This window comes from Psychrobacillus mangrovi, from assembly GCF_037104765.1.
GTDB lineage: Bacteria > Bacillota > Bacilli > Bacillales_A > Planococcaceae > Psychrobacillus > Psychrobacillus mangrovi.
Genome location: NZ_JBAWSY010000010.1, coordinates 57672 through 115342 on the forward strand (window position 1 = coordinate 57672; position 57671 = coordinate 115342).

Genomic DNA, 57671 nt, shown 5'->3' on the forward strand with positions numbered 1-57671 from the left:
AAAACACGTTCAACACAATTATTTAACTGGATTACTGAAGGGAAAATAAAAGTGAATGAACCGACGACTTTCTCCTTACGGGATGGTGCTCAAGCACACACACTATTAGAAAGTAGAAGAAGTGTCGGGAAAATTTTATTAATACCGTAAAAAAAGTAATTGTGAAATATCTGTGACATTTTAAATTAATTTCATTTATCTCGAAATCGAAGTAGTTTACAATCTTATATATTATCTGGTAATATATCGTTTGTTATTAAAAAATTTTTTGGAGGAATAACAAGTGAATATATTAGTAGTAAAAGCAAATAACCGTCCAGCTAATGAAGCTGTTTCAAGTAAAATGTACGAAACATTTATGGAAAATATCGAAGGTGCAAATGTAACCACTTTTGATGTATTTAAAGAAGATATGCCTTACTTCGGTCAAGATCTTTTCAATGCTTTTGGAAAAGTTCAAAACGGTGAAGAGTTAACTGACTTAGAAGCACGTCTATTAGCTGCAAAACAAAAAGCAATGGACGCATTAACTGCTGCTGATGTAGTAGTATTCGCATTCCCATTATGGAACTTAACAATTCCAGCACCATTACAAACGTTTATCGATTATGTGTACCAAGCTGGTTTCACATTCAAATACACAGAAGATGGTCAAGCTGTGCAATTAATGACTCACAAAAAAGCGATCATCTTAAATGCACGTGGAGGAGTTTATTCAACTCCAGAAGCTGCACCAATGGAAATGTCTGCAAACTACATCAAAAATGTAGCAGGTGGCGTATTCGGTATGCAAATTACGGATGAAGTTATCATTGAAGGGCACAATGCAATGCCTGACAAAGCAGAAGAAATTATTGCAGCTGGTTTAGAAAAAGTAAAAGAAGTTGCTCAAAGCCTTTCTACAATTAGTATAATTTAATTAAGTACTTATAAAAAACGTTCACAAGTCTAATGCTGACTAGTGAACGTTTTTTTATATAGACAGGTCAAATGTTTATCCCATTTATATAAGGGAAAATAATTGGTAATTAAATTGTTAAAAGGAGAGGTTATTTCGTATGGGGAAAACTGTTGCCGAGGTTGTAGTGGATCAATTGTCTTTATTGGGGGTCAAGCGAATTTACGGAGTTGTTGGGGATGCTATTATCGGACTATTGGATGCACTGGACAAACAGGGAAAGATTCAGTTTATTCCTGTGAAGCATGAGTCAGTTGCGGCATTTATGGCATCTGCTGAAGCTAAGCTAACGGGAAGACTTGCGGTTTGTACGGCTACGATGGGACCAGGGGCAGCAAATCTACTGAATGGCCTCGGAGATGCCTATTCGGATAAAGCACCTGTGTTAGCACTGACAGGCCAGGCACCACTTAACAAAATAGGTACAGACTATCAGCAATATGTTGATCAACAAGAACTATTTAAACCATTTGCCACTTATTCCGCAAATCTTGCTAGTGAGGATGCGATTGTTGATTTACTTGTAAAAGCGTCACAGATCTCCTTAGAGCAGCGGACAGTCACTCATATTTCTATTCCGAAGGATTTATTTCAGAAAGAAACAAGTAAGAAACCTCGAAAGCTACCGTCAGTGATAGAAGGGACAACCTCTTTCCAAATGGAAGATTTAAAAGAGGTGGCGGAAGTGATGAAATCAGCAACTAAGCCAATGATTCTAGCTGGGGCGGGAGCGGCTAATGGATCTTCGTCTCTTGAAGAACTTTCAAAAATTTGGGGAGCAGGTATTTTAGTCAGTCTAGGCGGTAAAGGGGTGTTTGAGGAAATGACGCCACAGCTTCTCCAAGGAATAGGAGAAGGGGGAAATCCTTATGCAGCTGAAGTCTTCAAGGAATCTGACGTTGTTCTACTCGCAGGAGTGACATGGTGGCCAGAGGGGTACGTGCCGAAAAAAGCAAGGATTATTCAAATTGATACCCACTTTGAGAATGCTACTAAAAGCATTCCAGTAGAAGTTGGTGTCAAAGGTAAAGTAGAACATGTTGTTCCGCTTCTCTTACAAAGCTTAGCTGACTATAAAGCGAGTTCCGAGTGGTTGTCGCGTATCGAAGAAACGAAAGGAAAATGGTCCAAACAAAACGAAGAAGAAGGTCAAAGGTCTGGTTTTCCTGTCTATCCTTCTCGCATAGTTAGAGCTATTGAAAAAACAATCGCTGAAGATGCGGTACTTACATTGGACACAGGAGATGTAACGGTTTGGTTTAACCGTAATTTCCGTCCTAATAAGCAGAGAGTTTTATTTTCCGGCTATTGGCGCTCCATGGGCTTTGGACTACCAGCTGCCATTGCGGCTAAGCTTGAACAACCTGAAAAACAAGTAGTTGCTGTTGTAGGAGACGGTGGTATTGAGATGACCCTGGCTGACCTTCTAACTGCCACTCGCTATAACTTGGATATCACAGTAATCGTATTTAATAATGGCTCGTTACAAATGGAAATAGATAAAATGCAAGCGGCTGGAGATAGAGAATTAGGAACACAACTAACGAACCCAGACTTTGTTCAAGTAGCAGAAGCTTGCGGGTGGACCGGTCTCCGTGCTGAAACGGATAGTGAATTGGAAACAATTCTCGAACAAGCAATCAGAACAAATGGTCCGACCTTGGTTGATATTCCCACTGCTCAGGAGTTCTTTCCAGAAACAAAGTAAACATAAATAGAAGAAAGTCCTGTGTTCAACTCACACAGGACTTTTCTTTATGAAAGTATTACGATTCCTTCGTATTTGTAGGAACTCTTACACCGAGTCGTTCTTGTTCTTGCTCTGCTAGGATTTCGTTGTCTTCTGCATTATCACGAGTGACTTTTTGAGTAAGGATTGCCCCAACTGCCACTAATATCATTACGGCAATATAATATCCCTTTTCATTGAGCTCTAGGTTATCTGCATTATAAAGACCAATACTAAACATGAAGACACCAGCGAATAAAGTAAAATAGGATAATGCAGTGAATGCCATTGTATTCCGCCTTCTATATTTTCTATTGTTCATAAAAAACTCCCTTCTTCCTTTCTAATATATATTCAGAAGTAAGGAAAAATTACCCTTTAACTTTAATTTGCAGGCTTATATATTTTCGATTAATTCCTTTAAGTATGGACCAGCCGTAATCATCTTCGCTCCATACCAAAACATCTCTCCATCTACTAAAATAATTTTCGTATTCGGAAGAAAGTCCTGGAACTCAGCTATATGTTTTTCTTGGAATGGAAAAGGCTCAGAAGCTAATAAAAGAACGTCGAGGTTTGACTTTGCAAATTCCTCCTTTGTCACTGAAGGATACCTGGAACCAACTTTCTCAAATGGATTATGGAAACCTAGCGTATAAAGAACATCATTAATATAGGTGGTTCCACCAACAACCATATAAGGTTTTCGCCAAATGGCGTAAGCAGCTTTTTTTATATTGCCAACAGGTGTAGCGGGGAATGAAGCTTTACATGAAGCGATGATCTCATCTGCTTTCTGTTCTTTATTGGTCAGCAATCCCAAAGTTTTTATAAAACGATAGGCATCTTTGATTGACTGTACTTCTAAGACAAAAACTGGTGCAATTTTTTCTAAGGCTTGCACGATTTCTTTCGTATTTTCTTCCTTTTCAGCAAGAATCAAATCTGGTTGTAATCCACGTATTTTTTCCTCATTTACTTCTTTTGTCCCACCGACAATTTCTACTTTATCTACAGTCTTTTTAGGGAAAATACAATATTTTGTACGTCCAATTATTTCATTATCTAAACCTAAAGCAAATAGTGTTTCCGTAATAGCAGGGCAAATAGAAACAATACGCTTTGGAGGAGCAGTAATTTTCACTTCTCTTCCAAGATGATCATTTAATAGTTGTGACATTTTACTTCTCCTATTCTATTAAAATTAAGAAAGCTTATAATGCTATACTTCAATATCGGACGAAAATTGTCCTTTAAAATCTTACTTTCCTATTCTATCAAGTAATTTATGCAAGCGCTTGCATTATCGTTGTAGAAAGATTAGAATATTTCTAACACTTGGTAAATATGGGATGGTGAAAGTAATGGAGCCTTGGTGGAAACGGAGTATCGTATATCAGATTTATCCTAGGAGTTTTATGGATTCTAATGGAGACGGGATCGGTGATTTGCAAGGTATTATCTCCAAAATAGATTACTTGAAGAACCTCGGTATAGATGTTATTTGGTTAAGTCCAGTCTATGATTCTCCGAATGATGACAATGGCTATGATATTCGTAATTATCAAGCGATTATGCAAGAGTTTGGAACGATGCAAGATTTGGAACAACTGATTGAGGAAGCGAAACAAAGAGGGATTCGAATTGTTATGGACCTTGTAGTCAATCATACATCAGATGAACATGCATGGTTTGTCGAATCACGTTCCTCGAAGGATTCCGGTTATCGTGATTATTATATTTGGAGAGAAGGTAAGGAAGAACAGCCTCCAAATAATTGGGGTTCTATTTTTTCTGGCTCCGCATGGGAAATGGATGATAAGACCGATTCTTATTATTTGCATTTATTTTCGAAAAAACAGCCTGATTTGAACTGGGAACACGGGCCTCTTCGAAATGAGATCTTTGATATGATGAAGTTTTGGTTAGAAAAAGGAATTGGCGGCTTCCGGATGGATGTTATTAATTTTATTTCAAAAGACGAGAAGCTCCCTAACGGAACGATTCACGATGAACAAATGTATGGCGATGGAAGTGCTTATTTTATGAATGGTCCAAAAATCCATACATATCTACGGGAAATGAATGAAAAGGTTCTGAATCATTATGATGTGTTAACTGTTGGCGAAATGCCCGGCGCTTCTCCTGAGGATGCTCAAATTTATACAGATCCAGACAACCAAGAAGTGAATATGATCTTTACATTTGAGCATATGAATTTAGATAGTGGCCCTAATGAAAAATGGGATGTTCGCCCGTTAGACTTGGTAGCATTAAAACGAAACTTTGAAAAATGGCAGCTTGCGCTTCATGAAGTAGGGTGGAACAGTTTATATTGGAATAATCATGACCAACCACGAGTCGTTTCTCGCTTTGGGGAAGATGGTGCATATCGAGAATTATCCGCTAAAATGTTGGCAATTTGTCTTCATTTGCTCCAAGGGACGCCCTATATTTATCAAGGGGAAGAGATTGGGATGACCAATGTGAAGTTTGATAGTTTAAGTGATTATCGTGATATTGAAACGCTTAATATGTACAAGGAAAAGCGCCAACAGGGGATTGCTCATGAAGCAATTATGTCTAGTATTTATGCAAAAGGTAGAGATAATGCTCGAACTCCTATGCAATGGGCACCAGACGGCGGCTTTACAACCGGGACACCATGGATTCGGATGAATACCAATACTACTTTTATTAACGTAGAACAAGCGCTTGCGAACGAATCATCGATTTTTTATACCTATCAAAAGCTCATACAATTAAGAAAAAAACATGCTATTATCACGCATGGAAGCTTTCAATTATTATTGCCTGATCACCCAGACCTCTTTGTGTACAAACGACAAACAGACGAAGAAGAATGGTTAATTGTAAACAATTTTTCAGATAGACCGAACCAACTTGTATGGAAGGAATTCGTTCCTCATTCCAAAGGTAACGTTATGATTTCTAACTATGAATCTCTTAAAATAGAGGGAGATATTGTGGAAGTACGTCCTTACGAGTCATTTGTGCTCGCTTTTGAAAGGAGAAAGTCAATTGAAGAAAGTACTTGGAGTTGACATTGGAGGAACAAAAATACGGTTAGGTGTTGTAAATGAAACTGGTAAAGTTTTATCAGATACAACAATTCCAACTATTTTACCGTTATATCCTTATTTAGAAGAACAAGTTTTAAAGATGATTGAAAATTTTCCTGATATATCGGGTATCGGAATTGGTACTAGAGGAATGGTCGATGCCAAAACAGGAGTTGTCACTTTTGAAACGGAGCTGGAAGGATGGCAAGGAACCCCTGTAAAAGCTCAGCTAGAGGCAGCAACAAGTTTACGTGTAGAGATTAACAATGACGCAAATTGCGCTGCGCTAGCAGAAGGCAGACTTGGTGTAGCGAAAGACTACGAAAGAGTAGTTTGTTTAACGGTAGGAACTAAACTGGGAGGCGGCTTCGTTTTTGGTGGAAATGTCGAGAACGGAGTACATGGTGGTGCAGGAGAGGTTGGTCACTTGATATTGTATCCACATGGATTGCTATGTGGCTGTGGTAGACAGGGCTGCAGTGAGCAATATGTTTCTGGTACTGCATTAAAGAGATTGATTGACGAGGAAAATGTCATCGATCCAAATACAGGAGAATTGGTAATAGCTCATAATTTGTTTCGTTTGGCATCTTCAGGACTCCCAAGTGCTGTAACAGTTCGGGAGCGATTTCTTTCGGATTTTGCCATTGTCATATCTAATCTACAAGCAGTGTTAGATATGGATTGCGTTGTAATCGGCGGAGGGGTTGCAGATTCGGCCGATGATTGGTGGGAGGGTCTTCTTGCAAAAGTGGAGCCACTGAAACTAAAACCATTTGAGATAAAGCGTGCAAGTTTCGGAAATGAAGCAGGAATGCTTGGAGCGGCTATGCTTGTAATGGATGATACAATTTAATAGAAAAAACGTTTTGTCCATTGGGGTCAAAACGTTTTTTATTTGAAATCGGATGGTCTACTCGAATAATCGGATGGCTAAGTAGTAAAATCGGATGGTTTACTCGAATAATCGGATGGTTAAGCAGTAGAATCGGATGGTTCACTCGAATAATCGGTTGGCTAAGCAGTATAATCGGATGGTTCACTCGAATAATCGGATGGCTAAGCAGTAAAAACGGATGGTTCAACCAAATAATCGGAGGGTCTATTCTCTTCTCCTTCCAACAAAAAAGTAGTGCAAACCATTTATTTGGTTTACACTACTTTTTTTAATAGCCAGGTTTATTTAGAATCTTAAACATATTCGTTTTATAACCTTCTACTCCTGGTTGGTTAAATGGATTGATGTCGAATAAGTATGCACTATACGCACAGGCAATCATATAAAAATATAACAAGTGGCCAAGATGCTGCTCATCAAGTTGATCCATTGTAATTGTAACCTGAGGCACACCGCCCTGGAGATGCGCAGATGCTGTTGCTTCATGACAAGCTGCGTTAAACTCGTGTAGTGTTAGACCACTTAAGTAGTTCAGTTCATCCCCGTCATTTTCTGCTTCAAAAACAGTCAAATCAACTGGAGTTTTTTCAACCATCAAAAATGTTTCGAACAACATACGTTTACCATCTTGAATGTATTGTCCTAAAGAATGCAAATCTGTTGAATATGAAACAGACGAAGGGAAGATTCCTTTCCCTTCTTTTCCTTCACTTTCTCCGAATAATTGCTTCCACCATTCTTGTACATATTTCAACTTTTCGTCAAAAGTTGCCAAGATTTCGACAGGATAGCCTGCATCATATAAATGCTTTCGGATAACGGCATATTGAATAGCACGATTGGATTTTGTATCGAATTTACCAAATTCCTGTTCTGCTATTTTTGCGCCGTTGATTAGTTGATCAATATCAAAACCAGCAGCTGCAATCGGTAACAAGCCAACCGCAGTCAAAACAGAATAGCGTCCTCCAATACTATCTGGAACGACATAACGTTGATATCCTTTATTAACAGCGAGTGTACGCAAGGCGCCTTTTTCTTCATCAGTCGTGACAATGATACGTTTGGCAGCTTGATCTCCATATCGTTTTTCCATATACTGTTGTAAAAAACGGAATGCGATAGCAGGTTCTGATGTCGTTCCTGATTTTGAAATGACGTTTATCGTAACCTCTTTATCATCTAAATATGTCATTAATTGCTTTAAATATTCACCACTTACTAAGTGTCCCGCAAAAATTACTTCTATATCTTTAGATTGTTGAAATGGTGTAGATAAAGCTTCTATTACTGCTTTTGATCCTAAGTAGGATCCTCCAATACCTATTACAACTAATACATCGGAATTTGAGCGAATACGGTTAGCAGTTTCTTTAATATCGTCCAGAAAATCTTGGCTAAGAGTACTTGGCCAATCTAACCAACCTAAAAAATCTGCACCTTTTGAAGATTTAGAATGAATTCCTTTATGTATTGCTTCCAATTTGTTTTCCAACTCAGGTGTAAGGAGCTCAAGGTAGTCTCCTGAATAGCTTAGAGAAATATTCATGCTTATCTCCTTTATACAGCATATTTTTCTATCTTTTATTTTACCATTGTTTAGAAAATAAATCGCTCATATTGATGTTTTTCAAAGGAGAGAGAAGAAGGGCATACACCAAAAACAATTAAATTAACCAAAAAATCACATTCTGCTATAACGCAAAATGTGATTTTCTTCTTATTAAAACATTGGGAAAATATATGAGATTAAGAACCAAAGAACACCGAAGAAAATAATGAGATAGGCAGCATATTTAATAAATGTTGCGCCTACTAAACCAGTATCTGTTTTTTCTTCTCGATGTACCTCTACACGTTTTTCTTCATCCATTATTTATCACTCCATCCCTGTTTATTCTTGTAATCTACATACCCTGTAACTACTAATGTAAACAAATAAAGCACACAATTGGTAATCTACCAAATGTGTGCTGTTTAATATTACGATGTATTATGGTGATAAAAAAACTATTGAACTTCCATGTGCAAATCACCTGTTTTGGCTAATCCTCTAGTTTTTAACAAATGATAAACAGTTATAGAAATAAGAGCTGGTAAAACTACTCCTAATACAATATACATCAGGAGAACTCCTATACCTTGATTTGCCAAGATATTTAGGGGAGCAATAAAGGAATTTAGTCCAAGTCCAGCTAATGTATAAGGAACTTGAAAGTTAAAAACCAGTATCGTAATCGGTGCACAAATAACGGAAGCGAGAAATGGACCAATAACAAGACGTGGATTTTTAACGATATTCGGAACTTGCACTTTTGGTGTTAAGAAAGACTGTGCAATATTTGCACCAAGATCGTTTTGTTTCCATGACATCGCTGTAAATCCTGCAAACTGAGCAGTACATCCAATTAATGCAGCTGCACTGGAAACAGGGTCGAGTTGTAAGGCAATTGCAATTGCTGCTGAGGAAGCAGGAGACATTAGGAAGATACTCCACACAAGTGCAATCACAATGGAACCGATAAGAGGTGAACCTGAAACAGAATTTGCAATAAAACTACTTAATGATTCTAATAGTGGAGTAGTTACTGCAGCTAAACCAACACCAGCAACACCTCCAATTAGTATGGAAGCAAATGGGATAGCTAGCATATCTAATTTTGTCTTACCGGCTATGCGTTTTCCAACCCAGATAGCAACGATTGCAGCCAAAACTGCGCTAATCGGTTGTCCTGTAGTGAGTACCCAGGCACCATCTGCACTAAGGTGCAAAGCATTAGCACCAACAGTACTACAAGCCATAGCACTAAATATCACTAATGTATTTCCGCCAAGTTGGTAGGCGATACCAGCTCCAATAGCAGGAGCTAACATAAGCTGTGCAGCCTTTCCAATTACTAAAAAGCCTTCCCAACCTGTAAATGTTCCAAATGTTTCTATAAGAAGACCGATCCCTAGAGTGACAAGAACTGCATTTGCTAATCCTTGGGACCCCTTGTACATTCGGTCGATCAAATATTCTTTCGTCGACTGCTTCATTATGTATTCCTCCTAATATATAGTATTAAATATATTGCGAATTATTAAAAAATAAAAAGCCCTTTTCAGGACCCGCACGCAAAGCTATTGATTGGCTGTTGTCTTATTACCTTAAATAATTTCTCTAATAGCGGCTTCTTGTTGTCTTTTATTCTTGATGTCTGTTCCTCTCTTTTGAAATTGTTATAATATTAATATAATAATTGTTTTTAGTCAATATCAATTTTTTCTAAATTTTATAAAAAACATGTATGGTTACTTGGTAAATACGTACATTCAGCTTTATCATCAAGACGTATAGCAGTAATGTCCCATTTCCCTATTTATAATTGTCCCATTCTTCCCTCAAAATACCCATACGGATTTAATCGTAATATTCTCCTTTATAAAATCTCACTTTACGAATTCGTGCCTCAAGCGTCATACCTAGTTTTTCTCCAACACGAATCATTCTCTCATTACCCGCCCATGTTGTATATCCAACACGAACTAGAGGCATGGTATTAAATAAATGCTCTGTCCAAAGTTTTAAAGCCAAGGGTAGGAATGAAATTAGCTTATACCAAAGCTCTATGGAATAAATTCTAGTAAAATGAACGAGCACTATTTTTTTAGTTTTAGTATATTTAGCAAGTAAAAAAATTAGGAAGAAATTTTATGGTGCCGAAAATTCGGGCCCTATTTTTCTTGGTGTCTAAATCAGTATGATAAAAAGAAATTTGTTCATACTATTTCGTAACTTCCTAAATCTAATAATTATTTGAGAAAATTTATATTAATTTTGCTATTTTGAATTTGAGGTAATCTATTGCTTAAAGGAAAGGGAAAGGTTAGTATTTCTTCATACCAATTATGAATTAATTTTTTTCTGTATATGTCTAGAAGTTTTGATCCGACAAGATTGAAAAGACATAATACAGGAAGTTTGACTAAAAATCAATGATGTAAGGGGTAGTATTAAACTACTCTTTCTTTTTAGAGCCCCTATTTTTCATTCTTTCTCAACCAAAAAATGAAAAATAAGGGCTAGTTAATTTACCAACTAGGAGTTGCTGCTATGTATTTTCTATTAAATATTTTAGGAATTATTGTTGTACTTGGGCTTGTATACTTATGTTCTCCAAGTAAGAAAGAAATTAGATGGAGACCGATTGTTTCTATACTAATTGTAGAGTTCATTGTTACTGCCTTCATGCTAGGAACAAATATTGGTGCTTGGGTCATTAATAAAATTGCCGATTTCTTTTTATGGTTAATTGAATGTGCAAATGCAGGGATTGCTTTTGTTATTCCTTCTTTCTTTGCAAATGAATCGTTAGACTTTTTAGTTAGTGCATTGCTTCCGATTATTTTTGTCGTAACCTTTTTTGATATTCTTACTTACTTTGGTATTTTAACTTGGCTGATCAATAAAGTTGGTTGGGTAATTTCTAAAATATCAGGATTACCTAAATTAGAGAGTTTCTACTCAATTCAAATGATGTTCTTAGGAAATACGGAAGCTTTAGCTGTTATTAGAGACCAACTAGCAGTATTAAAGGATAAACGTTTACTTACTGTGGGAATTATGAGTATGAGCTGTATCAGTGGATCCATTATAGGGGCCTATTTAACGATGCTTCCGGCCGAATATGTATTTAGTGCCATTCCATTAAACTGTTTGAATGCACTTCTCATTGTCAGTTTATTAAATCCAATGACCGTGACAAAAGAAGAAGATATTATTTATACACCTCCTAAATCAGAGAAAAAGGATTTTTTCTCAACTATTTCGAACAGTATGATGGTTGGTATGAATATGGTAATCGTTATTGCAGCTATGCTTATCGGATATGTTGCTTTAACGGCTGCGGTAAACGGAATACTGGGTGTATTTGTTAGTGGCTTGACTATCCAAAAAATCTTTGGTGTTATTTTTAGTCCGTTCGCATTGTTGCTTGGCTTGCCAATGCAGGAAGCCATGTATGTTGCGGAGTTGATGGGAACAAAATTAGCTACAAATGAATTTGTTGCGATGGTAAACCTAAAAGATCAATTACAAACGTTGTCACCACACACTGTAGCTGTAGCAGCGACATTCTTAACTTCATTTGCAAACTTTAGTACAATTGGTATGATTTATGGTTCATACAATTCTCTATTATCAGAAGAGAAATCCGCTATTATTGGGAAGAACGTTTGGAAACTTCTTGTCAGCGGAATCGCTGTTTCATTATTAAGTGCTGCAATTGTTGGTTTATTTGTTTGGTAATAAAATAACGGATTTAACACAAAAAGACTCGAAATTTTTCGGGTCTTTTTTTGTATAAGAAAGTTTTAGTATATAAGCCTCTTCAAGAAGCATATATAGTAATAAAGGAGGGATGTGAAAATGGGAATTATATCAATTATTTTGCAGGTTTTATTAGGATTCGGGTTTTTGATGGCTGGATACGGTAAAGTAACTGGCTCGAAGATGCATGTCGAAGGCTTTAATCATTGGAAGTTGCCACAGTGGTTCCGCGGTGTCACCGGTATTGTTGAATTAGTAGGAGCATTGGCATTATTAATCGGAATTTGGGCGCATAGCTGGGCAGCCGTTGGAGCACTGGTAATTGGAATCACAGCCATTGGCGGGATTTTGACCCATATGCGTGTGAAAGATTCTTTCAAACAAACATCCACGATTTTATTTCTAGGCATATTAGCGTTTATTGTATTTTTCATTAACTTTGGTCATTTATCTAACTTTCCTGGATTCTAATAAAGCTTCATTTAAAAGAAGAGGATGAATTTCATCCCTTCTTTTTTTATGAGTTCAAATAAAAAGGTAAATGATCGAAAATAGTCGAATAAAATAAACAAGTTGCAAATTAAAAAGAATTATTTTAATTAGAAAAGGAGTGTTTTTATTGAAACAAGCTTTATTGATCATAGATGCCCAACAGGAATTGATAGATGGTAATGAAAATGAAAATAGTGTTTTTAAGAAAGAAGAGCTAGTTGCTAATATTAACTTAGTGATATCAAAAGCTTTAGAATCAAATAGTATCGTATTATTTGTCCGGGATACGGATGTTGCGGAGGGAAAAGGGGAAGGCTTTCAAATACACTCGGATATTTCTATTCCCTTGGATGCAAAGGTTTTTGATAAAGCTGCTACCAATTCGTTTCATAGAACTGGATTGAAAAGTCATTTAGAGGAAAACGCTATTAAACATGTTGTAATAATGGGGTGTAAGACAGAACATTGTATTGACACCGCAGTTAGAACTGCAACAGTAAATCATATGGACGTCACTTTAGTTGGTGATGGGCATTCGACGACTGATTCCAAGGTTCTTTCTGCAGAACAAATCATTAATCATCATAATAAAATACTTCATGGTCATTATAATGTGGATCATTTTTCTGTTGTACGGAGTGCGCAGGATGATTTGTTTGAACCGACACATGATACGTATCGATAAAATTTTTTTGAACCGTACCTTTTGGAACCCTTTTTCCGTTTATATAAGTGAAAGACAAATTTTTAGGAGGGATAAACATGCGGCCGCTTGTTGAAAAAACTCCCATAGAAATGAATGATGAATTTGAGATGGCAATCGAGCCTTTTATGCTCGATTTAAAAAAGTATTGTCTATCCCTAACGAATACCAAATGGGACGGGGAAGATTTAATGCAGGAGACCCTTGTGAAAACGTATGAAAGCTGGTTGAATATGCCGAAACAAATATCCAAGTCCTATTTGTTTCGTATAGCTTCTAATGCGTGGATTGATAAACATCGAAAACGGAAAATTGAAGAAGATATGAATCAAGATGTAACCAATATTAAATTAAATGATGAACCTCATACAGAATCATTTATACCTGCGATTAATGCAATACTCAATCAGTTGACAGCCAAACAACGGGCAGTCGTATTGTTTGTGTTAGGTTTTGGTTACACCGTAAAGGAAACAGCTAACTATCTTTCTGCTAGTGAAGGTTCTATAAAAGCTGCTCTTCATCGTGCTCGTAAAAACTTAAAGCGTTTAGATTATAATTCCCTTTACGAGCTAGAAGAAAATACTATTCCGTATATACATGCTTTGAAAAATGGAAATCCCCACGCCGTTTTACGACTTTATCAAGAGGAAATACAAGTTCCGTTAATGCAAGCGTATACTAATGAGCTTAAATCTAATTCGACCCCAATGGTACAATCTTTTGCGGGTACCGGTACTCCTTATGTGCTAATCTCGATTCCAAAGAAAAATGGTGGAGTCCTATTGGTTCCTTTTTATCAATTAGAGCTATCGACATTGCTGTCGCAAATAGCTTGGATGGAGCAAAAAGAGCTTTTAGCTGTAGCCTAAAAAGGAGATTTTATATGTCTAATCTTATTCCATATGTTGTGGAGCAAACAAGTCGCGGAGAGCGTTCCTATGATATTTACTCTAGATTATTGAAAGACCGAATTATTTTCCTTGGCTCAGAAATCAATGATGTAGTTGCAAATAATATTATTGCCCAAATGCTGTTTCTGGAAGCAGAGGATCCAGAAAAGGATATTTCTTTATATATTAATAGCCCAGGTGGATCGGTGAGTGCAGGATTTGCAATTTACGATACGATGCAGATCATTAAGCCTGATGTTCGAACTATTTGTACTGGATTGGCAGCATCTTTTGGAGCAACGATTCTGGTTGCAGGTACAATAGGAAAACGCTTTGCCTTACCGAACGGTGAAATTATGATACATCAGCCGCTCGGAGGAGCGCAGGGGCAGGCGAGCGATATTGAAATTAGTGCCAGACGTATCCTCTTAATGAAAGAACGTATTAATCGCATTTTCTCCGAACGAACAGGCCAGACTATCGAAAAAATTGCAAAAGACTCAGACCGTGATTATTTCATGACAGCAGAAGAAGCAATTAATTACGGTATAATTGATCAGATTATTTAATTGAGAGCTCCTCATCAAAAAGGTGAGGAGCTTTTTATTATCCTGTTACAGTCAAGAAAACGGCTATACCATTAAAAATTTCGTGTATACCGAATAAACGCAGATGTACTCGTTCTTCTTGAGGATGCGTTAAAAGGAAAAGCTTAAGCCTTTGTCGAATTAGTCTTTAATAAAATACACTAATTTGAGGTGATGTAAATGATTAATCAAATGATTGTGGAACAACTGTTTTCCACGGAAGAGCATATGGAAGAACTCTCAGAGCTGCTAATTCAAGTAGTAGACGATGGGGCTTCAATTGGCTTTTTACCACCATTACAACTGCCGGAAGCGATGAACTATTGGGAGGATGTATTAAGTCCTGATGTCATTTTATTTGTTGCGAAGAGAAATAATCGAATCGTTGGAAGTGTGCAGTTACATTTATGTGAAAAGCCGAATGGTGTTCATAGAGCGGAAATAGCAAAATTAATGACTCATCCTCATTATCGACGTAATGGAATTGGTCGTTCATTGATGGAAAAAGTCGAAAAGAGAGCTATTAAAGAAGGGAAGTCTTTATTGGTTCTTGATACAAGAGAAGGAGATCCTTCTAATCTACTCTATACTTCATTAGGTTTCATTCAAGCAGGTAGAATTCCTAACTACGCCCAATCGGAAACAGGTGAGCTTCAAGCGACTAATATCTACTATAAGGTTTTATAAAAACGAGGAGGCGATAACCATTAACTTAAATATAGAAGAACGTATGCAGCATTATTCCGTACAAGGACTAAGCATTGCCCTCATTAATAAAGGTCAAATTAGTTTAAGAAATTATGGGGTGCTTGAAGCAAAAACCAATAGGGAAGTGACGAAGGACTCCATTTTTAATGCTTGCTCTATCAGTAAGTTTGCCACAGCGATACTCGTTATAAAGCTTGTTAGCCAAGGAATTATAGACCTAGACGAGGATGTTAATGCCAAACTGAAAACATGGAAAGTACCTAAAAGTCATTTAACCAAGGATAGAAAAGTAACTTTACGAAATCTTCTGTGCCATCAATCTGGAATAGTAGATCCGGAAGGGAGCTTTTCTGTATTGGATCCATTCCGCGGCAAAGCGAAAATGTCTGCAATTTTAGAGGGTAATACACCTTATTGTACGGAAGCTATTAAAGTTACATATGAACCTGAAAGTGAGTTCCAATATGCGGATGTAGGTTTTTGCATAATAGAGCAATTACTTGAGGACGTTTCAGAAAAGCCTTTTAAACAATTAATGGCAGAAAATATTTTCAAACCACTAAATATGAATAATAGTTGGTTGGAAAGCTATATACCCGAGGATAGAAAAAATTATTTTAGTTGTGGACACAATAAACAAGGCAATTTGATAGATGAAAAATATCCGATTTACCCTTATCCAGCAGCTGCTGGTCTATGGACAACGCCAGAAGACTTAGCAATTTTGTTCAATGAATTAATGGAGGCGCTGAAAGGCGCAGGGAAACTTGGTATCTCCAAAAGGTATGCAGAAGAAATGATCTCTTCACAAGGCTGTGCCAAGTGGACAGGATTAGGCTTGTTCCTAGATCATTCGAGACAAGAACTCGAAATTTCCTCCCTTGGTTGGGGAGTAGGTTTTCAATGTATGCTGGCCGCATATCCCGATTTAGAAACGGGTGTTGTAATTATGACGAATACCGACCTAGGGGTTCATCAAATGAATGGGATAATAGGAGAGATTTATAAATCCTTGGAGAAGCAATTAATTTTAACTACATAATACGAAATCGGGGATTGTAATTAAGGAAAGAAAATTATGGAAATTTGATATTTTTATAAAAAATGAATATCTTTATGAGTAAAAAGAAATGCACATCAATTTTTAATGTGCATTTTTATTATGACTTTTTACACATAAGAAATTGTTTTCATATTATATTTAAAATATTTTTAGGAATTTAGTTATAAATAAGTAGGTCAATGGATAGAATGTTTAGGGGCAACTAGAAAGGGGTGCTAGAAATTAAGAAAATCGTTGGAACTATTGTACTATTCGTAGTGTTACTAAGCGCCAGCACCATTTATGCAAGTGGTCTCCCACAAAACACCCTTTCTAAATGGTATGGACAAGCATTTGTAAAGGAGAGTGGAAGTAAAAGAGAGTTTGTGTCATCTGATATTGATAAAACCTTCGAAGTAGTAAATATCTTTCTATTGGAAACATTAGAGAGTTTTGAGACTTCAATTGTAGGTATGATTAGTAATCAGATAAAAGAATCCAAGGCTAGTATTGAGGGGTATCAACAGGACACTAAAAGTCAGTTAGACCAATCAGTTACCGAGCTAAAAGAAGTAAAACTTGAAGATTCCGTGGACAATGAAAAAATCGAAGACGAAATCGATCAAGACATCGAAGAGGTACTAAAAGAGGTATTTGGTAATTAGGACTCATAAAAAATTATAAATTAAAGGGAGATATTAAAATGATCAAAACATTAAAAGGTAAAGTAGTCGCAGGAACAGTAGCAGTAACATTATTTGCAGGGGCTGGAGTAGCATTTGGAGCTTCGGATGCGGGTACTAATTTGCAAAACTGGTATAATGCTAAGTTTACGAAAGATAAAATAGAGGTAAGTGGAACAGCTGTTGTATACTCTGGAGCAAAACTATTTGGATTGGGATTGGAAAATATTAAACATAAAGGTGAAGTGGCAGGCCAAATTAAACAAACAAGGGAACAAGCAACAAGTAATACTACATCAAACATTAATTCGAAAAGTGTAGAACATATTAAATCCATTAATGATCAAAAAACTGAGATACTTAAAAATATAGGGACACAATTTGATGAGTTGTACACTGACGCAACGTCACTTATGAATAAAGCAGGAGAAGAATCCTCAAAAACTCTTATAAAAGACTTAGAAAAATACTCTGGTAACCAAGGTTCTACAGCAATTGTTACGGTAGAAAGTGATTTAACTGGTATTAAAAACACTGCTGTATCAAATTTACAAACTGCAATTACAAACGCTAAAACTGATTTAGAAGCCAAATTGAAAACGGAAAAGGATTTAACAATTTCTGAAATTAAAACGATGGTTGATAATAAAATTATTGAAATCCGCAATGAAATTGTTAAAAGTAGAAATGATATGATTAGTGCACAGCAAAAACTTATTAATGCAAAAGCTACAGAAATAGAAACGGCTGCTATGGGAGAAATGGATGCTTTGGTTAGCGGTATTCTAAATAAGTAATAAATTGTATATTTTTAATAAGGATCTCCCATTCTAGAGGTCCTTATTCTTCTGATTGGAGGAAAAGACATGCTAAGTAGAATAGAAAAGTATAAAAGAAAACCTCTTAAAAAGGCAACTATTATAGCAGGGGCTCTTTGCCTATGTATTGGCCTTGGCGGTGGTGTCAAAACTGCTTTAGCTGATCAAGACGTTCAACTATTAATGGCGAATTGGTTTTCTAAAAAACAAGGCGAATCTCTAAACGAAATTGATGCAGCTATTAATACGGAAAGAGAATTACTTATGGGACAATTGAAAGGTGAACTGCAAGCGGAAATGAAAGCTGCGGAAGAACAACTGGCTAATTTTACCGCTACTGAAAAACAAAAACGTATTGAAGCACTACAAGCACATGCTGAAGAAATTAGAGAAAGTATGAAAATAAACAACTCTCCTCAACAAGCAGCAATTCTTACTAACTTAGATGCGATTCTTACTCAAGCAAAAGCACAAATGGATGGTCAAACTGCTGAATTAAAACTAATACCAGTACCAATTCCGGTAACGCCGCCTACTCCAAGTCCGGTAGTAGTTCCTGAACCAACACCAGAATCAGGTGATAAGCCTGAACCGACTCTTGGAACTGAAAACGGTGAGCAACCACAGCCTGCTCCGAGCACAGAAGTTAGTCCTGTAGAAGTACCGGCACTAGAGCCTGTTGTTGTAGATATTTACTCCGTAACTGATTGGTTTGCCATGCCGAATGTACAAAATGTAGTAGTCGAAGAGGTAACTATAACTGGAAATGTCTTCTCTATTAACAGTTCGTTTTCTGATATAATAATGAATTCAAAAGCACGAGAAGCGATGTATAGTATTTTAAGGGGTATTGAAAATCACCCTCAATTTCATCAAATTCAAAATAAGTCAATTGAAGAAATGTCTCGAATAGCTCCTAGTTTATTTAATGAACAAGTATTATATCTATTAAATAAATCATTGAGTACAATAACAATATAAGAATACAGAGCACCAGGTTCATCTACAATTTTTAAAATTGTGTATGAACCTGGTGCTTTTTCGTGTCGATAAGATATGTAACTTTTATATTAAGGCTATACCAGAAGAATAGTGAGAGCTCACCTAATAAAGTTAGTGGATAGCTCCCGAAATTGCATCTTCGGGAGTTTACAAAATGAATAGGACAGGATCTATTCACTTATTAACCAAAAAGCTATTAACCAGCCTCCAAAAGTTACTAAAGGGCGACGGACAGAAGAACGCCACAAAATAGCCGAAAAAAGAAGGGTTGGTCGGTCTACAGTCACGACCAACCTTTCAAGTAATTCCAGGGTGATAATTTAGCCCAAGTCTGTCTTCAACAGCGCGCCTACATCAATTGAAAACAGGTATTGCTTTAAATGCTGCGATTATTCTTTCTATTGTCCCAAATGTTCTATATTACATGCACTCAGTAGATTACCATCAGGGTCTTTAAAACCAAACCCTCCAATTCCCTCCTCATTTATATTCAATGGCCCAACTTCAATATTTTTCTTTTCTAGAAATTTGTAAAAGTCCTTAAGTAAAGGAGTATAGAAATCAATGATACTATGTTCTATTTTTGATTGGTTGTTTATAAACGAAAGGGGGTTGAATTCCTCTGTCTTTACTAAATAAATCGTAGGAATTCCTTTTTGATGAAATGATAGCAGTGCTGTATTCTGATCTTTAAAATCTGTAAACACACCAAGGACAGTAGTATAAAAATCAATGGATGTCTCTAAATTGCTTACCGGAATCTCTATAGTAGCGATGCGTGAAATGAAGTGGGTCATTGCCTTTTAATCCTCCTTCTAGTTATAAAGAGTAATTCAACATTATATTGTCGTTTTCCTGCCTCTCAATTATAAGGTAAAATAATTTACAAAATTCACTTTAGAGTAATTTTATTTACTTTTTAAAGATAAAATATTGCTTTATAAGGTAAATTAAATTACTATTAAAAGTAACGAGGAGGGAAAATAATGGATGAAATACGTTTAAACGTAGCTCTGCTGAGAAGAAAAGTACCAAACCTAACAACAGCAGCTAAATCAATAGGTATCCGACCAGCTACTGTCTCGAATTTATGCACAGGGAAAATTGATTTAGGGAAGGCTGAGGTCCGAACACTTGTAGGTCTAGCATCTCTAGCAAACTGTTCGGTAGATGAGCTTATAATAAGAGGGGAGAAATTGAATATGATTGAAACGAAAATTAAAACATTGGATTTCTTTGCACCGCTAGTAAAAGAAGGTACGACTGGTTTAATTGCTAGACCAGGTATGGGGCAGGTTGTCATTTTAGCTGAATTAATGCATCGTTTTAAAAAGAGCAATTATACAACTGTCTTTTTATTGCCGACAACAGAATACAGTGTTTTAGAGGGGACCATTGAATTAGCTGACTATGTCACAAAATCGATTGAGGAGACATTCAAAAGACTTTCTGCAATTTCGGGAGATATCATTTTTATTACTGATAAAAGCTATATTGTATCCGGAGAAATTTTAGATTTACAAGAAAAGCTATTGGCTGAAAGTATTAATAATATTACTACCATTCTATTAGACCTTTCTGGAGAAGTAGTGGATGAGGAAATGCCTTATGGTCCTTTAGAAACGGTATGGCAACTAGATGTTGATCTCGCTACAAGACATTTGTATCCAGCGGTTCATCCGTTATACTCTACATCTTCAATAATTGAAGGAGTAGATTTAGATCAGCGTCATTTTAACTTAAGACAACGTGCTCAAAAGTTATTAAGAAGATATCGAGAACTGCGTTCGATTGTAACAGTTCATGGCAAAGACAAGATTCGAGACACTGATTTAGAAACATACAAACGTGGCATACGATTGGAAGCCTATTTTACTCAACCATTTTTTGTCGCTGAAGAAGTTACGGGCCAAGAGGGTAAAGAGGTAACCATGGAACAGACGTTAAAAGATGTTGAGTATATTTTAGAGGGTAAAGCAGATGATCTTTCTATTAAAGAATTAATGTTTAAGGGGAGTTTAGCCTAATAAAAAAAGTGAGCGGAGTTTAGTCTCTGCTCACTTTTTTTATTGGAAAATAGAAGCTACAAACGGCCGGAAATTATCTTCAAAAGTTTTAGTTGGAATCTCAGGGTGTTTAGTTGGAATAAAGCCTGTCTTAGTTGGAATCCTAGAGCATTTAGTTGGAAAATATCATGCTTTAGTTGGAATCCCCACTTTCCAAAGGAAAGCCATGCATTTTTGTTGGTTAAGCAATTCCTTTTCGGGGAAAGCTAACCAAAACTTTTTCCATAAGGAGAACCATATGAGTACAAAGCATAAAAACCGATATATGTATGCGGAACGTAATATGTGGACGGGTATATTATTTGGGTTTGGATTTGTTGCATTTATTGATGAGGCTGTTTTTCATCAGCTACTACATTGGCATCATTTTTATGATAAATCGACGACGGATATTGGTTTAGTGTCAGATGGTTTATTTCATGCCTTTAGTTTTTTTGCGACAATAGGATCTTCCTTTTTGTTAGCTGATCTTCATCGACGTCATGCTTTTTGGTTAAAGCGATGGTTAGGTGGAATATTTTTAGGTGCAGGAGCGTTTCAACTTTATGATGGGATAATTCAGCATAAGTGGATGAACCTACATCAAATTCGCTATGGGGTAGATATTCTTCCGTATGATTTAGTATGGAATATTTCTGCAACAATTATGATCGTTATAGGTATCTTCCTTCTTTATAGTACTCGACAAAGAGCGAAGGCTGACCCATATGCATACTAGCAATCTTGTCCAAGTCATTCTGGTGACACCTTTTCTTCTTGCGTTCATTCTTTATTTAACAGCAGTAATAGTGTCTAATCGTAATAAAAAACAGTGGCCAATATATCGTATAGTTTTATGGATAGTGGGGATATTATCCGCAACCATTACAGTCATCGGACCCTTGGCTCAACAAATGCATACAAATTTTTCTGCACATATGATTGGGCATCTTTTACTTGGTATGCTTGCTCCGCTTTTCATAGCTTTAGCCGCTCCTATGACGCTAATTTTGCGAACGCTTCCTGTACCTCTTGCTAGGAATATTACTTACGTTTTGCGTAGCTGGCCATTGCAAATCCTTCACCATCCGATCACTGCCTCCATTTTGAATGTCGGAGGTTTATGGTTGCTTTATACAACTGAGTTGTTCCATATGATGCACCAAAACATGCTTCTATATGTAACCATTCACTTCCATGTTTTTCTTGCAGGTTATTTATTTACAATATCCATTATTTATATTGATCCGTCCCCAAATAGAAAAAGTTATATGTTTCGGTCCGTCATTTTTTTTATTGCGTTATCGGGACATGCTATCCTTTCTAAATACATTTATGCTAATCCTCCTGTTGGTGTGACAAAAGCAGAAGCTGAGCTTGGAGGAATGATTATGTATTATGGTGGTGATGCTATTGAAGTAGGTTTGATTTGTATTCTGTTTTACCAGTGGTACAAACATTCCCGTTTCAGGGGTCAAACCAACTTACAATCGTATGAAAAGGGAGGGTTTCATATAAAGCATAATCCAGAGAACTATACGGTCGTTGGTACAGACATTGAGGAAGTAAAAAGATTAAATGCAAATTCAGGGATGAGTTATAAAGAACTGAATGAATGGTTTGCTAAAAAAGTAAAAAGCGAAACAACAGGAATAACAGGTCAACAATCTAAAAATAATGGAGAGGTTTGAGAGTAATGGACATTAAATCATTTATTATCAAACTAATTATGACCACTGCAGTTCTTTGGGTTGTTTTAGGATTATTTTTTGGAGTTGATTTATCAGAAATACTCATTACCAGTGTTGTATTGACAGTTATAGGCTATGTTGCTGATAGGTTTATTTTACCGAGGATTGGAAATGTCTTAGCAATAATCGGTGATTTTGTACTTGCTTTTGCAGTGATTTGGTTATTGGGATATTACTTATACGATGAACCAATAGCGTTAGGGACAGCGACATTTATATCTACTTTAATTCTTGGATTTTGTGAAATGTATTTTCATCGTTATTTGGAAATGAATATATTTGAACCAAATAAATCCGATCCAGAAGAGAAAAAGGGATATTACCAAAGAACAAATTTACAAACAGAGTTTGCAGAAGAAGCAGATATAGATAAAATGTCTAGTGAAGCTAATGATAACAAGAAGGATAATTCAAAATCACATAATATGTAAAGTATATTTTTCTCTCTTCGAACCATTATAAGATGGTCGAGGAGGTGAGCATCAAATGGGAAACAATAACCGTAACAACACTAATCGTAACAATAACAATCAAAACAACCAAGCTGAGTTCGCTGACGATTTTAACTTTGAAAATTTAAATAACAATGTGAATAGCAACGAACGAAATAATAATAAAAACAAAAACAACCGCAACAACCAAAAAAACAATCAAAACAACAATCAAAACAACAATCGATAATAGATTTTGACAAATGCAGTTCTTCCTATGGGTACATTAGGAAGAACTGTGTTTTGTTTAGAATTTCGTACATGGAGGTATAAACTATCAAAGGAATAAATCAGGAGGTCATTTAAATGGTGGAGGAAATAAAAATACAAAATCTTACTATCACCAAGGCTTACATGACATACCTATTTCCTTTTTCTTTCCTCGAGAAAGAACGTGTCAAGTTCATTGAGAACATAGAAAATCATCAATTCAACTTTTTTAAATTAGATAATAATAAACTGCAGGATCTTTACTATGGGAAAGGTATCAAAGTTAGTCATAAAGAATTAGATCAATATTTTTTACCGTATATTGAAGACAAATTATTTCCTTTTTCCACTAATGAAAGAGGTTTTTTACGTTATTCCAAGGAAATAAGGGATTCCTATGTTTACGAAGTAAATGGAAATAAACTAGATTTTATTATAAATAGTATCGATATCATATTGTGCCCCTATGGAATTGGCTTAATAACCATTCGCACAGAGATGGATAAACAACAAGTAAGTCTAACGAATGTCTTGGATTTTATGAGTCATTTTCGTGTATTAGAGGCAAAGATAGAGGAAGAAAAAGGTGGTAAAATCATTCATGAAAATGGAACGTATAATTCTACGAGCGAGCTTATCCTAGATTATTTATGCCATAATTTAAAGCCTTTTATCATTCGAAATAAGAAGTTAGAGGGGTACTATGGAAGCTTGCCTTACTTTGAGGATGAACGAATGTTTGCATCGGCCTTTTTTATAGCGGATGAGAATCAAACGATTACAAATGACCAATTATTTAGGATGGGCCAGTTAGATGGGAGAGATTCAACAGGGCAGGATTTTATCTCTGCCAATAATTTAAAATATATTGAACGCTATATAGAGAAACGTTTGTATGATCGATGGGCACCAAGTACATATATTATTACTTCCGAGCATACGCAGACTACTATTTCTATGAAAAGAAATCATGAGTTAGAAAATGAAATTTCTCATTTTATGGGTATTCATTATTATAATTTATGGCTGCATTACTACTATAAAATAATGCTTTTAAAACTCTCTTTTGAACATAGTGAAGTAAGTTGGTCAAAGGACAAGGAGTATGTTGAGGAATTAATAGAGCAAATTTCAAAATTCGATTCCCGCTATTATTTTAAACATGTTTCTGTTCGAATGGAAGGTAAAGAGCTTACGAATATATTGAAGGAAACATTTAGTATAAATACTTTGTTTGAAGAAGTAAAAAATACGGTAGATGACCTAAATCAAGCACAGGAAAAGCAACGGGATAAGAGACAAAACATGTTGTTATTTATGTTAACAGTTTTTACAGTGATTTCAGGAATTTATGGCATGAATTTAATTATAGAAGACTGGAAAGGAAAAACGGATTGGTCAAAAGTATCGGGTTATTCCTTTTTTGAGTGGATATCACTCCTAACAGCATTAATTGGGATTTCATTATCTATTCTTTTACTTGCTTGGGAAGGAATAAAAGGTATTCGGAATATATATAGAAAAAGGAAAAGGAATTCTTTTAAGTAACTTTCTATCGATAGATAGGAAGTTTTTTATTATTTCACTTGCTATTCGTTATACATTATATTTAAATAAGAAAAGTAAATTAGAAATGTTACGAGACGAGGTAAGTTATAGTGATTCAAGGAACTACATCGAAATCCATTGTGTTACCAATGATCATATCCATAGTTGCAATTTCTTTTGCTGCGATTTTTGTGAAATGGTCGAATGCACCAGCAACTATTTTAAGTATGTATCGCATGATCTTAGCATGCTTTTTATTATTACCAATTGTATTGATTAAAAGAAAAGAGTTTCAAAAAATAACTAGAAGAGAATGGGTTTTGTTATTCATTTCTGGCTTATTTTTAGCGCTTCACTTTGCTCTTTGGTTTGGTTCGTTAAAGTTAACTACTGTAGCGAGTTCGACAATTATTCTTGCTCTCCAACCAATTATTGCTTTGATTGGTGGGGCAATTTACTTTAAAGAACAAACAACTAAATCTGCCTTAATGACGATGGCAATAGCAGTTGTAGGAGCAGTAATGGTAGGTTGGGGTGATTTTGGTTTAAGTAAAAATGCCATTATTGGAGATATTCTTTCTTTTCTAAGTGTCATTGCTGTGGTGGGATATCTATTAATAGGACAAAGTGTTGTCAAAAAAGTATCCCATTGGATATATAGTTTTTCTGTTTTCGCTTTTGCAGCGATTGCATTGATTGTATATAACATTGTAACAAGTGTTCAGATAAGTGGTTACGATGCGAAAGAATGGGGTATTTTTGTGCTACTTGCAATAGTGCCGACCATATCACATGTGATTAACAACTGGCTTATGAATTTTGTTAGTGCAACTACTATATCGATGAGTATTTTGGGAGAACCAGTAGGGGCGACTATTTTAGCGGCAATTATTTTAAATGAACGACTCGTAGCCATGCAAATTATGGGAGGCATACTTGTGTTGCTAGGAGTATTTTTCTTTTTGCTACAGCAAATAAAACGAAATGAAAAAGGTAAAAAAGCTAAACAAATAGTTAACTGAATTCAAATGGTTTAATCCTACTAAAACAAAAAGAATGCAAAACAACTCATTTTTCGAGATTGTCTGCATTCTTTTTATTTATCATTTGTTAATTATTCTTTGTTAAAGATATCTTCAATTTCATCTAGCATAATATTTGCTGCTAAAACACCACCTGCTGTATTCCAAATAGCATCACTTACTTCATGAACATTTCCACTTTTAACAGCATTTAAATTTTTCCAAAGAGGATCATTTGTCCATTCCGTTGCTGTATCTAAGGCAGCTTGATCACCTTGTGGTGCGTAAGTGAAATAGAAAAGAACATCCCCATCCATTTTAGGAATAACTTCTTTACCTACCTCTATCGCTAAATTCCCAAGCTTGTTATCGGCAGTAAATAGTTCTGTTTGCTGTGCAGCGCGTTTAAATCCTAATTGATCAAAAATAACTCCAGAGAACGAGTCTGTATAATAAATTCTAGATTTACCAGCCATAAATCGTACAACAGAAATTTCTTGGTTTACTTTATCTCCTAGACTTTGTTTTACTTCTTCTAGGTGTGCATCAAATTGACTTAATACTTCATTTCCTTTTTCTTCGAGGTTTAATGCTTTAGCGTATAATTTAAAGTTATCTTTCCAATCGCCTCGTAATGTATCAGAAAAAACGGTTGGGGCAATTGCGCTTAACTGCTCGTATACAGCTTCTTGACGTAGTTTATTTCCAATAATTAAATCAGGTTTTAAGGCTGCTATCTTTTCTAAATTTACTTCTTGCTCTACGCCTACAACTTCAACATCTTTCATCTCATCACTGATGTGGTCATACCAAGGATCACCTAGCCAAGATTGTACAGCACCAACAGGTGTTACACCTAAAGCAAGCAGGGCTTCCGTACCTTCGTTTGTAAGAATTACAACCTTTTCAGGTGTTTTTTCAAGCGTTGTAGTACCCATTGCATGTTCTACCGTATAGCTTGTATCTTCTTGGTTTTCTTTATCTGCTGTAGTAGCAGTATCTTCTTTTGTTTGTCCGCACGCTGCTAATATTAATAAAGAAATTATAGAAATAATAGCGAAAAAACGTTTAGTATTATTCACTTTGCTTTCCTCCTAAAGTTAAATGTTAATGATAATCATTTTCAATACAGTTTTTATAATAGTTCTCTGATTAACATATGTCAACAAGTAATTGAAAATGATTCTCAAAATCATTGACACTCCTTATAACTTACAATAGACTAGGGAATAAATAGCGTTTATAAAAGTATCTTAGGAAGGTTACCATTATGTTATTAAAAACAAAGGGGCAAAGATTACTTGGTCTAATCATAGCCGGTTCTCTATTAGTCTTATTAATGTGTGCAAGTGTTGTGTACGGATATACGGAAACGTCTTGGAAAATGATTCTAGATGCTTTTCAAAATAATAATGGTTCCAATGAACATATAGTGATAGAAACAGTAAGATTGCCACGAGCTCTAATTGCTGCTGCTGTTGGAAGTAGTTTAGCTATTTCAGGGGTCTTGATGCAAACTCTTACGAAAAATCCACTTGCTTCGCCTGGGATTTTTGGCGTGAATGCGGGAGCTGGATTTGCGGTAGTTTTAGCAGTTACTCTATTCTCAGTAAGTAATCTACAAGCATTCACTTGGATATCCTTTTTAGGAGCGGCCGTAGCAGCAATTGCTGTTTATATTATTGGTTCCACAGGCAGAGAAGGACTTACACCAATGAAATTAACTTTAGCTGGAGCTGCAATGTCAGCTATGTTTGCTTCTTTTACTCAAGGTTTTCTTGTCATAAATGAGGCTGCTTTTGAACAGGTGCTATTTTGGTTAGCTGGATCAGTTGAAGGTAGAAAGATGGAAATCTTATTAAATGTTTTACCATATTTACTTTTAGGTTGGTTAGGATCTCTTATAATAGCTTCTAAAATGAATGTTTTATCTATGGGAGAAGATGTTGCCAAAGGTTTAGGAGTAAATACAGGTTCTTTAAAAATTATAGTTGCCGTTATCGTCATTCTATTAGCGGGAGGATCTGTAGCTATTGCCGGACCAATAGGATTTATTGGAATTGTGATACCACATCTTACAAGATTTATTGTTGGTATTGATCATCGTTGGCTTATACCTTTTTCGGGCGTTCTAGGGGGGATTTTGTTACTTGTAGCGGATATATTGGCTAGATATATTATTATGCCACAGGAAATTCCGGTAGGAGTTATGACTGCCATCATAGGGACTCCATTCTTCATCTACATTGCAAGAAAGGGGTTTAATGCACGATGAATAATCAATATAAAAGTTTTAGAACGTTAAAAGGAAAAATTTCCTTTCTATTAGATAAAAAAGCTACATTCGTATTAATAAGTTTTCTTGTAATTACAGGAGTTGTGTTTATATTCAGCACAGGTTTAGGGGATATGAGATTAAGTCCTTTAACTGTTTTGAGTGTTCTTTTTGGTGGAGGAAACGACCTTGAGCAGCTTGTAGTTCAATCCTTTCGATTGCCTAGAATTATCGTTGCATTAATAGTGGGAATGGCTTTAGCGGTAGCTGGCGGAATCCTTCAAGGGATAATTCGAAACCCTTTGGCCTCACCCGATATTTTAGGAATAACAGGTGGAGCATCCGTAGCCGTGGTAAGTTTTTTAACCCTTTTCAGTGATACTAATAACTCTCTGACAGTAAGTATTAAATGGTTACCTCTTGCAGCGTTTATTGGTGCCGTGGTCATTGCGCTGCTAGTATACATTCTAGCGTGGAAAAATGGTGTATCTCCTATAAGAATAGTGCTGATCGGAATAGGAGTTTCGGCGCTCATGCAAGCTTTAACTACACTTATGATGATAATGGGACCAATTTATAGGGCGAGTCAGGCGAATATATGGATTACTGGTACTGTTTATGGTTCTAGCTGGAGCAATGTAGCTATATTAGTACCCTGGACGATTATTTTTGTAACAATTGCTTTCTTTATGGTGAAGAATATAAACATTTTAGAGCTTGGAGATGACATAGCTATAGGGGTAGGAGGACGTATTCAACGGCAACGTTTCTTCTTATTATTGATAAGTACTGCTCTAGTAGGGGGTTCTGTAGCATTTGCTGGTGGTATTGGATTCGTCGGTTTAATGGCTCCTCATATGGCAAGAAGGTTAGTAGGTTCTTCATTTGGAGCACTTTTACCTGTGTCCGCATTAATTGGTGGAATATTGGTTATGTTGGCTGATTTAATCGGGAGAACAATGTTTTCGCCTTTAGAAATTCCTGCGGGTGTGTTTACTGCGGGAATAGGGGCACCTTATTTTATTTATTTATTGTTTAAGACAAGGAATGCATAATAGTGACAAATTGAAGGAGTGTATTGAAATGAAACAAGTGATTGAAACACAAAATTTAACCCTCTCGTATGGGGAGAGTATTATTATAGATGATTTAAATCTTCAAATACCAAAAGGGGAAATTACTGTTTTCATTGGTGGAAACGGGTGTGGAAAATCAACACTTCTTCGTTCAATTGCTCGATTGTTGAAGCCTAAAACCGGTGTAGTGTTGCTAGAGGGAGACGCAATATCTAAGATGTCTACTAAGGATGTTGCGAAGCAAATGTCTATTCTTCCACAATCTCCAGTTGCCCCTGAAGGATTGACAGTGCTTCAATTAGTAAAACAAGGAAGATATCCTTACCAAACTTGGTTAAAGCAATGGACAGTAGAAGATGAAGAAAAAGTAACGAATGCTTTAAAAGCTACAGGTATTGAAGATTTAAAAGATCGACCTGTAGATTCTTTATCCGGAGGACAACGCCAAAGAGCGTGGATTGCGATGACTTTAGCTCAAGATACCGATATTATCCTTTTGGATGAGCCAACTACTTATCTCGATATGACGCATCAAATTGAGATTCTTGATTTACTTTATGAACTAAATGAAAAAGAGAAACGAACAATTGTAATGGTTCTCCACGATCTAAATTTGGCATGTCGGTATGCGGATAATATAGTTGCGATTAAGAATCAGAAAATCTATGCACAAGGTAAACCGGAGCATATAATAAGCTGCCCTTTAGTAAAAAATGTGTTTGGTATGGACTGTCAAATAACCAAAGACCCTCTATTCGGTACGCCATTATGTATTCCATTTGGTAAGGGAAGATGCATTTTAGAGGAAGTAGGACTTTAATTGGACCTAAACCTAGATAAGCTACGAAAATTACGTCTGACTACAGAAAAGTTGAATTCTTCTCTTTCAATTGAAACGTCAAAACTCATGGATGAATACTACCTAAAGGAATATTTAGTTAAACTGCAGCAACACATTGGGGCAGCTAATATGAAAGTTGCAGCGTCTATTTTTATAAAAAGATATGCATTTTTGTCTGTTATTTATTTATATACAATGACTAGTAATAATAAAAGATTAAATATCTCTTTTAAAAATGTCTCATTAGAAACTAAAGATAGCGATGAACTTTGGCTCCCTTGTTTCTACTTTCACCATTTAAATGTGCAAGCTCTTGAAGGAAATCGACAGGATTGGCGCGCAAGTAGTATAGAGATTCTTTTTAAAGAACATATATCCCCAATTCTTAACAACCTATCTTATGTTACGAAATTATCAAAGCTTGTTTTGTGGGAAAATATTGCAGTTTATATTTTCTGGCTGTATGAAACGGTCTTACTAGAGGAAGGAATTTCTCAAAATGTTGTAAAACGTGCAGAGGAAGACTTTCAATCTATCCTTTCACCTACGTCAAATAAGCTCTTTGGGGATTATAGTGAAAATCCTTTAGCAAGATATTATAAAGGAGAGCTAGGAACGACAAGTAGGAAAAGAATTACTTGCTGTTACTCTCATTTAACCAATAGTGACAAGTATTGCACAACCTGTCCACATATTTCGAAAGAAAAAAACTAGGCATCAAAAAATGTCTAGTTTTTTTCTTCTTTCTTTAAAAATACCCCATCAGCCAATTCATTTTTCTTCATTAAATTTTGTTTTGTATTTAATAATAATTCTCCTTCTATTCCATATTTATATGTTAATAGCGATGTATAGACAAAAGTAAAAGATAACTTACCGCAGAAATATTTATTGCCAACTCTACTAATGCAATTGGATCGATGAGAAGTGAGTACCATTTATTCTCAAGCACTTCGGGTATATCGAAAGCATCGGTGGACAATAAATTTTAGGAAACTATTGATAATTTTCCTAACAGTGATATTCTTCCGAATACAAATTAAAATTCCCTATACATACTCCTAATGATATTAGCTATTCCCCCATTCTAATGAAACATAAGATTTTAATATACAATTTCGTCCTTCATAGTTTTTTGTCGAAAACAATAATTCGATGGCACATGTCCCATAAACTATATTTTGTTATGCATATAGTATGGAAAAACAGAAGGAGATTAATTATGAAAGTAATCGTAACAGGGGGGGCTGGATTTATCGGTTCACACCTAGTAGATGAACTTATTTCGAAAGGGATAAAGGTACATGTTCTCGATAATTTAAGCTCAGGAAAAATCGAACAAGTAAATCCACAAGCAAATATGTATGTAGTTGATATTTGTAGCGAAGACGCAAAAAATATTATTTCATATATTCGCCCAGATGCAGTTTTTCATTTAGCTGCTCAAGTAGATGTAGAAAAATCTTTACAAAATCCTAGTCATGATGCGGATGTCAATATTATTGGAACTATTAATATGTTAGAAGCTTGCCAGAAGGCAAAGGTAAAGAAATTCATTTTCGCAAGTACTTCCGCAGTATATGGAAATTTAAATAAAGGGATCATATCCGAAGACGAAGAAACTGTACCATCATCATATTATGGTTTATCAAAGTTGACTGCGGAGTCTTACATAAGGCTTTTTTATGAGCTTTATAGACAAAACTATACTATTTTGAGATATGCAAATGTATATGGACCTAGACAATTACCAAAAGGAGAAGGGGGAGTAGTATCTGTCTTTTTCGATCGTATAAACAAGGGTGGAAGCATCAGCATTCATGGAGATGGAAAACAGACGAGAGACTTCATCTATGTACATGATGTAGTGAATGCAAATATTGCCGCTCTTGACTATGGAGCTCAAGAAACGATACAGATTAGTACATCGCAAAGTACATCAATTAATGAAATACTCTCTCTAATAACAGAAATAAATGGAATACAAGTAACGAAAGAATTTACACCTCCAAGAGAAGGGGATATCAAACATAGCTGTCTTAGTAATAAGAAGGCTCAAGATATTTTAAAGTGGAGTCCAATGTATAGCATAGAAGCAGGATTAAAGGAGACTTATTTTCACCAAACGTCAGCGTTAGATGGACACGAGGAAGAAACAAATGACTAATTTGTGCATAGAAGAGGAGTGGGTGGCAAAATGACAAAAAAGCCGAAAATAATGATTACTGGTGCAAACGGATTTACAGGAGTGCATGCTTGCCACTATTTTAAGAAGGCGGGCTATGATGTAATTGCTGTTTTCAGAACCTCCCCTGCACGGATAACGGATGAAAGAATTCAAATGGAACTATGTGATTTAACCGACAAACACCAAGTAAACAGGCTAATAAGTCGTACTAAACCAGACCAAGTACTGCATCTAGCAGGGCAAAACAATGTTCTAGAATCATGGAATGATCCAATTGTTTCTTTAGAAGCAAATGGCATGTCCACAGCATATTTGGTAGATGCAATACGCAAAGAAAATTATCACTGTAAAATAATAGTTGTTGGATCAGCGTTTCAAGTAGATTTAAGTATGACCTCCTTTCTTCTACACCCCTATAGCTTAACTAAAACAATTCAAACATTAATCGCTCAGGCATGGGAATCGCTATATGGAATGGATATTGTTATTGCTAAGCCTTCAAACTTAATAGGGCCAGGAGAATCTAAAGGAGTATGTTCTATACTGGCAAAAAAAGTAGCGGAATTGGAAGTATATGATTCAGAAAAAGTACTTACAGTAAATAATCTGCTTGCACATAGAGACTTCCTGGACGTAAGAGATGCTGTTAGTGCTTATGAAAAGATTTTTCAAATAGGAAAATCCGGTGCAATTTATGATATATCTTCCGGTAAATCAAGGAGTTTAAAAGAAGTTACAGATACTCTACAAAATTTATCAAAAATAGAAATGAGAGTACACGCTATAAATAATACACAAGAAAAGATTCTTGTTACCACAAATAAAGAATTGTTAGACGCAGGGTGGAAACCCTTAATTCCATTTGAAAAATCCTTAGAAGATATATTAAATTATCAACGTCAAAACCTCCTTTAGAATTTGGTTCTAAAGGAGGTTTTAAGTATGATAAGGTTAAAGAAATGGAGAGGCATTTGAAAGGAGAATCAAATATGCAAAAATATACATATAAACACCCCAATGCAATTGATACAACAACGGTAATCGCTGTATACAATGATACTGGGGAAATTACCCATTCGTTTCAACGGTATTATTCAAATAGACTAAAAAAATTGTTAGATAAGGCAATGGACTATCGTTATTTTTTATATTATAACGTCTTTGATGTTGAGGAAACACTAGTTTTTACATGCAAAAAGATTTCAAAAAAAGGTAGAGTTTATTATGAAGCGATAGACCATTTGCAAGAAAATAAATTTATAGTAGCTTACGATAAATGGAAAGAATTGATACCAGATCTTACGATTACAGATGGTCACATACATATTCAGCTTCACAAAGAAATGGAGAACTGGTCTCGTTTTACACATAACGAAAAAGAAATTGCTCGATGGAGGGCAGAGATAGGGGATCAATTTACAATTTTTTTGGAAATAGAAGAGGACTCTCCAATACAAAACGTTGCTTTCTTTATTGCTATTAGTCAATGTGCATTGTTTATTGGAGGGTAAAATATCTGGAAGGAAAGGTTGAATCGAATGAATGGAACTGCAATGTTTAAAATGACTTTATCCATGGCCATTTTTGGTTCTATCGGTTTTTTTACAGGAAAGACAGGCATACCTGCAGCGGAATTGGTTTTTGTTCGCTGTATTTGTGCCACGCTTTTTTTAGGGTTGTGTTGGCTCTTATCTGGTCAATACAAAGTGGAGGATTGGCAAAAGAGAGAAGTTTTGCAAACAATCGTATGTGGTATCTTTTTAGTCTTAAACTGGGTATTTTTATTTAAAGCCTTTGAAGAAATGTCCATTACGATTGCCATCTCTATTTATAATCTTGCACCGATATTTGTCTTGCTAATAGGTAGTTTGTTTCTAAAAGAAAAGATAAGCATCACGTCTTTATTGGCCATTATTGTCTGTTTTCTGGGAAGTATATTTATTATTGGTATTAAAGATTTTTCTTCATGGTCAGAATTTTTGGATTCAGGTTTTGTATGGGCATTTTTATCGGCTCTATGCTATGCAATGACCATGCTACTTGGCAAGGGGATTAGCCATATGAGTGCATATGCTATGACGTTTGTACAGACAACGATTGGCATTCTTATGCTTTTCCCTTTTATGAACTTTGAAGTGTTCCAAGGTTTAACTGAGACTAATTGGTTCTACATATTAGGGACAGGCTTGATACATACTGGTTTTGTCTACTATTTATTTTTTGATAGTTTACGAAAGTTATCGACTGTCATCATATCGGCATTAGTTTTTGTTGATCCAGTAGTAGCAATATTACTAGATACTATTATTTTAGATTTCCGTCCTGCTCTGTTACAAACATTTGGAATTTTCCTTATTTTCGGTGGTATTATTTATACAATCATTAAACCAAATACGTCTATAGGAGGATGATTATGCTGTTTCAAAATGGTCAACTAGTCGTTCGTGAATTAGACTTTAAAGATAGATGTAAATTAGCAGAATGGCTTTCTAATCCAGTTGTTCTTGAATTTTATGAAGGAAGGGACAATCCATTTAACGTGGATAAGGTTATAGAAGTATTTTTTCATCCTGAAGAGGAAGTACGTTGTATGGTTGAATGGGATGGTGAAGCAGTAGGGTATATTCAATTTTATAAATTAGATGATGAAACAAAGGAAGAGTACGGGTATACACAAGAGAATATCTATGGAATGGATCAATTTATAGGAGAAAACAAGTATTGGAATAAAGGCATTGGCCAAAAATTAGTACAAGCTATGGTTTCCTATATAGTGGAACATAAACAAGCTGAAATCATTGTAATGGATCCGCAAACATGGAATAAAAGAGCGATTCATTGTTATGAAAAGTGTGGATTTAAGAAGGTGAGATTATTGCCTAAACGTGAATTACATGAAGGGGAATACAGAGATTGTTGGTTGGTGGAGTATAAGTCTTAAGTTTAAAATCTTTTTTGGCACAGGTAGAATAAAAAATTCCAGGAGTGATAGAGTTGAGTATTTATGATATTAAAGTAAAAACACCAGAAGGTGTGGAATACGATTTAAATGAATATAAAGGAAAACCGCTGTTAATTGTTAATACTGCAACAAAATGCGGACTTAGCAATCAATTCGAGGGATTAGAAATGCTGCACAATAAATACAAAGACCAAGGGCTAATAGTGATTGGTTTCCCATCCAATCAATTTCATCAAGAGGTTAGCAATTCAGAGGAAGCAGCAAATGCTTGTCGGATGAGCTACGGCGTCACATTTCCTATGCATGAGATTGTGAAGGTAAACGGAAAGGACGCCCACCCTTTATTTAAACACTTAACAGCTAACAGTAGGGGATTTCTATCAAGCAATATCAAATGGAACTTCACTAAATTTCTTGTGGATAAAGAGGGGAAATTAGTGGAAAGATATTCGCCAACAGACAGCCCTGAATCATTTGAAAAAGATATTCTGAACGTTTTATAGAAATAATACTGGATGACTTGAATCTTTATAAAGATTCAAGTCATTTTTTGGTGAGAACCACAATGTTTAAGTCCCACAGAAAAAAGGAATAGGGATGTAAAGGGTAATTGAGGAGGAGAAAAAATGGGGAAACTTACATCATATGATCAAATTTTATTGGCTTATTATGTTTATAACTTTATAGTGGAAAATAAAGAAGAAGCATTACAACAATTAAATTACACTGCCCAAGACCGCCTGCCAGGCTTTGATAAAACAATAGAAAAACTTCTTGATGAAGGATGGATGAGTAACAACAATGAAAATTTAGGGATTACAAATGAAGGAATACTTCATATTGATAGCATTTTACATATTCAGTCTTATGCTACGGAGAGAAATAAATTATCCTATGTAAAGGATAGTCTTTTAATAAACGAAATCGAATTGTCGTCACCAACACTGAAAGAATACATTTACAAACATGTAGGTATTGAGAATTAAACTTAAAATGGTCGTCCTTAAAAAGGATGATCATTTTTTATTGTTCATTTTTCTTCGGCTTGTTTATTTGAACAGATAGGATTAATTCAGTAGTACCAATGATTGCAGAAAGAGCGGTTGGGCTATAGTAGTATTATCTTTTCTGTGGTAAGATTCTTCTTATTGAAAATCAATAAGAAAAGAAGGAATATATGTGGCTTTTAGCAAGAAGAATAATTTAGGGGAAAAGTTAAGTTTATTTCACTTAACTTGGCCTATTTTTTTAGAAGTTTTTTTGTTTATGTTAATGGGGATTGCAGATACATTTATGCTTAGTGCTCTTTCTGATGACGCTGTCTCAGGAGTTGGAGCAGCAAATCAATATATTCATATCGCTATTTTAATACTTGAAGTAGTTGGGAATGGGGCTGCTATAGTAGTTTCACAATATTTAGGATCTAAACGATATATGGAGGCATCAAAAATTTCTGGTTTAGCAGTAACGTTAAACCTAGGAGTAGGGATAGTTCTCAGTATTGGATTTGTGTTGTTCTCCAAAAGCATGATGGTTGCCATGAATTTAACAGGAGATGTGTTAGTTCATGCACATCAGTACCTATCTATTGTAGGTGGAGCAATTTTTCTACAAGCTGTCATTAATGCATTGGCGGCGATTATTCGCGTACATGGATATACAAAGCAAACGATGTTTGTTTCATTAGGAATGAATATTATTCATGTGCTCGGAAACTACGTGCTTATTTTTGGAAAGTTTGGTTTTCCAGAACTTGGCGTACAAGGAGCTGCAATTTCTTCTGTTGTCAGTCGGTTGATAGCACTGTTAGTATTCTTCTGGTTGTTATATCGAGTAATGGAATATCGTGTTCAAGTGAATTATTACTTTACAATCTCAAAAGAATATATTCGAAAAATATTAAAAATTGGTCTACCATCTGCATTTGAACAAATTTTGTACCAAGGCTGTCAAATTGTATTTTTATATTATGTGACATACTTAGGAGCAGAAGCATTAGCTGCAAGACAATATGCAGTCAATATTTCTATGTTCACTTATCTATTTGCGATTGCCATTGGAATGGGAACTGCAATTATAATAGGTAGATTCGTTGGGGCAAATGAAAAAGACGAAGCATATAAATCTGTATGGTTCAGTGTGAAATTGGCGCTTCTTTTCACCCTAGTGATGGTTACGATTGTTATGATATTCAGAGTTCCATTTATGAGCCTGTTTACAGATAATGAGCAAATCATTAAAATTGGAGCATCCGTGTTAGTGCTAAGTTTATTACTTGAAACCGGCCGGACTATGAATATTGTCATTATTAATTCTTTACGTGCCGCCGGGGATGCAACTTTTCCGGTCGTCATGGGTGCGTTATCCATGGTTATGATGAGTCTACCACTTGGTTACTTTTTAGTTTTTGTATTAGACATGGGGCTTCCAGGTGTTTGGTTGGCAATCGCGGCAGATGAATGGACACGTGCAATTATTATGTATTTTAGATGGAAGAGTAGAAAATGGGAAAAGTTTGCACTTATTCATCCTAAAGAGAAAGAAACTATATTAAGTGAAGGCGAAGCATTGTAAATGCTTCGTTTTTTCTATTGTTTCAAATAGTTTTCTAGGCATTAATTGGTCATGGCTCTAGTCACTACTCTATCAGATTGAAGACAAAAGGAAGTTTGCTAGTTCATTATTTTGATTTTAGTCATCATTTTTTATATACTTTAGATTATTCTTCCTAATTATATAGAAAATAACAAGGTATCATTTTATTGGTCTGGAGAAGCGCCCGCTCGACTCCTGCGGAAAGCGAGAGGTAAGATTCGGAATGAAAAGAGTTATTTCAATTAAATAGCGCAACTAGAGCTTTTATAAAAAATACATTAATTATTAGTAAAAAATAGGAGGATATCTAAACAATCATATGTTTTAATTAGATTATAAGATATCTTGAATTGGAGGTGAATAAGTTTGGTCAAGGAATCAATGCAACTTCCTTTCGTAAAAGTTTTGATGGAAGGGATACAAGAAATGGTATTTGTTATGAGGGTAGGAGAAGATGCTAACTTCTATTATGCTTTCATTAATAAAGCAGTAATGGATACCATTCAACTAGACCCACAAGTCATAGGTCGGACATTTCGGGAAGTACACGATCTAGAAAAGGCAATCCTATTAGAACAACAATATGCAAAGGTTTTAAAAACTGGGGAGCCTGTCACATTTGAATCTAACTTTACAAATATAAATGGCGAGGTTAGAAATGGGAAGTCTACACTAACACCTTTATTTGATGAAGGTGGATCGTTTACTCATATAACTTCTATTACACAGGATATTACGAAAGAAAAAATAGCCGAAACAGACAGAGATGTAAATAGAAACCGTCTTGTAAAAGCCGAATCCCAGTACCGCTCCTTATTTTATAAAAACTCAGATGCCATTTTTACAATGGACCTGCATGGACATATATTAGGTGGTAACAAAACAACAGAAAAATTAAGTAAGTATTGTATAGGTGAATTAATCGGTAGAAACTGTATAGAATTTGTTGACTTAAAAGATCGGGAAAGGGCAAATAAATATTTTACGCAATCGATTAACGGAGATTTGAAAGATTATCGTCTAAACCTTATAGATAAAACTGGTGAAAGTATTGGTTGCTTAGTTAATTTCATTCCTATTCATCTTCATAATATAATTAGTGGTATTTATGTGATTGTAAAAGATATGAGAGAATTGGACAAACTAGTATCAAAATATGATGAGAGTGAACAGATTTTTCGAATTATCACTGAAAATGTTCATGACGTCATAATAATGATGAATCACAACAAAGAGTACTTATATGTTTCTCCATCCAGCAAAGAGGTATTCGGATTTGATTACGAGAAGAATAGTAAGCATGTTCCATTTTTTAATATTCATCGAGATGACGTAAATTTATTAGATAACAGATTTGACCACTCTATTCACCATGCAAAACCATTTCAAGTTCAGCTAAGGGCGTTGCATCAAGAGAAAGGTTGGATTTGGATCGAAATTAAAGGATCCCCAGTTTATGGTGATGAACAACAGTTTCAGTTTATGGTTATGACTGCTAGAGATATGACCTTGCAAAAAGAGTATGAAAAAAATCTTGAATATTTTGCCTATCATGACTCGTTGACTGGTTTACCAAATCGACGATTTCTAAGTGATCGGCTTTCGGAACTTCTTGAAGAGAAACAGTCAGGAATTACTATTATTTTTCTTGATATAGACGATTTCAAATGCATAAACGATGAATGGGGTCATGAAATTGGTGATTTGGTTATTCAGGAATTTAGTAAAAGATTAGCTGAAGCTATTGATACCCATGATATAGCCGCTCGACTAGGAGGCGACGAATTTATCGTCATGCTTCCATTTGTGGACAATGAGGAGGAGGCTATTGAAGTCGCCAATAAAATACAGCGAGCAATGGAAACCCCATGGCATGTGGAACATGCTGAACTAACGATTACGACAAGTATGGGTATCGCATTATCTAAGCAGGAAGATATATCTGAAAGCGTTATGTTAAAAAATGCTGATTTTGCCATGTACGAAGCTAAAAGAGCGGGAAAAAACTTATATAGAGTAAAACGTTTCTAAGTACAGTTAACTTAGAAACGTTTTTTAATAAATTTTTATTAAATAGCAAATGGGACTTGAATTTTTAACTTCTTCAATTGGTCTACTGCTTTTTTCAACACTTCGACATCTTGTACTAGTGCAACACGAACGTATCCAGCCCCCTCAGATCCAAATACTGTGCCTGGAACCATGACTACACCTGTTTGATTTATTGCTTCGAATGCAAACTCTTTATCATCCATTTCGTATGGATATTTTGCCCATACGAACATTCCCCCGCTGGAAGGTGTTACTGTCCAACCGATGTCTTTTAATCCTTCAGATAAAACTTTATGTCGCTCGGCAAAAACTGTCCGCAAACGATCTGTTATTTCTTCTGCATTATTTAATGCAGTAATTCCAGCTTCCTGGATAGGTTCGAAGATACCAAAATCTAAATTTGATTTTAATTGTTTCATAATCGTAATCATTTCTGCATTTCCTACAATATACGCAACTCGCGTACCTGCAAGACTGAAGCTTTTGGACAGTGAGTTAATTTCCATACCGACTTCCATTGCGCCAGGTGTCGCTAAAAAACTGCTTGGAGAATCGCCAGAGAAATAAAATTCAGAATAAGCAGCATCATGTAAAATAATAACATTATATTTCTTTGCAAACGCAACGGCCTTTTCAAAAAAAGCTGGATCTGGCATAGCTGGAACAGGATTTCCTGGTAAATTTAAAATCATCAGTTTCGCTTTATAAGCTACTTCTTCAGGAATTGCATCTAAATTAGGTAAAAAATTATTTTCTTCTAATAGATTCATATAGTATGGAACTGCTCCAGCCAATTTAATCCCCGCATCGTATGCAACATACCCAGGATTGGTTGTTAACACATAATCTCCTTCGTTACAAAATGCGATAGGAAGGTGAACAAGCCCTTCTTGAGATCCCATTGTTTGTACTATTTCTGTCTGAGGATCAAGTAAAACGTTCGTACGTCGTTTATAATAATCAGCAACTGCTTCATAAAAACGTTGTGTTCCATTTAGCATATAACCATATGAAGTGGCTGAATAACTTTGTTCTGATAATACTTTTCTTGCTTTTTCATCTGGTGGCAGGTCAGGACTACCTAAGCTCAAATCATATAGTTCAAAACCTGCAGCTTTTTTAAGCGCGGCGGCTGCTTTTAAGTCTCCGAAAATAGCAGGTTCAAAAATAGACATTTTTTTAGATGGTTCGATAATCAATTAAAAGCACTCCTCGCTAGCAAATTTAAAACTTATTCTATCACAAATTAAATCAATATTGTGAAAAATAATGCATACAATATATCTGATGTTTTGGCTATTTTGTGAATAGAAGATATATCCAGTAAATACAGGCAATCCAAAGCAAGATAATAACAATTCCCGCAAACCAATTATTTTTCTTCATCCTATTCGATTTTGCTGCTAATAATCGACACTCAATTAAAATATTGTTCGGTATTAATTTTAAAACAATAGAAATGGCGAAGGGAATTAAAATTAGATCATCCAGATATCCAAGTACTGGAATGAAATCAGGTATCAAATCAATCGGGCTGAATGCATAAGCAACAATAACAAGTGACAAAAGCTTTATGTAAAAAGGTAATTCGGGATGTTTATATGCCTCCACTAGTACGAAAATATCTTGTTTAATTTTCTTGGCATACGCTTTTATTCTAGAAAACATATGTCTATCACCTAAATTCATTTTATACATAAGTATACGCTCTTAATGTTAGGATGAAAATGAACGAATCGTTATAATTAGTTTAAAATAAATGGTAATCGAAAGGAGAAAGAAAGAATGGAGATAACAGATATTGAAGCACTATACAAAAGGCTTATTGATGCATGGAATATAGCGGATGCAAGAGAAATGTCAGATTTATTTTCATTAGATGGTGTCATGATTGGTTATGATGGGAGTTTAGAGGTTGGGCGTGAAAACATGTTTGCGCATTTACTGCCAGTTTTTGAGAGTCATCGCACTGCCAAATTTGTTACAAAAGTGAAAGAGGTTTCTTTCCTAAATGATGACACAGCGTTATTGCGTTCGATTGCTGGAATGATTCCTCCGGGAAAATCAAAGATTAACCCCGCAGTAAATACGCATCACACGTTAGTTGTGGAGTTTAAAGCAGGAAAGTGGCAGATAAGATTGTTCCAAAATACTCCTGCCCTTTTTCACGGAAGACCCGAGCTAGTTGACCAGATGACAAAAGAATTAGAGGAAATTTTGAATACATAAAAAAACATGAGTTTTGATCTCATGTTCAGACTGTAGACAAACTCGTATTTATTTTTATATAAGATAGACCAGGTTTTCCGAAGCTTACCGCTCGCTTTCCGCGGGCGAGCGCCGAGCCGCTTCGTCGCTACGCTCCTGCAGGGTCTCGTCTGTCTCGCTTTTCCCGCAGGAGTCGAGCGGACGCTTCTCCAAACCAATAAAATGCTTCCTTATTATTTTCTATTTACTTAGGAAGAATAATCTTGAGTTCATAGAAATTGATGACTAAAAATATAGAACGGGACCAATTAGCAAACTTCCTTTTGTCTACGGCTTCAACATGAGTTTTGATCTCATGTTTTTTTTATACCTTTTATCACATCATATGCACGCAATGCGCGTAATCTTGCACTTGAATGGTCAACGATAGGCAGTGGATAAGTAGAACCAAGCTGAATATCAATGCCTTTTAAAATATCGGAAGGAGCATCCCATGGACGATGAATGTATGGAGCGGGAAGTTTAGCTAGTTCCGGAACCCACTTTCTTATGTAATCGCCATTAGAGTCAAACTTTTCGCTTTGAATAATTGGATTGAATATTCGAAAGTAGGGAGCCGAATCAATTCCAGAGCCTGTAACCCATTGCCAGCCCATTGCGTTATTTGCCACATCAAAATCTACAAGTGTTTGTTGAAACCATTCATATCCAATTCTCCAATCAATCAGCAAATGTTTTACAAGAAAAGAGGAGGCCACCATACGGACGCGATTATGCATATATCCTGTTTCCCAAAGTTCTCGCATTCCTGCATCTACAAGTGGATATCCAGTTAAACCTTTTTTCCAACAATCCACGGCCACCTCATCTTTTTGCCAAGGAAAGTGTTCAAAATTCGATCGAAGTGGTTTCATTGGAAATGTAGGAAACTGAATAAGCTGGTGATAAGAAAATTCTCTCCATACTAATTGTCGGATGAATGATTGAAGTATGGGAGAATCATCTTTCCTGGCCGCATAAAAAATTGAACGGACACTAATATTACCAGATGCTAAGTAGGGAGACAGAGTAGATGTAGCCCTGGAAGCTGGAAAGTCTCTTTTTCTTTCATATTTATATAAATTGTTGCTAAGAAACTGCTCCCATATCTCCAATGCATTCTGTTCACCTGGTTTCCAATATTGCTCTAATTTATCAGACCTATATTTAGAAGAAAGTAAGTGAAGTTCCTCGACTTTTACAGAAGTTATTGGATTCTTATAAATTTCAAACTTATAGGGAGTAGGGACTGGGTGATGTGCAATTACATTCATGCTTTTCTTCCAAAAAGTCGTAAATACCTTATACACCTCTTGATTATGATTGAACATCTCTGCCGGATTATAAAGTAGATTTGCATTGTAGGTACGAGCCTCTATATACTGAGCCTTTAACTGCGTAATAATCTTCCTATCTCTATTCACGATAGATGGCTCATAGCGTTCATTGAAAAAGACGGCATCTGCCTGAGTCTCATGTATTAAATCTTGCAGTACTTCTAAAGAATTGCCAACCCTTATGATAAGTGGAATTCGTTGTTGAAATGAAAGTAGCGAATGATGAAGCCACCATAAAGAGGAATCACTCGCTTGGTATTCTTTTTCTTCTTCCTTTGACCAAATGAAGACAGGGATTACTGTCCCTTGCTGCGAGGCTTCCCATAAGGCAGGGTTATCATGTACCCGAAGATCTTTTCTAAACCAAACGATTATCTTTTTCGTATTCAGAAGACTTCACTCTTTCGCTTGCTTTTTTTCTTCTAATTTTAATACACCATAGATCATTTTATACATCAATAGATAATTGAAAAAGCTATCAATCGGATGATTAACTACAATTATCGGATTATAAAGTTAAATAATCGGATGATTAACTGCAAGAATCGGATAATAAAGCTAAATAATCGGATAATAAACTGCAAAATAACTTAGTTTAGAAAAACTCCATTTTCCGTGCGTCTATTAATTGACGCTAATCATCCATTTGCAAATTTAAATGAAAATTATTGAGAGGATAGTAGAAAATGATGGAGTATGGTAAGATAAAATTAGTAACTGGTACTAATAATAGGTATAGTATATTCGTATAATAATTTGGAGGTATATATGAGAGATTTAATTCAATTAAAAGATAAGAATATTGTTGTTATGGGTGTTGCAAACGAGCGTAGTCTTGCATGGGGAGTAGCAAAGTCGCTTTATGAAGTCGGAGCAAACGTTATTTTTACTTACCGTAAAGAGCGTTCTCTAGGAAAGATTGAAAAGTTATTAGTAGATAATAATTTAGAAGCAAAACTTGTTGTCGCTTGTGATGTTAATAGCGATGATAGTATGAAAGCTGCTTTCGAACAAATTGGAAATGAAGTAGGAGTAATCCACGGAGTAGTTCACTCTGTTGCGTTTGCCAATGGGGAAGATTTAAAAGGTGATTTTATAAACACTTCTAGAGATGGTTATGCATTTGCTCAAGATACAAGTGCATACTCACTTATTGCGGCAGCAAGAGAAGCAGCACCTTTCATGATAGAAGGTGGCTCTATTGTGACGATGACTTATTTAGGAGCAGAGCGAGTGTTAGAAGGATATAACGTAATGGGAATCGCTAAAGCATCATTAGAGGCTTCTGTTAAGTATTTAGCATTAGATTTAGGGAAAAATAATATTCGTGTGAATGCAGTTTCTGCTGGGGCAGTTCGGACACTAGCGGCAAAAGGCATTTCTTCTTTTAATACAATTTTGCATAAAATAGAAGAAACAGCTCCTTTAAAACGTAATGTAACACAAGAAGAAGTAGGGGATATGACGGTTGCTCTTCTAAGTAATCTATCAAGAGGTGTAACGGGAGAAGTTGTTTACGTCGATTCTGGATACAATATTATGGGTTAACCTCAAAAAAGAGGAGAGAGCATATGACGGATCAAAGCGATTTTCAAAAAATATTAGCAAAGCCTGCACAACGAGCGCTAGCAGGAGCAAATATTGAAACCTTAGAACAATTATCGAAGTACTCCGAAGTAGAGATTATGGAGTTGCACGGAATTGGTCAAAATGCTTTCCAAAAGCTCCAAGAAGCACTTTCAGAAATAGGATTGTCTTTTGCTTCCAAAAAATAGAGAGCAGGATGAAGTCACCGTGACTTCATCCTGCTCTCTTTTTATTTAGGGGTCTATACTATTTCGGAATAAATTAAGCGCCCTCGTCCGTCGCGTTATTCGGAATGGAGCAGTTTGGAGATTCTCCTTATTAATCTATAAGTTTTTGTTTTTATCTTCTTTCAATGACAGTCCCTCTGCTTCTCATGATAAGTAATATGAAGTTGTTGAAGTGAGTTTACTACGTTAAAAGAATGAAGTCAACGTCAAACATGACATAGGAATTTATTTTGTGAATTTTTTGTTCAATTTTAAAAAATAATGTTTTTTCATCATTTCAAAGGGTAATTGTATGATATGTGATGAATTGAATGGAGGAGGAATAAGTTTGAATAAAAAGGTTAACGAAAATAGTAAAGATGAACAGTTAGAACAGTATCGTGTAGATGATAGAGAGAAAGCTCTAACGACAAATCAAGGATTAAAAGTTTCGGAGGATGAATTTTCTTTAAAAGCCGGCGAACGAGGTCCTACTCTCTTAGAGGATTTTCATTTTCGTGAAAAAATGACACATTTTGACCATGAGCGAATTCCCGAGCGAATTGTTCACGCTCGTGGCTATGCAGCACATGGAGTATTTGAGCTATATGAATCCTTGCAACCTTATACAAAAGCGAAATTCTTGCAAACCCCTGGTGAAAAAACACCGGTTTTTGTAAGGTTTTCGACAGTAGCTGGTTCTCGTGGGTCGGGTGAGCTTGCTCGAGATGCACGTGGTTTTGCTACTAAATTTTATACAGAAGAGGGAAACTACGATTTAGTAGGAAATAATATTCCCGTATTTTTTATCCAAGATGCTATTAAGTTCCCAGATTTAATACATGCTTTAAAACCAGAACCGCATAACGAAATCCCCCAAGCAGCAACTGCCCATGACACCTTTTGGGACTTTATCGCGAACAATCAAGAGGCTGCCCATATGGTAATGTGGGCGATGTCAGATAGAGCCATACCACGCAGTTTCCGTATGATGGAAGGGTTTGGAGTAAATACATTCAGATTTGTAAATGAGGAAGGAAAGTCCCATTTTGTAAAATTTCATTGGAAGCCAGTACTAGGTGTACATTCAGTCGTATGGGACGAAGCACAAAAGATAAACGGGAAAGACCCTGACTTCCATCGTCGAGATTTATATGAATCAATTGAAAATGGAAACTATCCGGAGTTCGAATTTGGCGTACAGTTAATAGCTGAAGAAGATGAGTTTAAATTTGATTTTGATATTCTGGACCCGACAAAGTTATGGCCAGAGGAAGAAGTGCCTGTAAAAATTGTTGGAAAAATGACTTTGAATCGTAACGTAGATAATGTATTTGCCGAGACAGAACAAGTTGCATTCCATCCCGGTAGTGTAGTTCCTGGGATCGACTTTACGAACGATCCACTTCTACAGGGAAGATTGTTCTCATACACGGATACACAATTAATAAGACTTGGAGGTCCTAACTTCCATGAGCTGCCGATTAACCGTCCGGTATGCCCATTCCATAATAATCAACGAGATGGGTATGGAAGACAAACGATTAATGTGGGTAGAGTGAGCTATCATAAGAACTCATTAGCAGGAAATACCCCAACACCTGTGAGTGAGGCGGAGGGTGGATATGCACACTATCAGGAAAAAATCGATGCCCGCAAAGTTCGTGCTCGTAGTGAAAGCTTTAAAGATCATTTCTCTCAGGCTACTCTGTTTTGGAATAGTATGAGTAATCCTGAAAAAATTCATATTATTAATGCATTTAGCTTTGAACTCGGAAAATGTTTAGAAATATCAGTACGTCAACAAGTATTAGAGATGTTGGCAAACATTGATCTAGACTTAGCGACTAAAGTAGGCGAAAACCTGGGCCTAGTTGTCCAAGGAAATAATCTTACGTCGAATAGTAAATCATCTCCAGCTCTAAGTCAGCTGAATACTAAGATGAAGCCTGACACACGTAAAATTGCAGTGTTAGTAGGAGAGGGATTTGATGCTGACCTTGCAGCGGTTTTAGATGCTTTAAAAGCAAATGGAACACAGCCCGAAGTTGTAAGTGATCATGGAGGAGCAGTTACGGGAGAAGATGGATCCTTATTACCTGTAGACCATACTTTCCTAACTGCTGATTCTGTTTTGTTTGATGCAGTTTATGTGGTAAGTTCACAAGGGAAGACCTCAATGTATAACAAAGAAGCTTCCTACTTTATAAAAGAAGCATATGAGCATTACAAACCAATTGGTGCTTCATTTGGTGGGGAACAATTGATTGATGAACTTCGACTAACAGGACAACTAGGTGTACTCACGAAAGAAACTGGAAATAGTTTTGTTGATAGTTTTATAAATTTAATAGCAAACCATCGTTTCTGGGATCGAGCGGTCTAAATTATTTAAAGGCAAGTCCATACAGTTTGGACTTGCCTTTTCTATTATATTATAAAAAAAATGATAGAAAAATGTAGAGGGGTAGCGTAATGCTTAGCGTTTAGCCGCACGAGGCCAAATGTAATATGAAATGGATATGACGAAATCTATGCCAAGCACAATGCTCCAAACCTTTAATGTACCTGACAAAGCCTCAGATCTTGAAGAATCATCGATTAAATAAATTAAAACAAGGAGTAGTCCTCCTCCGATAATATAAGCGAGTAGATGTTGAAGAGTACCCTTCATCGATTGTTTTGCGTATTCCATCCCCGTTTTACGAACTGGTTTTGTCCCTTGTTTTTGTACATAATACAGAAACTTCTCATCTGCCCAATGAATCATACTTTTACCAAAGGCGATAGATGTTCCCAGATAAATCGCCGCAATTGCATGTGCCATCGTTGCAGTTGCCCCGTTATATAAATCAGTAGCTGTAATGACTAAAAGAATTAAATCAATTACTGGTGTAAGAGCAAGAAAGAAAAGGCCGAGTCGTTCCCGTTTTAAGATATATCTAGTAATGAGCCCTAGTAAAATAACGACCCAAAATCCAACTTCACAAGCAATAATTGTCCATGCGATGAAATTCAAGTTAACACCCCTTTCGAAGGATTACTATTTTTTTAATTGACCTCGTCCTAACTCCCTTTTATCCTTTCATTATTTATTTTAAAAAGCAATCAGAATTTAAGCATAAAATAAATATTTCTCTAATAATAATAAATTATCGCAATAATAAATTATTATATAGGGCAGGTGAATGAAAAATCAAAAGTAGAAGCGTTTTGCAAAATCTTGGGAATACTGAAATTGAAATGATACTACTGAAATTTCTATAAAGGAGATGGTTTTCAAATGAATACAAATATACCATCTCAATTACAGCCTTTTATTCAAATGGTAGATTTTATTGGAATGGCGATGGGAAACAATTGTGAAGTAGTTCTTCATGATGTCAGCAAGATTGAACATTCTATAGTAGCGATCAAAAATAACCATATTAGTAATCGCAAAGTAGGTGGTTCACTAACCGATTTAGCATTGAAAATTTTAAAAGACAAGTCTTATGAGGAAAAAGATTTTTTAATTAATTATTCTGGGAAAACACAAGATGGTAAAATTCTGCGATCTTCTACCTTTTTTATTAAAGATGAATACGGGAATGTGATTGGCATGCTTTGCTTAAATATGGATGTTAGCAAGATCGTTGAAACTAGGAATCTATTAGATAGTTTAATAAGCGGAATAAGCACAAAAAATCAAAATAGCACATATTTAGATGAAAATTTGCCAACTAATGAAGATGGCCCAATGGAAGATTTATCTACGTCAATTGAGGAGTTAACCTCTTCCATAATATTAAGAACAATTGCAGAAACAAATATTCCTCCTTATCGAATGTCAGCAAATGAAAAAATGGATGTAGTGAAACAATTAAATGAGAAAGGGGTGTTTTTGATAAAAGGTGCTGTTTCAGAAGTTGCATTGCATCTTAAAACTTCAGAAGCTACCGTTTATAGGTACTTAAATAAAATATGAAAGGTTGATCTTTATTGAAATATAATTTTGATGAAATAGTTAATAGAAAAGGGACCTATTCCCTTAAATGGGATGGGGGTGAATTGATTAAAGAGATAGGATTTACTGATAGATATGATGAAGAGACGCTGCCATTATTTACTGCAGATATGGATTTACCAGTGCCTCAGTCTTTAATCGAAGCTTTGCATAAAACCGTAAATCATAAAATATTTGGTTATTCCATATTTCCGAAAGAGTACTATGAAGCAATCCAATCGTGGTTTAAAAATAGACATGACTGGGAGATTAAGAAGGAGGAAATTATTTATAGCCCTGGAACCGTTCATGCTTTAAACATTGCTGTAAAAGCATTTACAAATTCAGGTGATGGAGTTATTATTCAACGTCCAGTGTACCCTCCTTTTACATCTGCAATTGAAGGAAATGGACGAAAAGTCATTAATAATACGCTTTTATGTGACGAAAATGGATATTATTCTATAGACTTTGTTGATTTTGAAGAAAAAGCAAAAGAAGAAAGTACCAAATTATTTATTTTATGTAATCCACACAATCCAGTAGGAAGAGTTTTTAATATAGAAGAGCTAACAAGATTATCAGATATTTGTGCAGATAATAATGTGTTAATCATTGCAGATGAAATTCATGGAGATTTAATTAGGCGAAATCAAACTTTTTTCCCAATTTCAAAGGTTACTAATAATGCTGGTCATATAATTACATGTACTGCGATTAACAAAACATTTAATGTGGCAGGTCTCCATTGTACAAATATTATTATATCGAATCCGAAACTTAGAAAAATATTTAGTGAAGAAATGGGTTTTCAATTAGCATCTCCGTTCACAATTGCAGCATTAATTGCTGTATACAACGATGGTGAAGAGTGGTTAGAACAATTGAAAGAATACATCGATGAAACAATCGAATGGGTAATAAAATTTTTAGCAGAAAAAATGCCTCAAGTTAAAGTGAGAATACCTGAAGGGACATATATTTTGTGGATGGATTTTAGTGCATATGGTCTTTCACCCGAAGAAGTACATGAACGCATATACAATAAAGCAAATGTACTTTTGGAAGACGGAATTATGTTTGGAGAGGAAGGGTTATATTATCAAAGAATTTGTATTCCTTCACCACGCTCGATTATTAAAGATGCTTTTGAAAGAATATCAAAGGAATTTTAATGGTTCTTTAAATTTTTTTAAGTAAAATAAACTGAATTTTCAAATAAAAAAAGGGGTGAGCAAAATGGCAAGTCAAGAGGCAAAATTAAAAAAGGTATTAGGTCTAGGAGATGTAATGAGTATAGGGGTAGGGCAAATTATTGGAGCAGGTGTTATGGCTCTAACTGGTATTGCAATTGGAATGACCGGCAGTGGAGTTGTTTTAGCTTTTATTGTTTCATCTATTTTTACACTGTTTATGGTTCTCCCTACAGCAGTAATGGGATCTGCACTACCTACAACGGGGGGGAATTATAAGTACGCTAGTCGATTGTTGTCTCCTAAAATTGGATTTTTTTGGCTATCATTATTTATACTTGGTCAATTAACAATTGCTATGTATGCTATATCATTCGCAGACTATGTACAGGGACTTGTTCCAAATGCACCACTTAAACTAGTTGCATTTACATTATTGACAATATTTTTTATTGCTAATTTAGTAGGTGTGAAATTTGCTGCATTAATAGAGAAATTAATGGTTATTATCTTGCTTCTTGCATTAATCGTATTTGTAGCATGGGGAATGCCTGAAGTTAATTACGCTGTTCTTAATTCAAAGGATATGTTTCCCTCCGGATTTGTTGGATTTTTTATGGCCGTTGGGTTGCTTTCATTTGCAACAGGAGGAGCATCAGTGGTCGCAGAACTTGGTGGAGAAATGAAAAATCCAGGAAGAGATATACCACTTACTATAATAGTGACGACAATAGCAGTCGGAGTTTTATATGCTTTTATGGCGTTAATTGCAGTAGGCGTATTACCGATAGCAGATGTTGCAAATCAGCCATTAACGGATGTTGCCAAAGCTATTTTACCTGAATCACTTTTCGTTTTCTTTATTGTTGGTGGAGCAATGTTTGCACTTGCTACTACGTTAAATGCAACTCTGTCTTGGGTTACAAAAGGAATTATGATTGCTTGTGAAGACGGATGGCTTCCAAAATCATTAGGTAAAGTGAATGATAGATTTGGGACGCCACATTGGTTACTGACGATAATTTATGTTATTGGTGTAATTCCAATCATTACTGGATTGCCATTAACAGTTATTTCTGCATTAGGAACGGGAGTTTTCTTGATAGCTGGAGTTATTCCTATTATCGCTGCAACACAATTACCCAAAAAATATCCTGAACAATATAACAAAGCACCTTTTAAATTATCTCCTAGAACTTTAAATATTACTGTTTGTATTGCTGTATTTTTGTTGCTTTTCCAAGGTTTTTTACTCATGTCCTCCTTATCTTCTAAAATTATTATTGGAACAATTGCTTACATGGTTGTTGCAATCGTTTATGTGATCATTGTCGGTAAAAAGTATGGTTTGAATAAAAAGTTAAGCTTTAACGTTGATTCAGATAATGCTAACACTGTAAAGAGAGAAGAAACTGCTGCTACTGTTGAAGAAAAACTATAAAAAATTTTAAATGGAGGTTTTACATTGACAAACGATAGTTTATATCTAAAATCAAATGCTAGAAGAATATTAGAATTAGGAAAGCTTGCACCTGACACATTTAAAGCATTTATTGCATTCGATCAAGTGGCATTGGCTGACGGACTTATTCCGAAGAAAACGAAGGAATTAATTGCTGTAGCAATTGCACATGTAACAGGCTGCCCATATTGCATTGAGGCTCATGTATCAGCTGCCAAAAAGTTAGAAGCCTCTAAAGAAGAAATTTTAGAAGCTGTTATGGTTGCTACTGCCCTAAAAGCTGGTTCAGCACTTGCACATGGTCTAAATGGTCTGAATGCTTTTACAGAAACAAAAGATGATGAAATGTATAAAAAATCTAATATGTTGAGATTTAAAGAATTAAGTGAATTAGATCCAGATTCATTTAAAGCATTCAATAAATTCGATATGGAAGCAATGAAACCTGGATTAATTGGTAGAAAAGATAAGGAATTAATAGCTATTGCAGTTGCGCATGTAACTGGTTGCGCTTATTGCATTGAAATACACACTAAAAAAGCTAAACAATTAGATGTTTCATTAGAAGAAATTACAGAAGCGATTTTCGTAGCTACAGCCTTAAAAGCAGGTTCCGCACTTGCACATAGTGTAAATGCTTTAAATGCATTTGAAGGCTAACTTAGGTGAATTTGAGTGTTAATTAGCTTTACTTATTCAGTTGTTTTTGTTATATTCTGATAAACGAATATCCACAAGCTATGAAGAGAAAAGTAAAATGATGTTGTTTTTTAAAAAGAGAGCTTTGTTCGCTGAAAAAAAGCAAAAAACACTTATTTGAAAAATGGTCTCTGAGCTTCGTACTGAACGTATAATACGGCGGATGCAACAGATGGAAAACTCTTGTTGTAAATACTCCGAGGTGTAATTATCACTAGTAAGCTACGACAAGAATCGGCACTTGTTATAAAGGCCGGAGTATTAGTTTTTGATACTCGCTAAGGTAAGCAACGGGAGTTGTTTATAAATTTAGGTGGTACCACGAGTTTAACCTCGTCCTTTTTAGGACGGGGTTTTTTGTTTTTTATTTTTTCATAAAAAGGGGATGTCATAATGAGTATTTTCATTGGAGGAGCTTGGCCGTATGCAAATGGATCCTTACATTTAGGTCATATCGCTGCATTATTACCAGGCGATATATTAGCTCGGTATTATCGGTTAAAAGGAGAACAGGTTCTTTACGTATCAGGGAGTGATTGCAACGGAACACCTATTTCCATTAGAGCAAATCAGGAAGGGGTGACGACAAAAGAAATCGCAGATCGCTATCATAAAGAGTTTGAAGAAAGTTTTGCAAAATTAGGTTTTTCTTATGATTTATACACTCGGACAGATGGAGAATTCCACCATCAGATTGTACAAAAAATATTTTTAAAATTGGTAGAGAACGGTTATGTCTATAAGAAAGAGATTGATCAAATGTATTGTGAGTATGATCAGCAGTTTCTTCCGGATCGATATGTGGAGGGAATATGCCCGAATTGTTTTCATCCTTCAAGAGGAGATCAGTGTGATAATTGTTCAACGATATTAGATCCTTTAGATATTATTAATCCAAAGTGTAAAATATGTGGAAATGAACCAATCGTGAAGTCTACTGAGCATTTTTACTTTGCTCTGAGTAAATTTCAAAAGGAAATAGAGGCGTATGTGAAAAAGGCTAAAAACGAAAGCAATTGGAGAGACAATGCATTGAATTTATCGGAAAGATATCTTCAGGAAGGCCTTATTGATCGAGCGGCATCAAGAGATTTGCCGAATGGGGTTAGTATTCCAGTGGAAGGATACGAAGACAAGAAGGTTTACGTATGGATTGAAGCAGTATCGGGTTACTATTCTGCCTCCAAGGAATGGGCATTTCTTCACAAAAAAAATGACGAAGAATTTTGGAATGAACATACAAAATCCTATTACATCCACGGGAAAGATAATATTCCATTTCATACAATCATTTGGCCATCCATCTTATTAGGAATTAATAATAATGCTTTACCCACACATATCATCTCTAACGAATATTTGACATTGGAGAAAAAGAAGCTGTCTACAAGTAAAAACTGGGCAGTATGGGTTCCGTATATTTTAGAAAAATATGACCCTGATTCCATAAGATATTTTCTAACAACAAATGCACCAGAAAATAGAGATACGGATTTTTCATGGAGAGAATTTATCTATAGTCACAATTCAGAATTACTAGGAGCATATGGTAACTTTATTAATCGTACATTAAAGTTCATTGAAAAATCTTATGATGGATCTATTTCAGCGGGAATGATAAATAGAGAAATACAAATAAATGTGGAAAATTTGTATGTTATTGTTGGGGATCTAATTGAAGCAGGACATTTTAAACAAGCAATAGAAGTAATCTTTGAGTATATAAGGTCTGCGAATAAATATTTTGATACGGAGCAGCCGTGGAAGCAGTTTAATGAAGACAAAGATTCTTGTGATAACACATTATTCTCTTGTGTTTTCATCATTGCTAATTTAACACAAATATTAGCTCCATTCTTGCCTTTTTCTAGTTTAAAAGTGAAAGAAATGTTGAATCTTAAAGACTTTAAGTGGAAAGTAATTCAACAAGAAAGCTATACACTGAAATCTGTAAGACCAATCTTTGAACGTTTGGATATTAAGATAATTGATGAAGAATTAAACAATTTAAATAGTCAGGTTAGAGTTGAATAACTAAAGATCAAATAAATTAAGATATGAATCTGATCTTTAAGTGCCAATTATATGCATAGACTTGAACAGATACATCACCAACTATAGGCATTCGCGCTGGCCGCACGTCCGCATGAGCCGCTGTATGCGCTAGCGCATTTCGCTGTCTCATACGGCACGTCATGCGGCTGTTAAGGCGCGAATGCCAGTGTATTCTTTTCATAAGGAAAAGAGTAGATTCTAATATATGCACTGTTAATAAATAACTCTGAAAACAGGATTTAGGTTTACTTCTTTCACTCAACTTTTTTCTTATCATAGGTTGTTTCTAGGATGTGGGAGCGACTCATCCTGCGGAGGCTCATACGTAGCGTGCGGCAAATCCACCATTTTGTATAACAAAGTCAGTAGGTTGAAATCAATAGTAATAAATAACATAGCCATAAATAAAAAACCCCTAATCAATTAGAGGTTTGAAGTGAGGAATTACAAGCTCTTTCAAGAGCAGAAAACGTACTTTCTATACAATCGTGGGTTTCAGTTATGAGGGTATCTAAATATGTTATTTCATAAAGATTTTTATGAAAACATACAGATAAGAGTGGCGTTTGGTTAGGATCTTTTAGAGTCAAAGTTATGTTGCTATTGCTAAACTTTTGTAGAGTATCAAGCATTACTCGGGTGTGACACAGTGACATATAACTCATAGTCTCCTCTCTATAAAGGGGATATGACTAAGGAAAGTCTAGTAGTCCCACTATTTGCCATACACCTAACTTAACACAATATATGAATAAAGTATATAGTTAGAAAATTTTGAATAGTATAGTTATTTGGAGGAAACTAATTTTAAAACAACTAAATGTAAGTGGGAATAAGCAAAAAACTAGTTATCATTTCCTTCGATTTAGTTCTCTTTTTTGAATCAAATTTACTTTAGAAAGTTCAAATAATAAATAATAGGTTATATTAATAAAAACAAGAGAGTTATAGGAGGAAATTTGATGCATTATGTAATTATTGGTGGAGATGCAGCAGGTATGAGTGCTGCAATGGAAATTGTACGTCAAGATTCGACTGCTAAAATTACAACGCTCGAAAAAGGTCATATATATTCATATGGGCAATGTGGTTTGCCATATGTAGTAGGGAAGCACGTCACATCATCAACCGATGTGATTGCAAGAAGTGTAGAAATGTTTCGAAGCAAATACGGTATAGATGCGAAAACAGGATATGAAGTAACAAGTGTCGATCCACTAAGTAAAACGGTATCTGGAATTATCCTTCAGACGAGGGATACTTTTGCCCTGAAATATGACCGACTCCTTATTGCCACTGGCGCGAGTCCTGTAATACCTGACTGGGAAGGGAAAGACTTGGACGGTATTCATACAATCAAAACTATTCCAAATACGGAAGCAATAATTGCAGATTTAGAACATGTAAACCATGTGACCATTATAGGTGGGGGTTATATTGGCCTCGAGATGGCGGAGAATTTTGTAGGCATTGGGAAAAAGGTACGAATAATTCAACGTAGTAACCAATTAGCTAATATTTTTGATGAAGATATGTCAGGTATTATTCACCAAGAGGCAATAAAACAGCAGGTTGAAGTTATTTTGAATGAAGAAGTACAATCTTTTTCTGGAAACCATCGTGTAAACACTGTTATAACAGATAAAAGAAGCTATAATACAGACTTAGTTTTAATAGCAGCTGGTGTTAAACCGGCGACAGATTTTCTAAAAGATACAGGAATAAAAACAATACGAAATGGAGCAATAATCGTAAATGGTAACTTGGAAACAAGTATTCCGCACATTTATGCAGCTGGAGATTGTGCTACTCATTTTAATAGGGTTAAACAAAAGGATGATTATGTTCCGCTTGGTACCACAGCTAATAAACAAGGCAGGCTAGCTGGATTTAATATGATGGGACAAAAAAGAGAATTTAAAGGAATTGTTGGTACTTCCATTATGAAATTTTTTGAATTATCCCTTGGTAAAACAGGACTTTCTGAAAAAGAAGCTGAACAACTTGGTATCCCCTACGAAACCCATTTGCAACAAGTAAACGACATAGCTGGCTATTACCCTGGAAGGGAAGAAATGCAAATTAAATTGATTTATCGGAAAGATAATCAATTGATTCTTGGAGGCCAAATTGTTGGAGGTAATGGAGTAGATAAACGAATTGACGTGCTTGCAACAGCTCTTTTTCAACAAATGAGCATTTCTGATTTATTAGATTTAGATCTTGCATATTCTCCACCTTTTAACGGAGTCTGGGATCCATTGCAACAATTGGCGAAGCGAGTAAGGAAAAATTAAGACTTGACGATTTTTTCATTGTTGCATATACTAAACAAAATAATTTAACATAAGCGAAGAAAAGGACTTGATTCATTTATTTTTTCTTTTTTAGAGAACAGGGTCATTGGCTGAGAGCCCTGAAGGAAAAAGAATGATTTACCACCTTGGAGCTATTATGGGGAATCAAAACCATAGTCGGGAAACCGTTATCTTTTATGAGCGCAATACTATTTGTGTTGCAAAATTAGGGTGGAACCACGACCACACTCGTCCCTTTACCGGGATGGGTGTGGTCTTTTTTATTGTTGTGAGGTAAAAGGCGTTAAAGGAGAGACTCATCCTTGAAATAAACAGACAGAGTCTCTAAATTAAATAAGTTATAAGCGAAGAAAAGGACATGAACTATTCTTTCATTTCTTGCCAGAGAACAGGGTCATTGGCTGAGAGCCCTAAAGAAAAAAGAATGATTTACCACCTTGGAGCTATTATGGGGAAAGCAAAACCATAATCGGGAAACCGTTATCTTTTATGAGCGCAATACTTTTATGTGTTGCAAAATTAGGGTGGAACCACGACCACACTCGTCCCTTTACCGGGATGGGTGTGGTCTTTTTTATATTATTCAGTTGGACGTGTAAAACCAACTGAAACAATTGAA

56 protein-coding genes, 2 pseudogenes and 2 other annotated features (1 of these 60 only partly in view) are annotated in these 57671 nt (G+C 35.6%); of the genes and pseudogenes, 46 read left to right on the top strand and 12 right to left on the bottom strand.

Annotation, left to right across the window (positions count from 1 at the left end):
- The 3 genes from WAX74_RS13485 to WAX74_RS13495 all read left to right on the top strand — a co-directional run.
- Positions 1-150: the 3' portion of a quinone oxidoreductase family protein gene (locus tag WAX74_RS13485; RefSeq protein ID WP_336498190.1), read on the top strand. 816 nt of this gene lie to the left of the window's left edge; 150 of the gene's 966 nt are visible here — the last part of the coding sequence; its start codon lies off the left edge, out of view; the stop codon is at positions 148-150.
- A 133-nt stretch (positions 151-283) separates the two neighbouring features.
- Positions 284-919: an FMN-dependent NADH-azoreductase gene (locus tag WAX74_RS13490; RefSeq protein WP_336498191.1), complete on the top strand. Its 636-nt coding sequence runs from the start codon at positions 284-286 to the stop codon at positions 917-919.
- A gap of 139 nt (positions 920-1058) precedes the next feature.
- On the top strand, positions 1059-2666 hold the full coding sequence (locus tag WAX74_RS13495) for a thiamine pyrophosphate-binding protein (RefSeq protein WP_336498192.1): 1608 nt from the start codon (positions 1059-1061) through the stop codon (positions 2664-2666).
- Between the two features lie 58 nt (positions 2667-2724).
- On the opposite strand, the gene WAX74_RS13500 is transcribed toward WAX74_RS13495, so the two are convergent.
- Entirely contained in the window at positions 2725-3009 is a 285-nt protein-coding gene (locus WAX74_RS13500) for a YiaA/YiaB family inner membrane protein (RefSeq protein ID WP_336498193.1), read from the bottom strand.
- A gap of 75 nt (positions 3010-3084) precedes the next feature.
- Complete coding sequence (locus WAX74_RS13505) at positions 3085-3867, bottom strand: ABC transporter substrate-binding protein (RefSeq protein ID WP_336498194.1); 783 nt, start codon at positions 3865-3867, stop codon at positions 3085-3087.
- 172 nt (positions 3868-4039) lie between these two features.
- Here WAX74_RS13505 and WAX74_RS13510 point away from each other — a divergent pair, with 172 nt between their 5' ends.
- The 3 genes from WAX74_RS13510 to WAX74_RS13520 are packed head-to-tail and all read left to right on the top strand — an operon-like array spanning position 4040 to position 6940.
- Positions 4040-5752: a glycoside hydrolase family 13 protein gene (locus WAX74_RS13510; protein WP_336498195.1), complete on the top strand. Its 1713-nt coding sequence runs from the start codon at positions 4040-4042 to the stop codon at positions 5750-5752.
- Positions 5730-6626 (top strand): ROK family protein, encoded by an 897-nt coding sequence (locus WAX74_RS13515; protein ID WP_336498196.1) that lies wholly within the window; start codon positions 5730-5732, stop codon positions 6624-6626. The genes WAX74_RS13510 and WAX74_RS13515 overlap by 23 nt, the downstream gene beginning before the upstream one ends.
- 20 nt (positions 6627-6646) lie before the next feature.
- Positions 6647-6940, top strand: a complete 294-nt coding sequence (locus WAX74_RS13520; protein WP_336498197.1) for a hypothetical protein — start codon at positions 6647-6649, stop codon at positions 6938-6940.
- On the opposite strand, the gene WAX74_RS13525 is transcribed toward WAX74_RS13520, so the two are convergent.
- The 4 genes and pseudogenes from WAX74_RS13525 to WAX74_RS13540 form a co-directional block, all read right to left on the bottom strand.
- Positions 6937-8217 carry a glucose-6-phosphate isomerase gene (locus WAX74_RS13525; protein WP_336498198.1) on the bottom strand — a complete coding sequence of 427 codons (1281 nt, stop codon included), beginning with the start codon at positions 8215-8217 and terminating at the stop codon, positions 6937-6939. The two genes, WAX74_RS13520 and WAX74_RS13525, sit on opposite strands and share 4 nt — an antisense overlap.
- Before the next feature lie 174 nt (positions 8218-8391).
- Positions 8392-8541, bottom strand: a complete 150-nt coding sequence (locus WAX74_RS13530; RefSeq protein ID WP_172794361.1) for a hypothetical protein — start codon at positions 8539-8541, stop codon at positions 8392-8394.
- A gap of 137 nt (positions 8542-8678) precedes the next feature.
- Positions 8679-9707 (bottom strand): PTS transporter subunit IIC, encoded by a 1029-nt coding sequence (locus tag WAX74_RS13535; protein ID WP_336498199.1) that lies wholly within the window; start codon positions 9705-9707, stop codon positions 8679-8681.
- Positions 9708-10071: 364 nt separating this feature from the next.
- A pseudogene (locus tag WAX74_RS13540) lies at positions 10072-10242 on the bottom strand (GNAT family N-acetyltransferase); the annotation flags it as partial.
- 522 nt (positions 10243-10764) lie between these two features.
- On the opposite strand from WAX74_RS13540, the gene WAX74_RS13545 reads away from it, so the two are divergent.
- The 10 genes from WAX74_RS13545 to WAX74_RS13590 all read left to right on the top strand — a co-directional run bounded on the left by WAX74_RS13545 (position 10765) and on the right by WAX74_RS13590 (position 18886).
- Complete coding sequence (locus WAX74_RS13545; RefSeq protein WP_336498200.1) at positions 10765-11958, top strand: NupC/NupG family nucleoside CNT transporter; 1194 nt, start codon at positions 10765-10767, stop codon at positions 11956-11958.
- Positions 11959-12078: 120 nt separating this feature from the next.
- The gene (locus tag WAX74_RS13550; RefSeq protein WP_336498201.1) at positions 12079-12450 is read left to right on the top strand and encodes a DoxX family protein; all 372 of its coding nucleotides are present in this window, start codon (positions 12079-12081) and stop codon (positions 12448-12450) included.
- 148 nt (positions 12451-12598) lie between these two features.
- Positions 12599-13156 (top strand): isochorismatase family protein, encoded by a 558-nt coding sequence (locus tag WAX74_RS13555; RefSeq protein WP_336498202.1) that lies wholly within the window; start codon positions 12599-12601, stop codon positions 13154-13156.
- A 77-nt stretch (positions 13157-13233) separates the two neighbouring features.
- Positions 13234-14046 (top strand): RNA polymerase sigma factor, encoded by an 813-nt coding sequence (locus tag WAX74_RS13560; RefSeq protein ID WP_336498203.1) that lies wholly within the window; start codon positions 13234-13236, stop codon positions 14044-14046.
- A gap of 14 nt (positions 14047-14060) precedes the next feature.
- Positions 14061-14636, top strand: a complete 576-nt coding sequence (clpP, locus tag WAX74_RS13565; protein WP_336498204.1) for an ATP-dependent Clp endopeptidase proteolytic subunit ClpP — start codon at positions 14061-14063, stop codon at positions 14634-14636.
- A 198-nt stretch (positions 14637-14834) separates the two neighbouring features.
- Positions 14835-15341 carry a GNAT family N-acetyltransferase gene (locus WAX74_RS13570; RefSeq protein ID WP_413788970.1) on the top strand — a complete coding sequence of 169 codons (507 nt, stop codon included), beginning with the start codon at positions 14835-14837 and terminating at the stop codon, positions 15339-15341.
- A 13-nt stretch (positions 15342-15354) separates the two neighbouring features.
- A complete protein-coding gene (locus WAX74_RS13575; RefSeq protein WP_413788971.1) occupies positions 15355-16404 on the top strand; it encodes a serine hydrolase domain-containing protein in 1050 nt (349 codons plus the stop codon).
- A 233-nt stretch (positions 16405-16637) separates the two neighbouring features.
- A complete protein-coding gene (locus WAX74_RS13580; RefSeq protein ID WP_336498205.1) occupies positions 16638-17069 on the top strand; it encodes a hypothetical protein in 432 nt (143 codons plus the stop codon).
- A gap of 38 nt (positions 17070-17107) precedes the next feature.
- Positions 17108-17884, top strand: coding sequence for a hypothetical protein (locus tag WAX74_RS13585; protein WP_336498206.1), 777 nt, complete (start codon positions 17108-17110; stop codon positions 17882-17884).
- A gap of 69 nt (positions 17885-17953) precedes the next feature.
- Positions 17954-18886, top strand: a complete 933-nt coding sequence (locus tag WAX74_RS13590) for a hypothetical protein (protein WP_336498207.1) — start codon at positions 17954-17956, stop codon at positions 18884-18886.
- A 419-nt stretch (positions 18887-19305) separates the two neighbouring features.
- Here the strand turns inward: WAX74_RS13590 and WAX74_RS13595 are convergent, their stop codons facing one another.
- Positions 19306-19704, bottom strand: coding sequence for a VOC family protein (locus tag WAX74_RS13595; RefSeq protein ID WP_336498208.1), 399 nt, complete (start codon positions 19702-19704; stop codon positions 19306-19308).
- Positions 19705-19893: 189 nt separating this feature from the next.
- Here WAX74_RS13595 and WAX74_RS13600 point away from each other — a divergent pair, with 189 nt between their 5' ends.
- The 7 genes and pseudogenes from WAX74_RS13600 (at position 19894) to WAX74_RS13630 (ending at position 25974) form a co-directional block, all read left to right on the top strand.
- Entirely contained in the window at positions 19894-20934 is a 1041-nt protein-coding gene (locus tag WAX74_RS13600) for an ATP synthase beta subunit C-terminal domain-containing protein (RefSeq protein ID WP_336498209.1), read from the top strand.
- A gap of 277 nt (positions 20935-21211) precedes the next feature.
- Positions 21212-21691: a DUF2243 domain-containing protein gene (locus tag WAX74_RS13605; protein ID WP_336498210.1), complete on the top strand. Its 480-nt coding sequence runs from the start codon at positions 21212-21214 to the stop codon at positions 21689-21691.
- Positions 21681-22436: pseudogene (locus WAX74_RS13610) on the top strand (cytochrome c oxidase assembly protein); the annotation flags it as partial. The gene WAX74_RS13605 and the pseudogene WAX74_RS13610, both read left to right, overlap by 11 nt.
- 212 nt (positions 22437-22648) lie before the next feature.
- Entirely contained in the window at positions 22649-23134 is a 486-nt protein-coding gene (locus tag WAX74_RS13615) for a YndM family protein (protein ID WP_336498212.1), read from the top strand.
- A gap of 55 nt (positions 23135-23189) precedes the next feature.
- A complete protein-coding gene (locus WAX74_RS13620) occupies positions 23190-23384 on the top strand; it encodes a hypothetical protein (RefSeq protein ID WP_336498213.1) in 195 nt (64 codons plus the stop codon).
- 116 nt (positions 23385-23500) lie between these two features.
- Entirely contained in the window at positions 23501-24952 is a 1452-nt protein-coding gene (locus WAX74_RS13625) for a magnesium transporter CorA family protein (RefSeq protein ID WP_336498214.1), read from the top strand.
- A 149-nt stretch (positions 24953-25101) separates the two neighbouring features.
- A complete protein-coding gene (locus WAX74_RS13630) occupies positions 25102-25974 on the top strand; it encodes a DMT family transporter (RefSeq protein WP_336498258.1) in 873 nt (290 codons plus the stop codon).
- 92 nt (positions 25975-26066) lie between these two features.
- On the opposite strand, the gene WAX74_RS13635 is transcribed toward WAX74_RS13630, so the two are convergent.
- On the bottom strand, positions 26067-27056 hold the full coding sequence (locus WAX74_RS13635) for an ABC transporter substrate-binding protein (protein ID WP_336498215.1): 990 nt from the start codon (positions 27054-27056) through the stop codon (positions 26067-26069).
- Positions 27057-27244: 188 nt separating this feature from the next.
- Here WAX74_RS13635 and WAX74_RS13640 point away from each other — a divergent pair, with 188 nt between their 5' ends.
- The 13 genes from WAX74_RS13640 (at position 27245) to WAX74_RS13700 (ending at position 39942) form a co-directional block, all read left to right on the top strand.
- Positions 27245-28249, top strand: a complete 1005-nt coding sequence (locus WAX74_RS13640; protein ID WP_336498216.1) for a FecCD family ABC transporter permease — start codon at positions 27245-27247, stop codon at positions 28247-28249.
- Positions 28246-29304: a FecCD family ABC transporter permease gene (locus WAX74_RS13645; RefSeq protein WP_336498217.1), complete on the top strand. Its 1059-nt coding sequence runs from the start codon at positions 28246-28248 to the stop codon at positions 29302-29304. Before WAX74_RS13640 ends, WAX74_RS13645 begins: the two co-directional genes overlap by 4 nt.
- A gap of 28 nt (positions 29305-29332) precedes the next feature.
- On the top strand, positions 29333-30145 hold the full coding sequence (locus tag WAX74_RS13650; protein WP_336498218.1) for an ABC transporter ATP-binding protein: 813 nt from the start codon (positions 29333-29335) through the stop codon (positions 30143-30145).
- Positions 30146-30880 (top strand): IucA/IucC family C-terminal-domain containing protein, encoded by a 735-nt coding sequence (locus WAX74_RS13655; protein ID WP_336498219.1) that lies wholly within the window; start codon positions 30146-30148, stop codon positions 30878-30880.
- 508 nt (positions 30881-31388) lie between these two features.
- The gene (locus WAX74_RS13660) at positions 31389-32333 is read left to right on the top strand and encodes an NAD-dependent epimerase/dehydratase family protein (RefSeq protein WP_336498220.1); all 945 of its coding nucleotides are present in this window, start codon (positions 31389-31391) and stop codon (positions 32331-32333) included.
- Between the two features lie 30 nt (positions 32334-32363).
- On the top strand, positions 32364-33269 hold the full coding sequence (locus tag WAX74_RS13665) for an NAD-dependent epimerase/dehydratase family protein (RefSeq protein WP_336498221.1): 906 nt from the start codon (positions 32364-32366) through the stop codon (positions 33267-33269).
- A 74-nt stretch (positions 33270-33343) separates the two neighbouring features.
- Positions 33344-33865, top strand: a complete 522-nt coding sequence (locus WAX74_RS13670; RefSeq protein ID WP_336498222.1) for a tubby C-terminal domain-like protein — start codon at positions 33344-33346, stop codon at positions 33863-33865.
- 27 nt (positions 33866-33892) lie between these two features.
- Positions 33893-34765, top strand: a complete 873-nt coding sequence (locus tag WAX74_RS13675) for a DMT family transporter (protein WP_336498259.1) — start codon at positions 33893-33895, stop codon at positions 34763-34765.
- Between the two features lie 2 nt (positions 34766-34767).
- Positions 34768-35295, top strand: a complete 528-nt coding sequence (locus WAX74_RS13680; protein WP_336498223.1) for a GNAT family N-acetyltransferase — start codon at positions 34768-34770, stop codon at positions 35293-35295.
- A 53-nt stretch (positions 35296-35348) separates the two neighbouring features.
- A complete protein-coding gene (locus WAX74_RS13685) occupies positions 35349-35819 on the top strand; it encodes a glutathione peroxidase (protein WP_336498224.1) in 471 nt (156 codons plus the stop codon).
- Between the two features lie 123 nt (positions 35820-35942).
- Positions 35943-36302 (top strand): hypothetical protein, encoded by a 360-nt coding sequence (locus WAX74_RS13690; RefSeq protein WP_336498225.1) that lies wholly within the window; start codon positions 35943-35945, stop codon positions 36300-36302.
- A gap of 193 nt (positions 36303-36495) precedes the next feature.
- On the top strand, positions 36496-37890 hold the full coding sequence (locus WAX74_RS13695) for an MATE family efflux transporter (RefSeq protein ID WP_336498226.1): 1395 nt from the start codon (positions 36496-36498) through the stop codon (positions 37888-37890).
- Between the two features lie 387 nt (positions 37891-38277).
- Positions 38278-39942: a diguanylate cyclase domain-containing protein gene (locus WAX74_RS13700; protein WP_336498227.1), complete on the top strand. Its 1665-nt coding sequence runs from the start codon at positions 38278-38280 to the stop codon at positions 39940-39942.
- A gap of 38 nt (positions 39943-39980) precedes the next feature.
- On the opposite strand, the gene WAX74_RS13705 is transcribed toward WAX74_RS13700, so the two are convergent.
- Both WAX74_RS13705 and WAX74_RS13710 read right to left on the bottom strand, forming a co-directional pair.
- Positions 39981-41162 (bottom strand): aminotransferase class I/II-fold pyridoxal phosphate-dependent enzyme, encoded by a 1182-nt coding sequence (locus WAX74_RS13705; RefSeq protein WP_336498228.1) that lies wholly within the window; start codon positions 41160-41162, stop codon positions 39981-39983.
- A gap of 97 nt (positions 41163-41259) precedes the next feature.
- Entirely contained in the window at positions 41260-41631 is a 372-nt protein-coding gene (locus tag WAX74_RS13710; RefSeq protein ID WP_336498229.1) for a YkvA family protein, read from the bottom strand.
- Between the two features lie 117 nt (positions 41632-41748).
- Here WAX74_RS13710 and WAX74_RS13715 point away from each other — a divergent pair, with 117 nt between their 5' ends.
- Positions 41749-42192, top strand: coding sequence for an SgcJ/EcaC family oxidoreductase (locus WAX74_RS13715; protein ID WP_336498230.1), 444 nt, complete (start codon positions 41749-41751; stop codon positions 42190-42192).
- A gap of 332 nt (positions 42193-42524) precedes the next feature.
- Here WAX74_RS13715 and WAX74_RS13720 read toward each other — a convergent pair whose 3' ends face one another.
- Complete coding sequence (locus tag WAX74_RS13720) at positions 42525-43937, bottom strand: cryptochrome/photolyase family protein (RefSeq protein ID WP_336498260.1); 1413 nt, start codon at positions 43935-43937, stop codon at positions 42525-42527.
- A 378-nt stretch (positions 43938-44315) separates the two neighbouring features.
- On the opposite strand from WAX74_RS13720, the gene fabI reads away from it, so the two are divergent.
- From fabI to WAX74_RS13735, 3 genes are all read left to right on the top strand, one after another.
- A complete protein-coding gene (gene fabI / locus WAX74_RS13725) occupies positions 44316-45095 on the top strand; it encodes an enoyl-ACP reductase FabI (RefSeq protein ID WP_336498231.1) in 780 nt (259 codons plus the stop codon).
- 23 nt (positions 45096-45118) lie between these two features.
- On the top strand, positions 45119-45322 hold the full coding sequence (locus WAX74_RS13730; protein ID WP_336498232.1) for a helix-hairpin-helix domain-containing protein: 204 nt from the start codon (positions 45119-45121) through the stop codon (positions 45320-45322).
- A 331-nt stretch (positions 45323-45653) separates the two neighbouring features.
- Positions 45654-47726, top strand: coding sequence for a catalase (locus tag WAX74_RS13735; protein ID WP_336498233.1), 2073 nt, complete (start codon positions 45654-45656; stop codon positions 47724-47726).
- A 93-nt stretch (positions 47727-47819) separates the two neighbouring features.
- Here WAX74_RS13735 and WAX74_RS13740 read toward each other — a convergent pair whose 3' ends face one another.
- On the bottom strand, positions 47820-48359 hold the full coding sequence (locus WAX74_RS13740; RefSeq protein ID WP_336498234.1) for a hypothetical protein: 540 nt from the start codon (positions 48357-48359) through the stop codon (positions 47820-47822).
- Between the two features lie 264 nt (positions 48360-48623).
- On the opposite strand from WAX74_RS13740, the gene WAX74_RS13745 reads away from it, so the two are divergent.
- The 6 genes from WAX74_RS13745 to WAX74_RS13770 all read left to right on the top strand — a co-directional run bounded on the left by WAX74_RS13745 (position 48624) and on the right by WAX74_RS13770 (position 57031).
- Complete coding sequence (locus WAX74_RS13745) at positions 48624-49307, top strand: helix-turn-helix transcriptional regulator (protein WP_336498235.1); 684 nt, start codon at positions 48624-48626, stop codon at positions 49305-49307.
- Between the two features lie 14 nt (positions 49308-49321).
- Complete coding sequence (locus WAX74_RS13750; protein ID WP_336498236.1) at positions 49322-50500, top strand: MalY/PatB family protein; 1179 nt, start codon at positions 49322-49324, stop codon at positions 50498-50500.
- Positions 50501-50564: 64 nt separating this feature from the next.
- Complete coding sequence (locus WAX74_RS13755; RefSeq protein ID WP_336498237.1) at positions 50565-51959, top strand: APC family permease; 1395 nt, start codon at positions 50565-50567, stop codon at positions 51957-51959.
- Positions 51960-51983: 24 nt separating this feature from the next.
- Entirely contained in the window at positions 51984-52640 is a 657-nt protein-coding gene (locus WAX74_RS13760) for a carboxymuconolactone decarboxylase family protein (RefSeq protein WP_336498238.1), read from the top strand.
- Positions 52641-53072: 432 nt separating this feature from the next.
- A complete protein-coding gene (metG, locus tag WAX74_RS13765) occupies positions 53073-54713 on the top strand; it encodes a methionine--tRNA ligase (protein ID WP_336498239.1) in 1641 nt (546 codons plus the stop codon).
- 983 nt (positions 54714-55696) lie between these two features.
- A complete protein-coding gene (locus WAX74_RS13770) occupies positions 55697-57031 on the top strand; it encodes an FAD-dependent oxidoreductase (protein WP_336498240.1) in 1335 nt (444 codons plus the stop codon).
- Between the two features lie 47 nt (positions 57032-57078).
- Positions 57079-57291, top strand: a binding site (T-box leader).
- 99 nt (positions 57292-57390) lie between these two features.
- Positions 57391-57605 (top strand) — a binding site (T-box leader).
- Positions 57606-57671: the final 66 nt, after the last annotated feature.

Bases quoted from the DNA above. Each gene is read 5' to 3' on its own strand.
- WAX74_RS13495 (WP_336498192.1), top strand. From the start codon at position 1,059: ATGGGGAAAACTGTTGCCGAGGTTGTAGTGGATCAATTGTCTTTATTG.
- WAX74_RS13500 (WP_336498193.1), bottom strand. From the start codon at position 3,009: ATGAACAATAGAAAATATAGAAGGCGGAATACAATGGCATTCACTGCA.
- WAX74_RS13505 (WP_336498194.1), bottom strand. From the start codon at position 3,867: ATGTCACAACTATTAAATGATCATCTTGGAAGAGAAGTGAAAATTACT.
- WAX74_RS13510 (WP_336498195.1), top strand. From the start codon at position 4,040: ATGGTGAAAGTAATGGAGCCTTGGTGGAAACGGAGTATCGTATATCAG.
- WAX74_RS13525 (WP_336498198.1), bottom strand. From the start codon at position 8,217: ATGAATATTTCTCTAAGCTATTCAGGAGACTACCTTGAGCTCCTTACA.
- WAX74_RS13530 (WP_172794361.1), bottom strand. From the start codon at position 8,541: ATGGATGAAGAAAAACGTGTAGAGGTACATCGAGAAGAAAAAACAGAT.
- WAX74_RS13535 (WP_336498199.1), bottom strand. From the start codon at position 9,707: ATGAAGCAGTCGACGAAAGAATATTTGATCGACCGAATGTACAAGGGG.
- WAX74_RS13545 (WP_336498200.1), top strand. From the start codon at position 10,765: ATGTATTTTCTATTAAATATTTTAGGAATTATTGTTGTACTTGGGCTT.
- WAX74_RS13550 (WP_336498201.1), top strand. From the start codon at position 12,079: ATGGGAATTATATCAATTATTTTGCAGGTTTTATTAGGATTCGGGTTT.
- WAX74_RS13560 (WP_336498203.1), top strand. From the start codon at position 13,234: ATGCGGCCGCTTGTTGAAAAAACTCCCATAGAAATGAATGATGAATTT.
- clpP (WP_336498204.1), top strand. From the start codon at position 14,061: ATGTCTAATCTTATTCCATATGTTGTGGAGCAAACAAGTCGCGGAGAG.
- WAX74_RS13570 (WP_413788970.1), top strand. From the start codon at position 14,835: ATGATTAATCAAATGATTGTGGAACAACTGTTTTCCACGGAAGAGCAT.
- WAX74_RS13585 (WP_336498206.1), top strand. From the start codon at position 17,108: ATGATCAAAACATTAAAAGGTAAAGTAGTCGCAGGAACAGTAGCAGTA.
- WAX74_RS13590 (WP_336498207.1), top strand. From the start codon at position 17,954: ATGCTAAGTAGAATAGAAAAGTATAAAAGAAAACCTCTTAAAAAGGCA.
- WAX74_RS13595 (WP_336498208.1), bottom strand. From the start codon at position 19,704: ATGACCCACTTCATTTCACGCATCGCTACTATAGAGATTCCGGTAAGC.
- WAX74_RS13600 (WP_336498209.1), top strand. From the start codon at position 19,894: ATGGATGAAATACGTTTAAACGTAGCTCTGCTGAGAAGAAAAGTACCA.
- WAX74_RS13605 (WP_336498210.1), top strand. From the start codon at position 21,212: ATGAGTACAAAGCATAAAAACCGATATATGTATGCGGAACGTAATATG.
- WAX74_RS13615 (WP_336498212.1), top strand. From the start codon at position 22,649: ATGGACATTAAATCATTTATTATCAAACTAATTATGACCACTGCAGTT.
- WAX74_RS13620 (WP_336498213.1), top strand. From the start codon at position 23,190: ATGGGAAACAATAACCGTAACAACACTAATCGTAACAATAACAATCAA.
- WAX74_RS13625 (WP_336498214.1), top strand. From the start codon at position 23,501: ATGGTGGAGGAAATAAAAATACAAAATCTTACTATCACCAAGGCTTAC.
- WAX74_RS13630 (WP_336498258.1), top strand. From the start codon at position 25,102: ATGATCATATCCATAGTTGCAATTTCTTTTGCTGCGATTTTTGTGAAA.
- WAX74_RS13640 (WP_336498216.1), top strand. From the start codon at position 27,245: ATGTTATTAAAAACAAAGGGGCAAAGATTACTTGGTCTAATCATAGCC.
- WAX74_RS13645 (WP_336498217.1), top strand. From the start codon at position 28,246: ATGAATAATCAATATAAAAGTTTTAGAACGTTAAAAGGAAAAATTTCC.
- WAX74_RS13650 (WP_336498218.1), top strand. From the start codon at position 29,333: ATGAAACAAGTGATTGAAACACAAAATTTAACCCTCTCGTATGGGGAG.
- WAX74_RS13660 (WP_336498220.1), top strand. From the start codon at position 31,389: ATGAAAGTAATCGTAACAGGGGGGGCTGGATTTATCGGTTCACACCTA.
- WAX74_RS13665 (WP_336498221.1), top strand. From the start codon at position 32,364: ATGACAAAAAAGCCGAAAATAATGATTACTGGTGCAAACGGATTTACA.
- WAX74_RS13670 (WP_336498222.1), top strand. From the start codon at position 33,344: ATGCAAAAATATACATATAAACACCCCAATGCAATTGATACAACAACG.
- WAX74_RS13675 (WP_336498259.1), top strand. From the start codon at position 33,893: ATGAATGGAACTGCAATGTTTAAAATGACTTTATCCATGGCCATTTTT.
- WAX74_RS13680 (WP_336498223.1), top strand. From the start codon at position 34,768: ATGCTGTTTCAAAATGGTCAACTAGTCGTTCGTGAATTAGACTTTAAA.
- WAX74_RS13690 (WP_336498225.1), top strand. From the start codon at position 35,943: ATGGGGAAACTTACATCATATGATCAAATTTTATTGGCTTATTATGTT.
- WAX74_RS13710 (WP_336498229.1), bottom strand. From the start codon at position 41,631: ATGTTTTCTAGAATAAAAGCGTATGCCAAGAAAATTAAACAAGATATT.
- WAX74_RS13715 (WP_336498230.1), top strand. From the start codon at position 41,749: ATGGAGATAACAGATATTGAAGCACTATACAAAAGGCTTATTGATGCA.
- fabI (WP_336498231.1), top strand. From the start codon at position 44,316: ATGAGAGATTTAATTCAATTAAAAGATAAGAATATTGTTGTTATGGGT.
- WAX74_RS13730 (WP_336498232.1), top strand. From the start codon at position 45,119: ATGACGGATCAAAGCGATTTTCAAAAAATATTAGCAAAGCCTGCACAA.
- WAX74_RS13735 (WP_336498233.1), top strand. From the start codon at position 45,654: ATGATATGTGATGAATTGAATGGAGGAGGAATAAGTTTGAATAAAAAG.
- WAX74_RS13745 (WP_336498235.1), top strand. From the start codon at position 48,624: ATGAATACAAATATACCATCTCAATTACAGCCTTTTATTCAAATGGTA.
- WAX74_RS13755 (WP_336498237.1), top strand. From the start codon at position 50,565: ATGGCAAGTCAAGAGGCAAAATTAAAAAAGGTATTAGGTCTAGGAGAT.
- metG (WP_336498239.1), top strand. From the start codon at position 53,073: ATGAGTATTTTCATTGGAGGAGCTTGGCCGTATGCAAATGGATCCTTA.
- WAX74_RS13770 (WP_336498240.1), top strand. From the start codon at position 55,697: ATGCATTATGTAATTATTGGTGGAGATGCAGCAGGTATGAGTGCTGCA.